The 55892-nt window shown below is 68.4% G+C and carries 54 protein-coding genes (2 of these 54 only partly in view); 24 read left to right on the top strand and 30 right to left on the bottom strand.

All coding sequences use genetic code 11. From position 1 onward, the window contains the following. Nucleotides 1–709: the 3' portion of a hypothetical protein gene (locus tag CA234_RS02145; RefSeq protein WP_125973150.1), read on the top strand. 620 nt of this gene lie to the left of the window's left edge; 709 of the gene's 1329 nt are visible here — the last part of the coding sequence; its start codon lies beyond the left edge, outside the window; the stop codon is at nt 707–709. Nucleotides 710–720: 11 nt separating this feature from the next. Then, nucleotides 721–1542, top strand: coding sequence for a 3-deoxy-8-phosphooctulonate synthase (gene kdsA, locus CA234_RS02150; RefSeq protein ID WP_125973152.1), 822 nt, complete (start codon nt 721–723; stop codon nt 1540–1542). A gap of 11 nt (nt 1543–1553) precedes the next feature. Here the strand turns inward: kdsA and CA234_RS02155 are convergent, their stop codons facing one another. After that, entirely contained in the window at nt 1554–1778 is a 225-nt protein-coding gene (locus CA234_RS02155; RefSeq protein WP_093296318.1) for a DUF3072 domain-containing protein, read from the bottom strand. A gap of 135 nt (nt 1779–1913) precedes the next feature. Here CA234_RS02155 and CA234_RS02160 point away from each other — a divergent pair, with 135 nt between their 5' ends. Then, nucleotides 1914–2303, top strand: coding sequence for a four-helix bundle copper-binding protein (locus CA234_RS02160; RefSeq protein WP_125973154.1), 390 nt, complete (start codon nt 1914–1916; stop codon nt 2301–2303). A 49-nt stretch (nt 2304–2352) separates the two neighbouring features. On the opposite strand, the gene CA234_RS02165 is transcribed toward CA234_RS02160, so the two are convergent. From CA234_RS02165 to dinB, 4 genes are all read right to left on the bottom strand, one after another. Next, nucleotides 2353–3027, bottom strand: a complete 675-nt coding sequence (locus CA234_RS02165; RefSeq protein ID WP_277600086.1) for a glycoside hydrolase family 11 protein — start codon at nt 3025–3027, stop codon at nt 2353–2355. Nucleotides 3028–3142: 115 nt separating this feature from the next. After that, nucleotides 3143–5506 (bottom strand): hypothetical protein, encoded by a 2364-nt coding sequence (locus tag CA234_RS02170; RefSeq protein WP_126000750.1) that lies wholly within the window; start codon nt 5504–5506, stop codon nt 3143–3145. 65 nt (nt 5507–5571) lie between these two features. Further along, nucleotides 5572–6513: a YihY/virulence factor BrkB family protein gene (locus CA234_RS02175; protein WP_126000751.1), complete on the bottom strand. Its 942-nt coding sequence runs from the start codon at nt 6511–6513 to the stop codon at nt 5572–5574. A gap of 92 nt (nt 6514–6605) precedes the next feature. Next, entirely contained in the window at nt 6606–7691 is a 1086-nt protein-coding gene (gene dinB / locus CA234_RS02180) for a DNA polymerase IV (protein ID WP_126000752.1), read from the bottom strand. Nucleotides 7692–7784: 93 nt separating this feature from the next. On the opposite strand from dinB, the gene CA234_RS02185 reads away from it, so the two are divergent. Then, entirely contained in the window at nt 7785–8663 is an 879-nt protein-coding gene (locus CA234_RS02185) for a PEP-CTERM sorting domain-containing protein (protein ID WP_126000753.1), read from the top strand. Here the strand turns inward: CA234_RS02185 and CA234_RS02190 are convergent. The 5 genes from CA234_RS02190 to CA234_RS02210 all read right to left on the bottom strand — a co-directional run bounded on the left by CA234_RS02190 (nt 8639) and on the right by CA234_RS02210 (nt 16096). Beyond that, nucleotides 8639–11389: a glycosyl hydrolase 115 family protein gene (locus tag CA234_RS02190; RefSeq protein WP_126000754.1), complete on the bottom strand. Its 2751-nt coding sequence runs from the start codon at nt 11387–11389 to the stop codon at nt 8639–8641. The genes CA234_RS02185 and CA234_RS02190 overlap by 25 nt on opposite strands. 211 nt (nt 11390–11600) lie before the next feature. After that, nucleotides 11601–12623, bottom strand: a complete 1023-nt coding sequence (holA, locus tag CA234_RS02195) for a DNA polymerase III subunit delta (protein WP_126000755.1) — start codon at nt 12621–12623, stop codon at nt 11601–11603. Then, nucleotides 12620–13123, bottom strand: coding sequence for an LPS assembly lipoprotein LptE (gene lptE / locus CA234_RS02200; RefSeq protein WP_125973168.1), 504 nt, complete (start codon nt 13121–13123; stop codon nt 12620–12622). Before lptE ends, holA begins: the two co-directional genes overlap by 4 nt. Next, the gene (gene leuS / locus CA234_RS02205) at nt 13120–15651 is read right to left on the bottom strand and encodes a leucine--tRNA ligase (RefSeq protein WP_126000756.1); all 2532 of its coding nucleotides are present in this window, start codon (nt 15649–15651) and stop codon (nt 13120–13122) included. The genes lptE and leuS overlap by 4 nt, the downstream gene beginning before the upstream one ends. Nucleotides 15652–15664: 13 nt before the next feature. Continuing rightward, nucleotides 15665–16096 (bottom strand): DUF3576 domain-containing protein, encoded by a 432-nt coding sequence (locus CA234_RS02210; protein ID WP_125973172.1) that lies wholly within the window; start codon nt 16094–16096, stop codon nt 15665–15667. Nucleotides 16097–16303: 207 nt separating this feature from the next. On the opposite strand from CA234_RS02210, the gene CA234_RS02215 reads away from it, so the two are divergent. Further along, nucleotides 16304–17035, top strand: a complete 732-nt coding sequence (locus CA234_RS02215; RefSeq protein WP_241213170.1) for a hypothetical protein — start codon at nt 16304–16306, stop codon at nt 17033–17035. 14 nt (nt 17036–17049) lie between these two features. On the opposite strand, the gene CA234_RS02220 is transcribed toward CA234_RS02215, so the two are convergent. Continuing rightward, on the bottom strand, nt 17050–17532 hold the full coding sequence (locus CA234_RS02220; RefSeq protein WP_241213172.1) for a thiamine phosphate synthase: 483 nt from the start codon (nt 17530–17532) through the stop codon (nt 17050–17052). 61 nt (nt 17533–17593) lie between these two features. Between CA234_RS02220 and CA234_RS02225 the strand changes: the two genes are divergently transcribed. Together CA234_RS02225 and CA234_RS02230 are read left to right on the top strand one after the other, a co-directional pair. Further along, the gene (locus CA234_RS02225) at nt 17594–18262 is read left to right on the top strand and encodes a YggS family pyridoxal phosphate-dependent enzyme (RefSeq protein WP_125973176.1); all 669 of its coding nucleotides are present in this window, start codon (nt 17594–17596) and stop codon (nt 18260–18262) included. Then, nucleotides 18259–18957, top strand: coding sequence for an HAD family phosphatase (locus tag CA234_RS02230; protein ID WP_126000757.1), 699 nt, complete (start codon nt 18259–18261; stop codon nt 18955–18957). The genes CA234_RS02225 and CA234_RS02230 overlap by 4 nt, the downstream gene beginning before the upstream one ends. Nucleotides 18958–18998: 41 nt before the next feature. Here CA234_RS02230 and ribA read toward each other — a convergent pair whose 3' ends face one another. The 4 genes from ribA to CA234_RS02250 form a co-directional block, all read right to left on the bottom strand. Next, nucleotides 18999–20057 (bottom strand): GTP cyclohydrolase II, encoded by a 1059-nt coding sequence (ribA, locus tag CA234_RS02235; RefSeq protein WP_125973180.1) that lies wholly within the window; start codon nt 20055–20057, stop codon nt 18999–19001. Next, a complete protein-coding gene (locus tag CA234_RS02240) occupies nt 20054–20836 on the bottom strand; it encodes an exodeoxyribonuclease III (RefSeq protein WP_125973182.1) in 783 nt (260 codons plus the stop codon). Before CA234_RS02240 ends, ribA begins: the two co-directional genes overlap by 4 nt. A 229-nt stretch (nt 20837–21065) precedes the next feature. Next, nucleotides 21066–21674, bottom strand: a complete 609-nt coding sequence (locus tag CA234_RS02245) for an outer membrane lipoprotein carrier protein LolA (RefSeq protein WP_206431072.1) — start codon at nt 21672–21674, stop codon at nt 21066–21068. A 99-nt stretch (nt 21675–21773) separates the two neighbouring features. After that, nucleotides 21774–24161 (bottom strand): DNA translocase FtsK, encoded by a 2388-nt coding sequence (locus tag CA234_RS02250; RefSeq protein WP_126000758.1) that lies wholly within the window; start codon nt 24159–24161, stop codon nt 21774–21776. A gap of 304 nt (nt 24162–24465) precedes the next feature. Between CA234_RS02250 and CA234_RS02255 the strand changes: the two genes are divergently transcribed. From CA234_RS02255 to CA234_RS02265, 3 genes are read left to right on the top strand one after another with little or no spacing between them, the layout of a single operon-like run. Then, entirely contained in the window at nt 24466–25536 is a 1071-nt protein-coding gene (locus tag CA234_RS02255) for a Gfo/Idh/MocA family oxidoreductase (RefSeq protein ID WP_164521677.1), read from the top strand. Next, nucleotides 25533–26936 carry a Gfo/Idh/MocA family oxidoreductase gene (locus tag CA234_RS02260; RefSeq protein WP_126000760.1) on the top strand — a complete coding sequence of 468 codons (1404 nt, stop codon included), beginning with the start codon at nt 25533–25535 and terminating at the stop codon, nt 26934–26936. The genes CA234_RS02255 and CA234_RS02260 overlap by 4 nt, the downstream gene beginning before the upstream one ends. 9 nt (nt 26937–26945) lie before the next feature. Further along, a complete protein-coding gene (locus CA234_RS02265) occupies nt 26946–28163 on the top strand; it encodes a UbiH/UbiF/VisC/COQ6 family ubiquinone biosynthesis hydroxylase (protein ID WP_125973191.1) in 1218 nt (405 codons plus the stop codon). On the opposite strand, the gene CA234_RS02270 is transcribed toward CA234_RS02265, so the two are convergent. Then, nucleotides 28153–28368: a DUF2007 domain-containing protein gene (locus CA234_RS02270; protein WP_126000761.1), complete on the bottom strand. Its 216-nt coding sequence runs from the start codon at nt 28366–28368 to the stop codon at nt 28153–28155. The two genes, CA234_RS02265 and CA234_RS02270, sit on opposite strands and share 11 nt — an antisense overlap. Nucleotides 28369–28418: 50 nt before the next feature. Between CA234_RS02270 and CA234_RS02275 the strand changes: the two genes are divergently transcribed. Continuing rightward, a complete protein-coding gene (locus tag CA234_RS02275) occupies nt 28419–28664 on the top strand; it encodes a type II toxin-antitoxin system CcdA family antitoxin (protein WP_125973193.1) in 246 nt (81 codons plus the stop codon). Continuing rightward, nucleotides 28664–28960, top strand: a complete 297-nt coding sequence (locus CA234_RS02280; RefSeq protein WP_125973195.1) for a CcdB family protein — start codon at nt 28664–28666, stop codon at nt 28958–28960. Before CA234_RS02275 ends, CA234_RS02280 begins: the two co-directional genes overlap by 1 nt. On the opposite strand, the gene tldD is transcribed toward CA234_RS02280, so the two are convergent. Together tldD and CA234_RS02290 are read right to left on the bottom strand one after the other, a co-directional pair. Continuing rightward, nucleotides 28961–30388, bottom strand: a complete 1428-nt coding sequence (gene tldD, locus CA234_RS02285; RefSeq protein ID WP_126000762.1) for a metalloprotease TldD — start codon at nt 30386–30388, stop codon at nt 28961–28963. Between the two features lie 228 nt (nt 30389–30616). Beyond that, a complete protein-coding gene (locus CA234_RS02290; RefSeq protein WP_126000763.1) occupies nt 30617–30847 on the bottom strand; it encodes a zinc-finger domain-containing protein in 231 nt (76 codons plus the stop codon). Nucleotides 30848–30914: 67 nt separating this feature from the next. On the opposite strand from CA234_RS02290, the gene CA234_RS02295 reads away from it, so the two are divergent. Continuing rightward, nucleotides 30915–31832: an ABC transporter ATP-binding protein gene (locus CA234_RS02295; protein WP_126000764.1), complete on the top strand. Its 918-nt coding sequence runs from the start codon at nt 30915–30917 to the stop codon at nt 31830–31832. 18 nt (nt 31833–31850) lie between these two features. Here the strand turns inward: CA234_RS02295 and CA234_RS02300 are convergent, their stop codons facing one another. Together CA234_RS02300 and CA234_RS02305 are read right to left on the bottom strand one after the other, a co-directional pair. Beyond that, nucleotides 31851–32300 carry a hypothetical protein gene (locus CA234_RS02300; protein WP_125973201.1) on the bottom strand — a complete coding sequence of 150 codons (450 nt, stop codon included), beginning with the start codon at nt 32298–32300 and terminating at the stop codon, nt 31851–31853. Nucleotides 32301–32445: 145 nt separating this feature from the next. Next, a complete protein-coding gene (locus tag CA234_RS02305) occupies nt 32446–33339 on the bottom strand; it encodes a PHB depolymerase family esterase (protein ID WP_125973203.1) in 894 nt (297 codons plus the stop codon). Nucleotides 33340–33432: 93 nt separating this feature from the next. Between CA234_RS02305 and nadB the strand changes: the two genes are divergently transcribed. From nadB to CA234_RS02325, 4 genes are all read left to right on the top strand, one after another. Next, on the top strand, nt 33433–35037 hold the full coding sequence (nadB, locus tag CA234_RS02310) for an L-aspartate oxidase (protein ID WP_125973205.1): 1605 nt from the start codon (nt 33433–33435) through the stop codon (nt 35035–35037). A 133-nt stretch (nt 35038–35170) separates the two neighbouring features. After that, nucleotides 35171–36280, top strand: coding sequence for a serine hydrolase (locus CA234_RS02315; RefSeq protein WP_241213181.1), 1110 nt, complete (start codon nt 35171–35173; stop codon nt 36278–36280). A gap of 78 nt (nt 36281–36358) precedes the next feature. After that, nucleotides 36359–39115 (top strand): DNA polymerase I, encoded by a 2757-nt coding sequence (gene polA / locus CA234_RS02320; RefSeq protein ID WP_125973207.1) that lies wholly within the window; start codon nt 36359–36361, stop codon nt 39113–39115. Next, nucleotides 39112–40620, top strand: coding sequence for an oligosaccharide flippase family protein (locus CA234_RS02325; RefSeq protein ID WP_125973210.1), 1509 nt, complete (start codon nt 39112–39114; stop codon nt 40618–40620). The genes polA and CA234_RS02325 overlap by 4 nt, the downstream gene beginning before the upstream one ends. Before the next feature lie 157 nt (nt 40621–40777). On the opposite strand, the gene purH is transcribed toward CA234_RS02325, so the two are convergent. The 4 genes from purH to CA234_RS02345 form a co-directional block, all read right to left on the bottom strand. Beyond that, on the bottom strand, nt 40778–42346 hold the full coding sequence (purH, locus tag CA234_RS02330) for a bifunctional phosphoribosylaminoimidazolecarboxamide formyltransferase/IMP cyclohydrolase (protein ID WP_125973212.1): 1569 nt from the start codon (nt 42344–42346) through the stop codon (nt 40778–40780). 40 nt (nt 42347–42386) lie between these two features. Continuing rightward, nucleotides 42387–44117 (bottom strand): heparinase II/III family protein, encoded by a 1731-nt coding sequence (locus CA234_RS02335; RefSeq protein ID WP_125973214.1) that lies wholly within the window; start codon nt 44115–44117, stop codon nt 42387–42389. Next, on the bottom strand, nt 44114–44770 hold the full coding sequence (gene rpe, locus CA234_RS02340; RefSeq protein WP_125973216.1) for a ribulose-phosphate 3-epimerase: 657 nt from the start codon (nt 44768–44770) through the stop codon (nt 44114–44116). Before rpe ends, CA234_RS02335 begins: the two co-directional genes overlap by 4 nt. Nucleotides 44771–44901: 131 nt before the next feature. Further along, complete coding sequence (locus CA234_RS02345) at nt 44902–46182, bottom strand: transcription antitermination factor NusB (RefSeq protein WP_126000765.1); 1281 nt, start codon at nt 46180–46182, stop codon at nt 44902–44904. Between the two features lie 113 nt (nt 46183–46295). Here CA234_RS02345 and CA234_RS02350 point away from each other — a divergent pair, with 113 nt between their 5' ends. Beyond that, complete coding sequence (locus CA234_RS02350; protein WP_125973220.1) at nt 46296–46457, top strand: DUF1674 domain-containing protein; 162 nt, start codon at nt 46296–46298, stop codon at nt 46455–46457. 331 nt (nt 46458–46788) lie between these two features. On the opposite strand, the gene msrA is transcribed toward CA234_RS02350, so the two are convergent. From msrA to pabB, 3 genes are read right to left on the bottom strand one after another with little or no spacing between them, the layout of a single operon-like run. Then, a complete protein-coding gene (gene msrA, locus CA234_RS02355; protein WP_126000766.1) occupies nt 46789–47466 on the bottom strand; it encodes a peptide-methionine (S)-S-oxide reductase MsrA in 678 nt (225 codons plus the stop codon). Nucleotides 47467–47511: 45 nt separating this feature from the next. After that, complete coding sequence (locus CA234_RS02360) at nt 47512–48711, bottom strand: pyridoxal phosphate-dependent aminotransferase (protein ID WP_125973224.1); 1200 nt, start codon at nt 48709–48711, stop codon at nt 47512–47514. Between the two features lie 34 nt (nt 48712–48745). After that, a complete protein-coding gene (gene pabB, locus CA234_RS02365) occupies nt 48746–50515 on the bottom strand; it encodes an aminodeoxychorismate synthase component I (RefSeq protein WP_206431073.1) in 1770 nt (589 codons plus the stop codon). A gap of 80 nt (nt 50516–50595) precedes the next feature. On the opposite strand from pabB, the gene CA234_RS02370 reads away from it, so the two are divergent. After that, complete coding sequence (locus tag CA234_RS02370; RefSeq protein WP_125973226.1) at nt 50596–51276, top strand: MBL fold metallo-hydrolase; 681 nt, start codon at nt 50596–50598, stop codon at nt 51274–51276. 131 nt (nt 51277–51407) lie between these two features. Here CA234_RS02370 and CA234_RS02375 read toward each other — a convergent pair whose 3' ends face one another. Continuing rightward, the gene (locus CA234_RS02375) at nt 51408–51809 is read right to left on the bottom strand and encodes an MAPEG family protein (RefSeq protein ID WP_125973228.1); all 402 of its coding nucleotides are present in this window, start codon (nt 51807–51809) and stop codon (nt 51408–51410) included. 202 nt (nt 51810–52011) lie between these two features. Here CA234_RS02375 and rpmF point away from each other — a divergent pair, with 202 nt between their 5' ends. The 5 genes from rpmF (at nt 52012) to CA234_RS02400 (ending at nt 55041) form a co-directional block, all read left to right on the top strand. Continuing rightward, entirely contained in the window at nt 52012–52191 is a 180-nt protein-coding gene (gene rpmF / locus CA234_RS02380; RefSeq protein ID WP_064310610.1) for a 50S ribosomal protein L32, read from the top strand. Nucleotides 52192–52232: 41 nt separating this feature from the next. Beyond that, a complete protein-coding gene (plsX, locus tag CA234_RS02385; protein WP_125973230.1) occupies nt 52233–53264 on the top strand; it encodes a phosphate acyltransferase PlsX in 1032 nt (343 codons plus the stop codon). A gap of 24 nt (nt 53265–53288) precedes the next feature. Next, complete coding sequence (locus CA234_RS02390) at nt 53289–54260, top strand: beta-ketoacyl-ACP synthase III (RefSeq protein ID WP_125973232.1); 972 nt, start codon at nt 53289–53291, stop codon at nt 54258–54260. 134 nt (nt 54261–54394) lie between these two features. After that, complete coding sequence (locus CA234_RS02395) at nt 54395–54703, top strand: integration host factor subunit alpha (RefSeq protein ID WP_277600087.1); 309 nt, start codon at nt 54395–54397, stop codon at nt 54701–54703. Nucleotides 54704–54711: 8 nt separating this feature from the next. Then, nucleotides 54712–55041, top strand: coding sequence for a MerR family transcriptional regulator (locus CA234_RS02400; protein ID WP_125973234.1), 330 nt, complete (start codon nt 54712–54714; stop codon nt 55039–55041). Nucleotides 55042–55223: 182 nt separating this feature from the next. Here CA234_RS02400 and CA234_RS02405 read toward each other — a convergent pair whose 3' ends face one another. Next, entirely contained in the window at nt 55224–55757 is a 534-nt protein-coding gene (locus CA234_RS02405; RefSeq protein WP_125973236.1) for a histidine phosphatase family protein, read from the bottom strand. Continuing rightward, a protein-coding gene (locus CA234_RS02410) for an ATP-dependent DNA helicase (protein WP_126000785.1) crosses the window boundary here: on the bottom strand, nt 55754–55892 show its end. The gene runs 2588 nt beyond the window's last position; 139 of the gene's 2727 nt are visible here — the last part of the coding sequence; the start codon falls outside the window, past its right edge; its stop codon occupies nt 55754–55756. Before CA234_RS02410 ends, CA234_RS02405 begins: the two co-directional genes overlap by 4 nt.

Genomic DNA, 55892 nt, shown 5'->3' on the forward strand with positions numbered 1-55892 from the left:
CGACCTGCTGATCGCCGAGACGGTTGCCGCCGGCTTCCGCCAGGCCGAGGTCACCCGCTTCCGCGCGATGCTGCCGCATCTCTCCTCCCCGGTGCTGTCGGATATCCTCAAGGAGCGCGGCCACCGGGTGGTGCTGCCCAAGGCGCTGCGCCCGACCACGGGGGGCAAGTTCCTCGGCCGCGCCAAGACGCTCGAGCTCGCCGCGCTGCCCGACCGGCCCGATCGCGAACCCGGCGGCGCATGGAACGGCATCTATGGCGCGTTGCAATCCTATCGCTTCGTGCGGCCCGGCGACGTGATCATGGTCGCGACCGAGCTGCCCGACTTCGCCTATTTCGGCGACCTCAACGCCAATCTCGCGATCCGGTCGGGCGCGGTCGGCGCGGTGATCGACGGCGCGACGCGCGACACGGCGGACGTGCGCGCGCTGGGCCTGCCGGTCTATGCCCGCAGCCAGACCTGCGACGACATCAAGTACGAGGGCACGGTCAAGGCGATGAACCGTCCGATCACCATGGGCGAGGTGCGCATCGCCAATGGCGACGTGATCTTCGCCGACCAGGACGGCATCGTCGCGGTGCCGCGGGCATTGTGGCCCGAGATCGAAGCGGCGGCGTGGGACGTGCTGTCCAACGAAGCCACCATTCGCATGCAGGCCGCGCGCGGCCGCGACGTGGATGCCATTCTCGCCGATTGCGGCGCGTTCTGAAGGATTTTCGCATGAAGACGGTCAAGGTCGGTGCCCTGGAGATTGCCAACGACAAGCCGTTCGTGCTGGTCGCCGGGCCGTGCGCGATGGAGAGCCGCGACCATGCCTTCTTCATGGCCGAGGCACTGACGACGCTGTGCGCCGATCTCGGCATCGGCTTCCTCTACAAGAGCTCGTTCGACAAGGGGAACCGCACCTCGATCGACGCACCGCGCGGCATCGGCATGGACGCGGCGCTCAAGGTGTTCGCCGAGCTGAAGGCCGCGTTCGGCTGCCCGGTGCTGACCGACGTGCACGATGCCGGCCAGTGCGCGCCGGTGGCCGAGGTGGTCGACGTGCTGCAGATCCCGGCCTTCCTCTGCCGCCAGACCGACCTGCTGATCGCCGCTGCCCGGACCGGTCGCGCGGTGAACGTCAAGAAGGGCCAGTTTCTCGCGCCCTGGGACATGAAGAATGTCGCCAACAAGCTGGCGTCCACGGGCAACGAGAAGATCATCCTGTGCGAGCGCGGCGCCAGCTTCGGCTACAACACGCTGGTCAGCGACATGCGCGCGCTGCCGATCCTGGCGGAAACCGGCTATCCGGTGATGTTCGACGCCACCCATTCGGTGCAGCAGCCGGGCGGGCAGGGCACCAGCTCGGGCGGGCAGCGCGAATTCGTGCCGGTGCTCGCGCGCGCCGCGGTGGCGGTGGGCGTCGCGGCGGTGTTCATCGAGACGCACCAGGCGCCCGATACCGCCCCCAGCGACGGCCCCAACATGGTGCCGCTCGACCAGCTGCGCGGCCTGCTCACCCGCCTGAAGGCGTTCGACACGCTCGCCAAGGCGGGCTGAGCCGACGCCGCTCAGCGGCCGAGCTGTTCCTTCAGCGCATCGATCCGCTTCGAGGCCTCGGCCTTGTTGAGATCGCCCTCGATCGGCGGCTCGCCCGCTTCCTCGAGCAGGGTGGTGAGGTAGGAGGCCTGGGCGCCGGTCATCGGATCGTCGCCCGAGACCCAGTCGTCGGGGTCCTTTTCGGTGTTCGAGCCGGGATGCTCGTCGAGCTTCGGGTTGTGCAGCGTTTCAGCCATGATCGCCTCGCGGGTTGTTCCTGTTACGTTCGATAACGGGCGGCGCAATGGGCTGGTTCCACGGCATTTCTTCTGAACCCTCGCGGCTTCGGTCCGTTAGGGGAGGACCGATGCCGGCCAGCAAGGAGCCATGCCATGTCCCTCGAGAAGATGATCGCGCTGCACCCCGATGTGGGGGCCGATGCCAACGAAGCGCTCGCCAAGGCGGCGCGCCACGCCATGCTCTGCTCGCTGATGTGCACCAGCTGCGCCGATGCCTGCGTCGCCGAGGAAATGGACATGCGGCAATGCGTGCGGACCTGCCTCGATTGCGCCGATGTCTGCGCCGCCACCGCCCGGTTGGCGACACGGCGGACCGGGCAGAACATCGCGATGCTGCGGACGATGCTGGAGACCTGCATTCGCGCCTGCGAACTTTGTGCCGAGGAATGCGCCAGGCACGACCACGAGCATTGCACGCTCTGCGCGACGATGTGCCGCGAGTGCGCCGGGGATTGCCGCGCCGTGCTGCCCAGCGTGCAGTAACGCCGGGTAGCAGGGGCGGGAGGGCGCGCAGACCCTCCCGCCCGCGCCGTCACTGCTGCCAGACGGTGACGTTGGAATTGCCGACGCTGCCGAAGCCCTCGGTCGCCATGACCTGATAGTTCATTGTGCCCAGGTTCATGCCGACATTGGCCCAGGCATTGACATGGTTGCGGAAGGTGATTGTGTTGTTGACGCCGGTGGCGCGCTTGGCGGTACGCACGCTCCAATATTGGTAGAAGGTGGCGTTGCCGATGATCGACGGCGCGTTGACCCGCTGGGTACGGTAGATGCGGTAGGTGCCGCCGTCGCTGTTCACCGTGCCGAGCTGCTGCGCATTGCCCGGCGGGGTGAAGTTGCCCCAATTGTCGACGACATAATATTCGACCAGCGGATTGGTCGACCAGCCGTACAGCGTCAGATACCCGTTGTTGCCGGGTACGAACACGCCTGCATTATAGCCGACGACGCGGTTGATCGATCCCGTTGCCCAGCCCTTGCCGACGACGAGATTGCCGCTGCCGCCGAGGCTCCAATTGACGCTGTAGTTGCCGCCGCTGCCGAGCGTCATGCAACCCGAGCCCGAATCGCGGAAGAACGTATAGAAAAAGCCGTTGTTGGTGCCGGTCTGGTTCGAGCAGATTGTCTGCGCATGTGCGCTGCCGATCGATGCCGCTACGGCGAGCAGCGATGGTAGCGCTATCATTTTTAGAGCCTTGGCGATCATGATTCCTCCTCCTTCGACGGTCGTTACCGAACATTGTCACATATCTACGTCGTGACGTGCGCCAACATGATCGATGCGAAGGTGAGTCGTCAATGTGCTCCAAAGATACTTTGATTCACTTGGGAAGTGCTACGCGTGCCACCGCGTCCGGCGCGTCGTGCAGGCGCAGATAGAGCGTATTCCCTGCCGGTGCGGGGAGGGAGATCGTGGCGCCGACGAAGCCGAGCGGCACCGTGGTCGGCCGCGCGAAATCGGGCGAATCGCTCAATGCCGCGACGACGAACAGGTCCTGGCCGGCAAGCGTGCAGGGCGCGCCGTCTCCCGGGCAGGTCAGCCCGGTCAGCACCGGCAGCCGCGCGAGCGTGACCAAAGGCTGCCAGTCGCCGGGCGTGCCGTCCTGTACCAGCCGGTAGCGCAGCGGCCCGGCGATACCGGCACCGAGCAGCGCGCGGGGCGTGAAATGCGCGACCACCACCTCGGCACCGACCCGCTGCAGCGCGCCGTCGCGAAAACCGAGCCGGGCGCTAGGGCCCTCGGCGCCGGCGATCTCGACCGTGCCGCCATCGCCGAGCGAGCCGCGGGTGACCTTGAACGAGAAATCGATCGCGGCATCGGCGGGCAGCACGCCGTCGGGCAGGGTGATAGGCAGCGCGCCGGTGGCGGGCTTACCGCTCGATGCGCGGCTGAGCAGCGTCGCCGCGGGGCGCGGCGCGGTCGCGCGCACCGCCAGCTTGACGCTGCGCCCGTCGCGGAGCCGCACCACCGCCTCGCCGTCGCCGGCGGGGATCGGGCTCGGCGCGGTCATCGCCAGCCGGTCGCCGTCGTTACCGCGCGACAGGGCCCCGGCGGTGAAGTGCAGCCCGCGCCAGTCGAGCCCCGCGACCTGGTCGAGCCGGGCGCCTTCCAGCACGCCCTCGGCATCGCCCTCGTGCACCACGAAGCGATCGAGCCGGCTCGCCTCCAGCCGCGCGACCAGCGGGCTCGTGTCCGGCGGGGCGCTGCCGAAGCGGGCGATGTTGAGCGTGAATGCGCCGGGCTTGGCGCCCTTGAGCGGCAGCGTCATGGTCAGCTCGTCCTGGCCGGTGACCTTGAACGGCACCGGGGTGCGGGTGCCCGCGGCATCGCTGAGCGCGATCTGGCTGACGCAGAAGGCCGCGCCGCCGCGCAGCACCAGCGGATGCTCGCGCCCGACGACGACGTTGCTGTCCGGCACTGCGCGCCACGCGCCCATCTTGTCGAGCTGCACCGGCAGTCGCGGCCCGGTGAAGGGGTCGAACCCCCAGCGGCCCTGCAGCACCGCGTTGGAGACGGTGCCGAGGTCCGCCGGTACCGTGCCGTCCAGCTTCACGCCGCCCTTCTCGACATCGGGCAGCACGGGGAAGTCGCGCGCAGCACCTTCGTTGCTGGTCACCCGCACCGAGAGCGATCGGCCGAAATCGGTGGCGTAGAGGAGCGGCGCATCCTCCAGCGGCAGCACCAGCTCGGGCTTGGCGAGGCACACCGGCGTCGGCCCGCCCGCCTGCCAGATCGGCGGGGTCGCGGGCCCGATCGGCGGCAGCGGCGCGGCGAGCACCGAGCGTGGGCTCTGGAAGGAGGGCGCGGCGTTGAGCAGCAGCTTCAGCGTGTCGCCGCGGCCCAGCGCCAGCGCCGGCAGATACTGATATTGCGGGCTGCGGAACGCGCCGAACAGCTTGGCCACGTCGCGCGCCAGCCCGATGTACGAGCTGTAATAGCCGCCGCCCGCCTGGGGTGTCGCGGCGATGCTGTAGGCGAGGTCGGCGGTCGATCCGGTCAGCGTCTCGGCCAGGGTGGTGCCGCGCTGGGTCTGCAGCACCAGCGAATCGCGATTCTGGGTGAGGCACGCCGCCTGCAGCCCGCGCGGGCGCGCCAGGCATTCGGCGTTGAGCTTGATCCGCAGCGCATTGGCGAGCACCGGCGCGGCGGTGGCGAGGCGTTCGGGGGCAGTATCGCCGATGCGGGCAATTTCGGTGACGAACGCATCGAGCCGCGCGCGGTCGAGCGAGGCCTGGAACAGGTCCTGCGCCACGCGCACGAACACGCCGGGGCGGCCTCGAACGGCGTCGCGCACTGCACCGAACCCGCCGCCGGTGTCCGGCGCGAGCAGCAGCACCGCCTGTTCGGCGCCCTCCGGCACGGTCAGCGCGAGCTTGTTCTTCTTCTTGCGCCAGGTCTCGGCGACGAAGAACCAGTCCTTGGGCGGCGGGTTGGTCGCGCCGCGGAGAAAGGCGACGACGAGCAGATAATGCGCCGACTGGTCGGGCGGCAGCGCTGCCTCCGCAGTCACCTTGTCGCCCGGCTGGAGCGAGGGCACCGCGCCGATCGGCAGCGTCGTGCTCCCGCGCGTCACCGTTAGCTTCAGGTCCGGCCCGACCAGGTCGAAGGCGTTCTGCTGGGCCTGGGCGGGGAGCGCGGCGCAGAGCAGCGCCAGCAGCAGCGGGATCAGGGGGAGGCGAGGCATCGCGCCGCTATAGGGGAAGCGGGCGGGGCAGGGCCACCTCCGCCGCGACGAGCCGTTGCCCTGCGTCACTCGGCGACGTTGTCGGCCACCCAGGCGCGGCGCTGGCCGAGGGGCTGGGGGGCGCCGGTGGTGGTGTCGTGCGCGGTCTGGTGTTCCAGCTCCGAATTGAGCTCGGCGCCGAACAGCAGCACATAGGAGGAGAGGTACAGCCAGGTGAGCAGCGCCACGATCGCGCCGAGCGAGCCATAGGTCGCATCGAAGCGACCGACATAGCGGACATAGGCGCCGAAGCCGAGCGTCAGCCCCAGCCACAGCAGCGCGGCGAGCAGCGATCCCGGGGTGATCCAGGTCCATCGCGGCTTGGCCCGCGACGGACCGAAGCGGTAGAGCGCCGCCGCCCCCGCCGCCCCGGCCAGCGTCAGCAGCACATGGCTGATGATCTTGCCGAGCACGAGCAGCGCGTCGGGCGCGAAGGGCAGCAGGCGGTCGAGTGCACCGAGCGCGGTCATCGCGCCGGCAGCCAGCACCGCCGCGATCACGGCGCCGATGGTGATCGCGATGGCGGTCAGGTTCACCCAGATGAAGTTGCGCTTCTCCTTCTCTTCATAGGCGATGTTGAGCGCGGCGATGATTGCCCCGGCGCCGTTGCGCGCGCCGAACAGCGCGATGGCGAGCGCGATCAGGATGCCGAAGCCCTTCCGGCTATCCGGGCTGTCGACGAGGCCGAGCAGCTGGTCGCCCACCACCGCGGCGATGTCGCGCGGCAGGATGGTGGAAAGCGCGCGGACATCGTGCAGCACGGTAGCCGGATCGGCGATCAGCCCATAGCTCAGCACCACCGCGCCGAGCAGCGGCACCAGCGCGAGGAATCCGTAAAAGGCGACGCCGGCGGCGATCAGCCCAATATTGTCGTCGCTTGCCTCGTTCCAGCTGCGCCACAGCACGGACTTCCAGCCGGCCCAGGGCATTGCCCATGGGCTGCGCGCGTCGCGCCCTTTCGGATCCATCCTGCTTCCCCTGTTTTTTGTGGCGGGAAAGCGCGCGACCCGCGGAGCGGGTTCCTTGCGCACCAAGGTGCAGGGTGTTGAAATCGCGTCGGTTAGGCCATGTCGGCATGGCCGAACAGCGGCAACGGCTCGGCCAGCCCGCGTTCGAAGTTGGAGACGGTCACCCCCACCAGCCTGATGCCCTTGGGCGTCGGCAGCACCGAGCGCAGCAGCGCGATGCTGGCGGCGTGGAGCTGCTCGCGGCTGGTGATCGGCGCGGTGTGGCTGCGGCTGCGGGTGATGATCTGGAAGTCGGCGTACTTGATCTTCACCGTGGCGGTGCGGCCGAACCCCTGGGTGCGCTCGCACCATTCCCACACGTCGTCGGCCTGGCCCAGCACCGCCGCCTCGATCTCGGCGTCCTCGGTGAGGTCGCGGCTGAAGGTGGTCTCCGAGCCCGAGGACTTGCGCTCGCGGTTGGGGTTTACCGGCCGCTCGTCGATACCGCGGACGATCTGGTGATACCATTCGGCGCTGCTGCCGAAATGCTGCTGGAGGAAGTCGAGCGACTTGGCGCGCAGATCCGCGCCCGTCTCGATCCCCAGCCGCTGCATCTTGGCCGCGGTCACCGGTCCCACGCCGTGGAAGCGCGAGACGGGCAGCGTCTCCACCCAGGCCGCGCCCATGTCCGGGGTGACGGCGAACTGGCCATTGGGCTTGCGATGGTCCGAGGCGAGCTTGGCGAGGAACTTGTTGTAGGAAACGCCGGCCGAGGCGGTGAGGCCGGTCTCCGCCAGGATGCGCGCGCGGATCTCCTTGGCGGTCGCCCAGGCGGTGCCGAGCCCGCGGCGGTCCTCGGTCACGTCGAGATAGGCTTCGTCGAGCGACAGCGGCTGGATCAGGTCGGTATAGTCGGCGAAGATCGCATGGATCTGCTGCGACACCGCCTTGTACACGTCGAACCTGGGCCGCACGAAGATCAGGTCGGGGCAGCGCCTGAGCGCGGTGACCGAGGGCAGGGCCGAGCGTACCCCAAAGGTGCGCGCCTCGTAGCTCGCCGCCGCGACCACGCCGCGCGCCGCCGCCGATCCCACCGCCACCGGCTTGCCGCGCAGCGACGGATCGTCGCGCTGCTCGACCGAGGCGTAGAACGCATCCATGTCGATATGCAGGATTTTCCGGATGGGCGGCGCGGCCATGGCGCCGATATACCGTCGGATGAACGAATAGGGAACAGCGTTTCCTGCCCAAGTCATTGTGAAACCGGCGGGCAGCCGGCTAAGGAAGAGGGCATGCAGACGTTTTCTCGCCGCTTCGCCCTCCTGCTCGCCTGTCTCCTGTGGACGCTGCCCGCGGCGGCGAAGACGATCCTGTTCGTCGGCAACAGCTTCACCTTCGGCGCCAATTCGCCGGTGATGCGCTACCGGCCCGATCGGGTGACCGATCTTAATCGCGAGGGGATCGGCGGCGTGCCCGCGCTGTTCCGCACCTTCGCGATGGAAGCGGGGCTCGACTGGCAGGTGAGCCTGGAGACCTCGCCCGGCAAGGACCTTGCCTGGCATTTCGCCAACCGCCGCGCGCTGATCGACCGGCGCTGGGACGTGGTGGTATTGCAGGGGTACAGCACGCTGGATGCCGAGCGCCCGGGCGATCCGACCCGGCATCTCGCGGCGGCGCGCGAACTGGCGGCGCTGTTCCATGCGCGCAACCCGGCGGCGCAGGTCGATCTGGTCGCGACCTGGTCGCGCGCCGACCAGACCTATCGCCAGTCCGGTCACTGGTTCGGGCTGCCGATCGCGCGGATGGCGGAGGATCTGCTCGCGGCGAACCGGCTGGGGCTCGCGCCGGGCTACGGCATCCACGGCGTGCTGCCGGTAGGCACGGCCTGGAACCGCGCGATCCGCGACGGCTTTGCCGATCCCAATCCCTATGACGGTGTGGCGTTCGGCCAGTTCAGCCTGTGGACCTGGGACCAGTATCACGCCAGCGCCGAGGGCTATTATCTGGAGGCGTTGGTCGAGTTCGGCGCGATCACCGGCCGCGATCCCCGCAGCTTGGGGCCCCGCGAGCGCGCCGCCGAGGATCTGGGGATCAACCCGGAGGTCGCCCGGCGGCTGCGCGACGTCGCCGCCGCCGAGCTGGCGGCTCAGCGGATCGGCGGTGCGCCGTAATAGTCGGGGGCGCCGTCGAGGCGCACGTCGATCCGGTCGAGCAGGAAGCCCGGGTCCATCGCGAAGACTTCGATCTTGTGCGCGCCCGCGGCCAGTAGCCCGAGCCTCAGTGTGCGCACCGCGGTGTTGGAGAGGACATTGGCCTTCCACTCGTCGCTGCGGCCATGGGTCTCATAGTCGAGCACGGTGATCGCGCCGCCATCCACCCGCACGCCGATGCGCAGCTTGTTCGCCGAGGTGAGCGCGTGGACCGGCAGCGCGACGATCCTGAGCTCGGCATCGCCCTTGTTGCCCAGCACGAAGGGCAGGACCAGCGGGGCGGTGGCATCGGTCTCGTCGCTGGAGAGCAGGTCGAGCCTGCTGCGCAATACCGCGCCGCGCGAGCCTAGCTCGGCGATCCGCTCCCACGGCGTGCCGGCGAGCTTCAGGTTGGCCGGGGTCAGCGAGATGATGTGGTTGACCTCGGGCGTGGCGTCGCCGGCGGGGAAGGGCTGGAGCACCGGCTCCAGATAGACCATCGCGCCGTTGCAGCGGATCTTGCCCGCAGCGATCGGGCCCTTGCCGTCATAGTTGACCGCGACGCGCATTTCGTAGCCGTTGCTGGCATCGAGCCGGCCGGCGCGGGCGGAGAGTTCGACGCCTTCCAGCCCCTCGACCGTCCAGTCGCTCACCGCGCCCTTGCCGTACACGGTCATGTACCGCGTCTCCGCCTTGCCGGGGGCGAAGGCGAGCGCGCGGGCATCGGCGCCACATGGTGCGACGGGCGTGAGATCGATCTTGGGATAGGGCGGTTCGGCGAACACGGCGAGCTGGCGCGGGGCCATGTCCATGATGCCGCGCCACTTGCCGCCATTCTGGGCATTATAGGCGGCGGTATCGGCGACGATGGTCTGGTGCGCGGCGCGGGCTTGCTCCGCGAGCGCATTGGTACTGGCACGGCCCTGGCGGGCATAGAGCGCGGCGAGATCGAGCTTGAGGTTGCGCTCGTTGAGCTTGGCCGCGCCGCGCACCGGGTAGAGGACCAGCTGGAAGAAGGCGTCGCGGCGATCGGCGGGCATGGTCGCGGCCAGCGCTTCGGCCTTCGCGAGCAGCGCCTGGTAGCGGGCGATCCGCGCCTCTGCCTCGCCGCCGCCGGAACGGACATAGTCGCCGATGCGGATCGGGGTCTCGGGCTCGACGGTGCTGAAGCCCATGAACTCGGGCTTCCGCTCCCAGGCGAGGTCGTAAAATTCCATCAGCACATCGGCCACCGCCGGACCTTGCTGCGGCCCGAACTGCTCGGCCGCCCAATCCGCCAGCTGCGCGCGTACCGGCTTGGCCAGCAGCTTCGTGTCGAAGGCGATATCGAGGAAATAGCTGGTCAGCACCTCGCCCGGCTTGATGTCGCCGACATTCACCACCCACAATTTCCGGGTGCCGGTCTGCCATGCGCGGTCGAGCTGTTCGCGGATCAGCCCTGGATGAGTGGTCGCCAGCCACAGATAGTCGTGCGGCCGCCCCCAATAGCTGATGTGGTAATAGAGGCCCGAGCCGCCCTTGCGCGCGCGCTCGGCGGCGGTGGGCAGTTGGCCGAGATAGCCGTAATTGTCCTCGGGCCAGACGAGCGTCACGTCCTCGGGCACCTTCAGCCCGCTGCGATAGACGTCCAGCACCTCCTTGTAGAGCGTCAGCACCTGCGGCACCTGGTCGGCCGGCTTGCCCTGCGCGGTGGCGAGCAGGCCGCGCTGCAGGTCGATCGCCTGGCTGGTGGCGGCGAGCGCCTGTTCGGGGCTCCTGGCGCCTTCCAGTGCGGAGTCGTGCTTGCCGCGCAGGCCGATCGTGTAGACGTTCTCGAAGCCCTTCACGTCGTCCACGCGGCGGCGCCAATAGTCGACCATGCGGTCGCGGTTGGTGAAGAAGTTGAACGGCCCCTCGGTCTTCTCGTCCCACTCGCGGACATTGTTGCGCAGCATCGGCTCGGCATGCGAGGTGCCGACGACGATGCCGTAGGCCTTGGCCATCTCGGCATTGCCGGGGATCTGGTAGAAGGGCTTGGTGCTTTCGTGCATCGCCGGCCAGATCAGATTCGCCTTGAGCCGCCACATCAGCTCGAAGACTCTCGCGTAGGTCTTGGGGCCGATATCGCCGGTCTCGGGCTCATAGGTCTTGGCCGCCCAGGGCTGGAGGCCCCAATCCTCGTCGTTGAGGAAGATGCCGCGATACTGGACCGACGGCGCGTCGGAGAGCAGCCGGCGGCCGTCGACCACCAGCCGGTCGGCATGGCGCGGGGTGACGTCCGCCCACCATTCCCAGGCCGAGATTCCGATCGCGCGGCTGAGGTCCACCGTGCCCCAGATCGCACCGCGCGGGTCCGAGCCGGCGATCAGCAGGTAGGAGCGGCCGGGGTGCTGCTTGGAGGGGGCGAGAACGCGGATATAGCGTTCCCACTGGCCGTTCAGCGCGGCGAGATCGACCTTCGCGTCGGCCGCTACGGCGCGGACCAAGGCGGAATCCTTTTGCCCGATGACGATGCAGAGCTTGGCGCAGGCGGCGAGGTCGCTTGCTACGAGGGGCGTCTTCCCCGCACGCTTGCCGATGTCGCGGGCGAGCAGTTCGCCCGCGAGCTTGGCCGAGGTCGCGTCGTCATGGACGATGGTCGCGGTGGTGTGGCCGTCGAACAGCACCGCCTGCTGGGCGTGTACGGCGGTTGGAAGGGCGAGGAGAGCGGGCAGGGCGAGATGACGCATGCTGGGGCTTGAAGCATGGCGAAGGCCGGAAGGGAATCCCCAGATCCTCCCCGGAACGGGGAGGGGGACCAAGGCGCGCAGCGGCTTGGTGGAGGGGCCGCGCCGTTAGGCGCGGGTGGGCTGAAGCGTGGGGATACCGCCGCGTGCCGCGGCGGCCCCTCCACCACCGCCTTCGGCGGCGGTCCCCCTCCCCGCGCCGGGGAGGATCGAGTCAGCCCTTCGCCCGTGCCGCAGCTCGCGCGATCGCGACGCACTCCACTTCCGCCAGCAACTCCCCCGCGCTGCCCGAACTCATCATCGCCCGCTCGGCCGTCCGCACCCGCTCGATCGCCCGCGCGATCTGCGGCGCGGACCAGCGGCGGAGTGCGCGACCGGTGGCGGGGCGTTCCTTGAAGAAGACGCGGTGGCGTTCCATCGCGTCGTCGACGCTGGCGCCCTGGTCCATCTCGGCGCGCAGTTCGGCCAGCGTCATCAGCCGGCGGACCAGCTGGCGCAGCAGCGGAATCGCCGAGCCGCCGCCTTCGCCCAGCTTGGCCAGCTCCTCGCCGACTTCGGCCACGCGCCCGTCGAGCACCGCCTCGATCGCGCCGAACAGCTCGCCTTCGCCGAGGTCCGCGCCGATCGCATCCAGCGCCGCGCCATTGGCATCGCGGGGATGTTCGGGATCGGCATCGAGGAACAGCGCCAGCTTCTCGATCTCGCGAGTCAGCACCGCGCGGTCGCCGGCCGAGGCCAGCGCCAGCCGGTGCGGCACGTCGCCGGTGAGGCGCAGGCCGTGCTCGCGCGCGATCGTGCCCGCCAGCTGGGCCGCGCCCGCGCCTTCGGGCACGTAGCAGGCGAACGCCATGGCGGTCGGCGCGGCGATCGCCGCCTTGACCAGCTTGCCGCTGGTCTTGAGGTTCGGCCCGATCGCGACCACCGGATTCCCCGCGCGCTCGGCGCCGAGCAGCAGCGCGATCGCCTCGGCCGCGCCTTCCTCGATATTGGAAACCCGGATGTAGCGTGGCCCCCCGAACAGCGAGAGCGACGCTGCCTCGTCCGCCAGCAGCCCGGGCTGATCGCGCAGCATCTTCATGTCGATGTCGATGCGCTCGACGTCCGGCCCCAGCGCCTTGCCGAGCCGCTGCGCGAGATCGGCGGCACCCGCTTCGTCGGGGCCGTGGAGCAGATAGAGGCGGGTGTCGGGCCTGGGCGCTTCTACCGCCGCGCGGATCTGGCCCGCATTGGCCTTCACTTGGGCCGCGCGCCGCCTTCGCGCACCGTCCGCGCCAGTCGCGCGACGATCTGGTCGGCGACGATGCCCGAGAGCCGCTCCAGCGCCGACTTCTCGGCGGCGATCGTCGCATATTCGGAGCCGACCACGTCGATGCCCGCGTCCGACCCGGCGGTGGCATCGAGCACCACCTGGCCATTGCGGAGGTCGATCAGCTGGTAGCGCGCGCGCAGCGTTCGCCGCTCGCGCGAGACCGAGTCGTCGCGTCGCACGCCCAGGCCGATGATCTGGTCGTCGAGCTTCACTTCGAGACGGTACGCCGCCGCACCGCCGTTGTTCGCCAGCCGGTCCTTGAGCGCGTTGGACACCAGCCAGCCCGACTGGCCCTGGATCGGCGCGACCTCGATCGCCGACAGCGTCGTCGCGACCGCGCCGCCGCTGCCCCCCTGGTACATCGGATGCAGCCCGCACCCGGAGAGCGCGAAGGCGAAGGGGGCGAGCAGGGCGACGGTCTTGTTCATGCGACGATGTTCACCAATCGATCGGGCACCACGATGATCTTGCGCGGTGCGTTGCCTTCGAGCAGCCGAACGATCTTGTCCGACGCAAGTGCCGCGGCCTCGACGACGTCCTTCGCCGCGCCCTTCGGCATCACCAGCGTATCGCGCAGCTTGCCGTTGACCTGCACCGCGATCGTCACTTCGTCGTCGACCAGCAGCGCCGGATCGACCGCCGGCCATGCGGCATCGGCGATCATGCCGGTCTCGCCCATCGCGGCCCAGGCCTCTTCGGCGATGTGCGGCACCATCGGCGCCACGACGCGGACCAGCGCGCGGATCGCGGCGGTGCGCGAGGCCGAGGGCTTGGCCTTCTCGATCGCCGCGGTCAGCTCGTAGAGCTTGGCGACGGCCTTGTTGAAGGTCAGCGCCTCGATGTCCTCGGCGACGCCCGCGATGGTGCGGTGGAGCTTACGGTCGAGATCCTTGTCCTCGCCCTCGGCTGCTTCCAGGCCATCGAACAGGCGCCACAGCCGGTTGACGAAGCGCCAGGCGCCCTCGATGCCGCTCTCGCTCCATTCGAGGTCGCGCTCGGGCGGGCTGTCGGAGAGCACGAACCAGCGGGTCGCGTCCGCGCCATACTGGTCGACGATCTCGGTCGGATCGACGGTGTTCTTCTTCGACTTCGACATCTTCTCGACGCGGCCGACGGTAACCTCGGCGCCGGTGTCGGTCAGATAGGCGGAGCCATCGGCGCGGAACGAGACCTGGGTCGGCTCGAAATACACCTTCCGCTCCAGCCCCTCATGCTCTTCGAGCTGATAGTAGCTGGCGTGGGTGACCATGCCCTGGGTGAACAGCCCCGCGAACGGCTCGGCCACGTCGATGCGGCCGATATGGCGCAGCGCGCGGGTGAAGAAGCGCGCATAGAGCAGGTGCAGGATCGCATGCTCGACGCCGCCGATATACTGGCCGACCGGCAGCCACTGCTCGGCCACCGCCTTGTCGAACGGCTTGTCCGCAGGCTGGCTGGCGAAGCGCAGGAAATACCAGCTCGAATCGACGAAGGTATCGAGCGTGTCGGTCTCGCGCCGCGCGGGCTTGCCGCACTTGGGGCAATCGACATGCTTCCAGGTCGGGTGCCGATCCAGCGGGTTGCCGGGCACGTCGAACGACACGTCCTCGGGGAGCGAGACCGGCAGCTGGTCCTTGGGCACGCCGACGGGGCCGCAATCCTCGCAATGGATGATCGGGATCGGGGTGCCCCAGTAACGCTGGCGGCTGACGCCCCAGTCGCGCAGGCGCCACACGGTGCTGCCGGTGCCCCAATTGCCTTCCTCGGCGCGGCGGATCACCTCGCGCTTGGCGTCGACCACGTCGAGGCCGTCGAGGAAGTGCGAGTTCACCAGCGTGCCGGGGCCGGTATAGGCCTCGGTGCCGTCGAACCTGGGATCGGTCTTGTCGCCTTCGGAGACGACGCGGCGGATCGGCAGGTCGTACTTGGTCGCGAATTCGAAGTCGCGCTGGTCATGCGCCGGCACGCCGAACACGGCGCCGGTGCCATAGTCCATCAGCACGAAGTTCGCGATATAGACCGGCACCTGCCAGCTGGCGTCGAACGGATGCTGTGCGGTGAGCCCGGTGTTCCAGCCGAGCTTTTCCTGCGTCTCCAGCTCGGCGGCAGTGGTGCCGCCCTGCTTGCAGCGCTCGATGAACGCCTGCACCTCGGGGTTGCCGGCCGCGAGCTGCTGCGCGATCGGATGGTCCGCCGCGATCGCGACGAAGCTCGCGCCGAAGATCGTGTCCGGCCGCGTGGTGTAGACGGTCAGCCCTTCGCCGTTGGACAACTCCCACGTGAACTGCAGGCCTTCCGACTTGCCGATCCAGTTTTCCTGCATCAGCTTCACCTTGTCCGGCCAATGCTCGAGGCCCTTCAGCCCTTCGAGCAGGTCGTCGGCGAAATCGGTGATCTTGAGGAACCACTGGTTGAGCTTGCGCCGCTCGACCAGCGCGCCCGAGCGCCAGCCGCGCCCGTCGATCACCTGCTCGTTGGCGAGCACGGTCATGTCGACCGGATCCCAGTTGACCGCGCTTTCCTTGCGATAGACCAGGCCCGCCTCGTACAGGTCGAGGAACAGCGCCTGTTCCTGGCCGTAATAGTCGGGCTCGCAGGTGGCGATCTCGCGCGTCCAGTCGAGCGCGAAGCCGAGGCGCTTGAGCTGCGCCTTCATCGTCGCGATGTTCTGGCGGGTCCAGGCGCCGGGATGGACCTTCTTTTCCATCGCGGCATTTTCGGCCGGCATGCCGAAGGCGTCCCAGCCCATCGGATGGAGCACTTCCATGCCCTTCATCCGGCGGAAGCGCGCCAGCACGTCGCCCATCGTGTAGTTGCGCACATGGCCCATATGGATGCGCCCCGAAGGATAGGGGAACATCTCGAGCACGTAGGACTTCGGCTTGGGCGAATCGTCGCGGGCGGCGAAGGTGCGGTTTTCCTCCCACGCCTTCTGCCACGTCGCGTCCGCCTTCAAGGGATTGAAGCGTGACGCCATTATGAACTTCCGGTTAGTTGGCGACGGCCGCGCGGCGCAGGTCGCGTGCACGGGTCAGGATGATGTCCTCGAGCTTCTGGACGGTGGCGGCCTGCACGGGGGCCGAGACCCAGGCGCCGTTGCGGTTGACTTCGCGCAGCGCCGCGACCCGCAGCGCATCGGCGCGCAGATCCTGGTCGAGCACGGTCACCGTCACCTTCATCCGCTCGGTCGGGACGTTGGGATTCACATACCAGTCGGTGACGATTACGCCGCCGTTCGAATCGGTCTGGAGCAGCGGCATGAAGCTCAGCGTGTCCAGCGTGGCGCGCCACAGATAGGCGTTGACGCCGATCGTCGTCACCTTCGACGCTGCGAGGTCGGCATTGGGGCGCGACTTGTGGCTGCAGGCGGCGGCGGAAACAGCGAGCGACCCCAGGATCGCAAAGCGCAACAGGCGGTTCATGGACGTCGTACTTCCTACCGGGCAAGGGAATGAGTGCCCGCATCTATAGGGCGGGATGTGGCGGGAGCAAGGCCGACGCGCTGGTATCCGATTGGTCGCAGATGGTACGATTCTGTGGGTTGCGTGCAACACTCCGGGAAAATTGCTGCCACCGGTGGAACGTCGCTTTGATTCCATGGTAGGGGCAACCATTAGAGAGGTATGCAAATGCGCTTGGTACGTTGGATGTCGGGACTTGGGCTGGGGGCGCTCTGCGCCGCCGGGCTCCTCGTCGCGCCCACGCTCCAGGCACAGGAACGAGACCGCGCATTGAAGGCGGCCGTTCGCCCCGCACCCCTGGCGCTGCAGGGCGCTGGCGGGTTCACCCCCGCATCCGCGGATCCCAAGCTCGCCGCCGTGTTGGCGCGCAGCGGGATGAACGGCGCGGGCTTCCGCTTCACCCCGGCCGAGTCGCGCACCGCTTCGGCGCGCGGCGTCGATGTCGCGGTTCGCGCCAGCACGAATCGTGCGGTGGAGTTTGCGAGCCGTTCCGCGACCGCAAAGCCCGCCTCGGTCAGCCTTGCGCCGATCGCCTATAATCTGGGCGTCGCGGTGGGCTGGCGTCGCTTCGCCGTTTCGGGCGACGTGACCCATATCGACATGGCGAACACCCAGCCGGGCAGCCGCGATCGTTCCGAAGTGGCGCTCAGCTATGCCGGCAAGCGCCTGAGCGGCCGGATCGCCGCGAGCGAGGATCGCCCGTTGGCGGGCACGCCGGTGCTGATCGGCGACAAGCCCAGCTATTCGTTCGATCTGGGCGGTTCCTATGCGGTGTCGCGTCGCCTCGATGTGACCGCGGGCGTGCGCTACAAGAGCGAGCGCGATCGCCTGACGCAGTTCAACGAAGATACGCGTCGCGACAGCCAGTCGATCTATATCGGCACCGCCTTCCACTTCTGATCCTTCGGGCCCGGCTAGCGGGTCCAGCCATCGATCGCCGCCCAGCCATGGATGCCCAGCGGCTTGAGTCGCCTGGCCTTGTGCGTGTCCATGCCGCCGAGGGCGATGACGGGTACGCTGAGGCCGCGGACCAGCAAGCCGAATCGTACGGGGCCTAGTAACGGCGCGCCAGGGTGCGAGCGGGTAGGGAAGACGGGCGAGACCAGCAGCGCATCGGCGCCCGCGCGCATCGCCGCGATGGCCTCGCGGCGCGAATGCACCGGCCAGGTGGTAAGTCCGCGCCCGTGCCGCCCATGGGTGCCCCTCTCGCCGCGCATCGGTTCCGCCCCCGCACGGAGCAGTACGAGCCCCCGCCGCCGGGCGACCTTAGCGATGCGCGCGAACAGCGCGCGCCGCTCGGCGGGCGGCAGTTGATAATGCCGGAAGATCACGCCGCTGCCGCGCGGCAACCGCGCCAGTGCGCCCCACAGCCCGTCGCCGAGCCGCGGGTCGGTCATCAGCCACAGGCGCGGGATTGGGGGGTGGCGGGTCGGCATTCGGGTGCCTATAGCCCGCCCCATGCTTCAAGACGATGCCAGCCAGCGGCTCGCCGCGGTGCAGACCGCGATCGCCCGCGCCGCCAAGATCGCCGGCCGCAAGCCCGCCGACATCACCCTGATCGCGGTTTCCAAGACCCACGACGCCGCGACGATCCAGCCGCTGATCACCGCCGGCCAGCGCGTGTTCGGCGAGAACCGCGTCCAGGAAGCGCAGGGCAAATGGCCGCAGCTGCGCGCGGCGACGCCGGGCATCGAACTCCACCTCGTCGGCCAGCTCCAGTCGAACAAGGCCGACGAAGCCGTCGCGCTGTTCGATGCGATCCACGGCGTCGACCGGCCGTCGTTGGTCACGGCGCTCGCCAAGGCGATGGACAAGGCCGATCGCCGCCCGGCCTGCTTCCTCCAGGTCAATATCGGCGACGAGCCGCAAAAGGGCGGCTGCCCGGTGGCCGAGCTGCCGGCGCTGCTCGCCGAGGCACAGGCGGCCAGCCTGCCGGTCGTCGGGCTGATGTGCGTGCCGCCCGCGGGTCTGGAAGCCGCACCCTATTTCGCGCTGCTCGCCAAGCTGGCGCGCGACCATGGGCTTGGCGGGCTCAGCATGGGCATGTCGAGCGACTACGAGACCGCGGTGACGCTCGGCGCCACCCATATCCGCGTCGGCACGGCGCTGTTCGGAGACCGCGCATGAATGAGATGCGCCGCCTGCCCAGCATGATTCCGGTGCGCTTCGCCGGTATTCTCTTCGACTTCGACGGCGTGCTGCTGGAGAGCGAATATGCCGGCAACAAGCAGATCGCCGAGTATCTGACCAGCATCGGCCACCCGACCACGCCCGAACACTCGATGGCGAACTTCATGGGGCTGGCGGGGGATGATTTCCTTGCCGCGATCGAGCACTGGATCGGCCGCGCGATTCCCGAAGGCTTCCATGAAGCCCGTGCGGAGGAAGATGCCCGCGCCTTGGCGGAGGGGTTGCCGGCGGTGGCCGGTGCGCTGCGCTTCCTGGAGAGCCTGCCCACCGATCTGCCCAAGGCAATTGCGTCGTCTAGCCCGACCCATTGGCTCGACACGCATCTTCGCCATCTGGGGGTGCGCGACCTGTTCGGCGACAAGCTGTTCAGCGGCCGCGAGCATGTCGCCAACGGCAAGCCCGCCCCGGACCTCTACCTTCACGCGGCCGCCGCGCTGGGCGTGCCGATCGCGGAGTGCGTGATCCTGGAGGATTCGCCGGTAGGCGTGAAGGGGGCGGTCGCCTCGGGCGCGACGGTGATCGGGCTGTGCGCGGGTTCGCACTGCGCCGCGGACCATGGCGCGCGGCTCAAGGCGCTGGGCGTGCACCATATCGCGCACGATTTCGACGAGGTCGCGCGGCTGATAGCCTGACGATGTCGCCGAGCTCCTGCTTTCGCAGGAGCACGGGAGGCTCAGAACTCGTGCCCGGTCCGGTCGCGCTTGGTCGCGAGATAACGCGCATTGTGCGGGTTTGCCGGTAGCACGTGCGGCACCCGCTCCAGCACATCGACACCTGCGGCGCGCAGCGTCTCCACCTTCTGGGGATTGTTGGTGAGCAGCCGGATGCGCGGCTGGCCGAGCAGGCTCAGCATCCGCGCCGCCACCCGGAAGTTGCGCGCGTCGATCGCAAAGCCGAGCCGGGTGTTGGCGTCGACCGTGTCGAACCCTTGGTCCTGCAGCGCATAGGCGCGCAGCTTGTTGATCAGGCCGATGCCGCGGCCTTCCTGGCGCAGATAGAGCAGGATGCCCCAGCCGCTCTTGGCAATCTCGGCGATCGCTGCCTTGAGCTGCGGGCCGCAATCGCATTTGAGGCTGCCGAGCATGTCGCCGGTCAGGCATTCGCTGTGGAGCCGCACCAAGGGCGCCTCGCCGTTCGGCTGGCCGATCAGCAGCGCGATATGCTCGCCCGGCATCTCGTCGGTGCGGAAGGCGACGATCTCGGCGTCTTCGGCCGCCTCCACCGGCAGCCGCGCGCGGCCGACGATGCGCAGGCGATCGGCATCCTCATGCGCGTCGATATCGGCAAGGGTGATGGCGTGCTCGGCATCGCCTTCGAGCACGAAGAAGGCCGGCAGCAGCCCCGCGATTCGGGCCAGCCGCAGCGCTGCCGTCGCGGCATCGGTCTGCACCACCGGAATCGCGCGGAACGGGCCCTTGAGCGGCGTCGCGAGGTCGAATTGCGGATCGGCGAGCGCCGTCGCCGCGTCGAAGTCGAGCCACGCCACGCGCTCGACCAGCACCGGCGCATCGGGTGTCGCCGCATCGCGCTGGTTGGCGAGCTTGAGCGTCGCCGCGCGGCCTGCCGAGAGCAGCACCGGCGCGGTGCCGGCGGGATCGAACGACGCCAGCCGCGTGCCATCGCCGGTCTCGATCGCCAGCAGCCTTAGCGTGCCTTCCGTCCCCCGGATGGCGATCGGCCAGCCGCGACGCAGCGCGTCCACGGCTTCGGCGGCGGCGCGGGCGTTGTTCAAAAGTCGAACTCCGTCACGATCGGCACATGGTCCGAGGGCTTGAGCCACGAGCGGCACGGCTCGCATACCTTGTGTGCGACGGCCTTCTCCGCAACCTCGGGGCTGGCCCACATATGGTCGAGTCGGCGCCCGCGATCGGAGGCGGCCCAGTCCTTCGCCCGGTAGCTCCACCAGCTGTAATAGCGCGCCGGCGCCGGGATGAACTTGCGGCCGAGGTCGACCCAGCCATGCGCCGCCTGCAGCCGGCCCAGCGCTTCGACCTCGATCGGCGTATGGCTGACCACGTCGAGCAGCTGCTTGTGGCTCCACACGTCCGATTCGAGCGGGGCGATGTTGAAGTCGCCGGTGAGGATCGTCGGCACCGACAGCGCCTCGGACCATTCGGTCATCCGCTGGACGAAATCGAGCTTCTGGCCGAATTTGGGGTTCACTGCCCGATCGGGCACGTCGCCGCCGGCGGGGACATAGACATTCTCGAGTCGCACGCCATTGGGCAGCCGCACGCCGACGTGCCGCGCTTCCTGGTTGGCCTGCCAGTCGAGCCGGTCGTCCTCGACCAGCGGCACGCGGGAGACGATCGCGACGCCGTGGTGCATCCGCTGGCCGTGCTTGATGACGTGGCCATAGCCGAGCGCATGGAACGGCGCCTCGGGAAAATCGCCGTCGATCACCTTGGTCTCCTGGAGACACAATATGTCGGGGGCTTCCTCGCGCAGAAACTGCTCGACGATGGCGATGCGGAAGCGGACGGAGTTGATGTTCCAGGAGGCGATCTTCACGCGCGCCGATGTAGCGATTCTTCGCGCCAGCGCCAGACCAGCCGGAAAAGGAAAGGCCCCCGCTCCGGGGGCAATGGAGCGAGGGCCGACCTAGCGTTCGTCACGCAGGCGGGAAGGGGTACCAGGCCCAGGCAACAGGGGGAAAAATCCCGGGCAAAAACCCCATCCGCGCTACGCTCTTAGACCGGCGAACCTGTCGCTTGGATGAACGATTGCACGGAAAACGAAATTAGTGCGTGCGGCCCTGCGGTCGCGGATCGGTCCAGCGGAAGCTCGAATCAGCGACGGGCACGTTGAAGCGCTGGTTGCTCAGCCGGATCGTGGTGCGGTTGTTCTGCGCGTCGAGCGCGACCCAGCCCTGGAGCTTGAGACCCGCGGGCGCTGCCGCATCCTTCTGGAAGACGAGGGTGATCCGGCCATATTCGGGATGCTTGTTGTCGTGCACCTCGACCGAGACGACGCGCGGATCGGCGGTGGGCTTCACCGTCGCATAGCCGCTGATGTCGCGATTCGGATCGAGCAGCACGCGGAGCGGCGAGTTGCCGATCGGCCAGCGCTGCACCTGCCGCACCTGGTAGTCGATGAAATAAAGGCTGCTGCCGTCCGCGACGATCAGCTGCGGGATGCCCTTTTCATATTGGAAGCGGATCTTGCCGGGGCGCTTGAGCGTCATCGTGCCGGCGACGACACGACCGTTGCGGTCTTCCTGGGTGAAGTCCGCGGTCATGCTGGTGACCGCCTTGAGATGCTGCTGGACCTGGGCGAACTCGGGCGCCGGCGCGGCCGCGACGAGCAGCGGCGCGGCGAGCAAGGACAGGGCCAAGGGACGGGAAAACACGGGGATAGTCTCCGAATTGCTGGTCGCCCGGGTAGCGGGCGGGGCTTGAACGGGCTGTGAACCCGGTACCGCCCCGATTCGATCCCGTTACGGCTTGCCTTAGAGCGGCCGACCGTCGGTATCCATCAGCACCTCGCGGCGGCCGACATGGTCCGGCTTGGAGACGAAATTCTCGCGCTCCATGCGCTCGATCAGCCGTGCCGCCGAGTTGTAGCCGACGCGGAGCTGGCGCTGCAGCCACGAGGTCGAAGCCTTCTGGCTTTCCGCCACCAGCTGCACCGCGCGGCGATAGGTCTGCTCCTCGGGGCTGTCCTCGCCGTCGGGCGCGCCTTCCAGGGTGAAGCCGCCGTCCTCGGGCTCCTCGGTGACCGCCGAGATGTAATCCGGCGCGCCCTGCGATCGCCAGAAATCGGTGACCGCCTGGACCTCGTCGTCGCTGACGAAGGGCCCGTGGACGCGGGTGATGCCCTTGCCGCCGGACATGTAGAGCATGTCGCCCTTGCCCAGCAGCTGCTCGGCGCCCTGCTCGCCGAGGATGGTACGCGAATCGATCTTCGAGGTGACGTGGAAGCTGATTCGGGTCGGCAGGTTCGCCTTGATCACGCCGGTGATGACGTCGACCGACGGGCGCTGCGTCGCCATGATCAGGTGGATGCCCGCGGCGCGTGCCTTCTGCGCCAGCCGCTGGATCAGGAATTCAACTTCCTTGCCTGCGGTCATCATCAGGTCGGCCAGCTCGTCGACGATGACGACGATCAGCGGCAGCACCTGCAGGTCGAGCGTCTCTTCCTCGTAGATCGGCTTGCCGGTCTCCGGATCATAGCCGACCTGCACCTTGCGGCCGAGCGTCTGGCCCTTGGCCTTGGCGGTGCGCACCTTGTCGTTGTAGCTCGCCAGGCTGCGGACGTTGACCGAGGCCATCATCCGGTAGCGATCCTCCATCTGCTCCACCGCCCATTTGAGCGCGCGCACCGCCTTGGGCGGATCGGTCACCACATCGGCGAGGAGGTGGGGGATGTCCTTGTACATGCTGAGTTCCAGCATCTTCGGATCGATCATGATCAGCCGGCACTGCTCGGGCGTGAGCCGATAGAGCAGCGACAGGATCATGCAGTTGAGCCCCACCGACTTGCCCGAGCCGGTGGTACCGGCAACGAGCAGATGCGGCATCGGCGCCAGATCGGCGATCACCGGCTCGCCGGCGATGTTCTTGCCGAGCACCACCGGCAGGGTCGCGCCCTGTTCCTCGAACTGCTGACTGCCGATCAGCTCGTGCAGGCTCACGCTCTCACGCGTCGCATTGGGCAGCTCGATGCCCATCACGGTGCGGCCGGGGATGGTGGCGACACGGGCGGAAATCGCGCTCATGTTGCGGGCGATATCGTCGGCCAGCTGGATGACCCGGCTGGCCTTGATGCCGCTCGCCGGCTCCAGCTCGTACATGGTGACGACCGGCCCGGGGCGGACCTCGACGATCTCGCCCTTCACGTGGAAGTCCTCGAGCACGCTTTCGAGCAGCCGGGCGTTGCGCTCCAGCGCGGCCTTGTCGACCGTCGCGGTGCGGTTGGCCGGCGGCGGGGTGAGCAGGTCGAGCGGGGGCAGCTGGTAGCTGTCTTTGAAGTCGAGCGCGGCCTGCACCGGCGGCTTGGCGCGGGCAGGCGCCGTGGAGACGGTGCGATCGGCGATCACCGGGCCGGGGCGATTGTCCGGCACCACGACGCGGCGCGGTTCGGCGGCGCGGGGCGGGTCGCGATCGAAGGGCAGGTCGTCGTCCTCGTCCGGACCTTCGTCGAACACCAGCGCGGTCTGCGGCCGGGCGCGGAAGCCGGTGCCCTCCGGGACCGCGACGATCCGCTCCTCACCGCTGGAGCGGGTGAAGCGCGGCAGGCGGAACAGGCGCAGGGGCGAGGCGAACTCCAGCCGCATCCACCACAGCCACAGCCCGCCGAGCAGCAGCAGCAAGCCGATGCCGCGGCCGACCCAGAAGGACACCGCCGGATCGCCGGCGAGCCCGATCAGCCAGTCGATGCCGCCGGCGATCGACAGCCCGATCATGCCGCCCATGCCGGCGGGCAGGCGCCAGTCGAGCGGGAGCGACCAATCGAAATGGAGCAGCCCCAGCCCGATCGCGGCGAGCGCGGCGGCGGCGAGCGCGTTGCCGATCATCCGGCGCGGGTGCTCGATCGGGCGGTCGATCATCATCCGGTGGGCGGCAAGCAGGCCGACGGGGGCGAGCAGCAGCACCGGCAGGCCGACCAGCGTGTAGAGGATGTCTGCGATCCACGCGCCAACCGGGCCCAGCCAGTTGCGTGCTGGGCCGCCGGCGGCGGTGTTCAGCGCCGGATCGGAGGCGTGATAGCTCAGCAGCGCCAGCACGAGCGCGACCGTCAGCACGAACAGCGCCGTGCCCGCCAGGACGAATCCGCCGCGACGGACGCCCGCCTTCATCGTGTCGCGCCAATGCGGCGCCTCTGCGCGGGACGCCATCGCCCAGCCTCCGGATCTGTAAGGAAAAACGTTGCGGAATCATCGCGCCTGCGGACTCCGGCGTCAAGGCGCGGCGCTGTACGGCACGCGTACCATCGCGTCCGGGACTCGACTCGTCGAACATTTTGCAGCGCAGCAAGTTCATCCCTGCTATGCCGTTAACGAACCGCGCATCGGAATCGGTGCGCCTGTGGAACGTATCCGCGGTGGCTGCTTTTGGTGGAAACCGCGAGCATTATCAGCAACGGAGCCGGGATTCCCTGGCTACCGGCACGACGCGGCAAGGACCTTGGGGGATTCAGTGGTGGATACACGTTGGGCGATATTCGGCACCGGCGGGATTTCGGCGAAGTTCGTCTCCGGGCTTCGCCATGCCAAGGGCGCCAAGCCGCAGCTGGTGGTGTCGCGCAGCGCGGAATCGGGCCGGCGTTTCGCCCAGGCTTTCGGCATTCCCGAGGTGGCCGAGGGCTATGACAGCGTTACCGCGGCGTCGCCCTTCGATGTGGCCTATATCGCCACGCCGCCCTCCGAACATGCGCGGCACGCGATCGCCTGCATCGAGGCGGGCAAGGCGGTGCTGATCGAGAAGCCGTTCGCATCCTCGGTGGCGGAGGCGCGGCGGATCGCCGACGCGGCGCGCGCGCAGGGCGTGTTCTGCATGGAAGCGATGTGGACGCGCTTCAATCCCGCCGCCCGCCGCCTGCGCGACCTGATCCGCGACGGCGCGATCGGCGAGGTGCGCCAGGCGCATGGCGCATTCTGCTTCACCAACGAACCTGATGCCGCGAATACCAGCTTCGATCCGCAGCGCGGCGGCGGGGCGCTCGCCCAGCTCGGCGTCTATCCGATCTCGCTGCTCCACTGGCTGTTCGGCGCGCCCGAGGGCGTGGAGGCGTTCGGCCGGATCGGCGACACTGGCGTCGAGGAAGACGCGGCGATCAGCCTGCGCTTCGCCGGCGGGGCGGTGGCGACGGTCAACACCAGCCTGCGCGCGCTCGGCGACAATGGCCTGCGGATCGGCGGGACGCATGGCAGCATCGCGTTCGAGGGCCCGATCTTCCGCCCCTATGGCGTGCGGCTCCAGCGGATGGCACCGCGGCGAAAGGGGAGCGACACCGGGCTCGGCCGCAAGGCGTTGCTCCGCGAGCAGGGGCTGCCGCAGAAGCTGTCGCAGTGGCACGGCCTGCTGACGCGCTCCGGCAAGGTCGACCGGCAGCTGTTCGCCGGCAACGGCTATCACTATCAGGTCGAGGAAGTCGGCCGCTGCCTCGCCGCGGGGCTCCAGGAGAGTCCGGAGATGACCTTGAACGACAGCATCGCGGTGATGGAAACCATGGATACAGTGCGCGAACGGATCGGGGGACAGGGCAAATGAAGATGCAGGGTGAAAGCACGGGCAAGACGGGCGTGGCCATCATCGGCTGCGGCTATGTGTTCGACCATTACATGACCACCGCCTGGGCGCACCCGGAGATCGACGTGCGCGGCGTGTACGACATCGATCTAGCCCGCTCGGCCAAGGTCTCGGACTATTACGGCTTCTCGGTCTATCCCGACCTCCAGGCGATCCTCGACGATCCCACGGTGACGCTGGTGCTCAACCTCACCAGCATCGAGGCCCATTTCGAGCTGACCCGCGCGCTGCTCGAAGGCGGCAAGCACGTCTATTCGGAAAAGCCGCTCACCACCGATCTGGAAGAGGCGCGCACGCTGTTCCGCATCGCCGAGGAGCGCGGACTCGTCCTGTCGAGCGCGCCGTGCAACTTCCTCAGCGACAGCGTCCAGACGATGTGGAAGGCCGTGCGCGACGGCGCGATCGGCAAGCCGCTGCTGATCTATGCCGAGTTCGACGACAACCCCATCTACCTGATGAAGCCCGAGACCTGGCGCAGCCGCACCGGTGCACCCTGGCCGTACATCCACGAGTACGAAATGGGCTGCACCTTCGAGCATGTCGGCTATCACCTGGTGTGGATGCTGGCGATGTTCGGCCCGGTGCGCTCCGTCACCGCCTTCTCCAAGGTGGTGGTGCCGCACAAGACCGACCAGCCGATGCACCCGGCGGACACGCCCGATTTCTCGGTCGCAACGCTCGATTTCGTCAGCGGCGTCACCGCGCGCGTCACCTGCAGCATCGCGGCGCCGGCAGACCACCGCATGCGGGTGATCGGCGACGAGGGCGAGCTGAGCACCGATACCTATCGGCATTACCAGTCGCCGGTGTTCCTCGAGCGCTTCTCGCAGCTCAGCCTCAACGCCCGCAAAGCGCGCAGCCTGCGGCTCCAGCCGCTGTTCGGCGGGCGGACGGGTGCTGCCCTTCGTGCGCCATTGGAAGTCGTTCGCGACGATGCGCGCCAATGCCGCGGGCAAGACCTCATTCTTCAAGAAGCTGGTCGCCGGCGCCAAGCGCCGCGAGGTGGGCGCGCAGGACAAGATGCTCGGCGTCGCCGAGACCGCGCGCGCGCTGCGGATGGGCGAGCCGTGCCCGATCCCGCCCGATTTCATCCTCCACGTCACCGAGCTGACGCTGGCGATCCAGGGCGCGGGGACGATGGGCGGCGCGGTCGCGCTAACCACCAGCTTCACGCCGTTCGAGCCGATGGCCTCGACCAAGGCCGATCCGCGCAACTATCGCGACAGCTATTCGCCCGGCTTCCTCGCCAAGCGGATGGATGGCTTCATCGAGCGGTTGCACCAGCATTGAGGTCGCGCAGGTGCAGCGGTTTGCCGCCCCTGCACCTGTTGACGGCTGGCAGGCGCGTGCGAACCTGCTAGGGCAGGCGCATGGACCAGGCGGACATTCTCATCCTCGGCGGCGGGCTGGTCGGCAGCGCGCTCGCAACGGCGCTCGATGCGCATGGCATCAGCTCGATCGTGATCGATCCGGCAAACCCGGAAACCATCCTTGCCGCGACCTTCGACGGCCGCGCCTCCGCTATCGCGAGCGCGCCGATGCGGATGTTCGAGGCGATCGGCGTTGCCGGACGGCTGGCGGGGAAGGGGTGCCCGATCGAAGGCATCCGCGTCTCCGACGGGCTGGCACCGGGCAAGCTCGATTTCGCGCCGGAGGACGATGACGGCGCGCTCGGTCATATGTTCGAAAACCGCGTGCTGCGCACCGCGCTCTACGAGGCGGCGCAGGCCGCGCCGTTGGCGGACGTGCGGATGCAGACCCGCGCGGTCTCGGTCGAGCGCGGGGCCCACGGCGTGGTCGCGACGCTCGATTCGGGCGCGACGGTGCGCGCGCAGCTGCTGATCGCGGCGGAGGGGCGCAACTCGCCGACCCGCGATTCGGCCGGCTTCAAGGTCGCGCGCTGGACCTACAACCACGCCGCGATGATCGCGACGCTGGGCCACGAGCGCAGCCACGAAAACATCGCCTACGAGATCTTCTATCCCCAAGGCCCGTTCGCGATCCTGCCGCTGCTCGACGACGCAAACGGCCATCGCTCGGCGGTGGTGTGGACGGTGCACGCCCGCGACGCGGCGGCAATGCACAAGATTTCCGATCGCGCCTATCTGGCCGAGGCGGAGAAGAAGATGGGCGGGTTCCTCGGCAAGCTGGGGCCGCTGTCGTCGCGCTCTTCCTACCCGCTCGGCTTCCACCACGCCGCCTGGATCACCGCCGAGCGGCTGGCGCTGGTCGGCGACGCGGCGCACGGCATCCATCCGATCGCGGGGCAGGGCGTCAATGTCGGCTTCCGCGACGTGGCGACCTTGGTCGAGGTGCTGGTCGACGGCAAAAGGCTCGGGCTCGATATGGGCGATCCCGAGCTGCTCGCGCGCTACCAGCGCTGGCGCGGGCTCGACACCTTCATGGTGGCGCTGGCGACCGACGGGCTCACCCGGCTGTTCGGCATCCCCGGCGCGATGCCCAATGCCGTGCGGCGCTTCGGCCTGTCGGCGGTGGATCGGATCCCGCCGCTCAAGTCCTGGTTCATGGGCGAGGCGCGCGGCGAGAGCGGCGACGTGCCCAAGCTGCTCCAGGGGATTACGGCGTAGGGCCACCCGCCGCATCGACGATGGCACGCGCGTCAGCGAGGTCCTCGTCGTCGACCATCACCCGCACCGGGATCAGCAGATAGCTGCCGTCGGCGATGCTGGCGCCGGCGTCGAACACGAAGCTCGGGATGTCCTCATCCTCCAGCCGCCCCTGGACGATGAAGGCTTCCTGCCGGTTGAACCGGCCGAGTTCGACGAGCGCCATGCCGGCCTCCGATGATTGACGCGCATGGGGCATGCGCATAGCTTATCCGCATGAAGCACGATCCGATCGCATCCGGCAAGCGCAAGGCGGTGAACCTGTCGCTCGATACGGGCGTGGTGGCTGCAGGGCGTGAAGTGGGCCTCAATCTCTCCCAGGTCTGCGAAGCCGCTATACGCGCGGCCGCCAAGGCAGAGCGTGACCGGCGTTGGGCGGAGGAAAATCGCGAATGGGCGGAAGCCCATAATCGCTGGGTCGAAGAGAACGGATTGCCGCTCGAGCGCTATCGTCTGTTCTAATGGCGCAGTTCGACGTGCATCGGCTGGCAGCCGGCGGCTTGGTGATCGACTGTCAGGCCGATGATCTCGCAACGATCGGTACGCGCTTCGTCATCCCGCTCGCGAAGCCCGGCGAAAGCGCCCCGACGACGCCGCGCCTTCACCCGCAATTCGACATCAACGGCGAGACGTGGGTCCTGATGACGGAATTCGCCGCCGCGATCCGCACTGCGGAACTCCGCGAGCGGGTCGGATCGCTGGCCGAGGAGCGTTTCCGTATCCTCGGCGCGATCGACGTGCTTACCGGCAGCGGCTGATCACGCCGCCGTCCCGCCGACCGTCAGGCCTTCCACCAGCAGCGTCGGCTGCCCGACGCCGGCCGGCACCGACTGCCCGCCCTTGCCGCACATGCCGACGCCCTCGTCGAGCGCGAAGTCGTTGCCGATGCCGGTCACGCGGTGGAGCACGGTCGGCCCGTCGCCGATCAGCGTCGCGCCCTTGATCGGGGCGCCCAGCTTGCCGTTCTCGATGAGGTACGCCTCGGTGCAGGAGAAGACGAACTTGCCCGAGACGATGTCGACCTGGCCGCCGCCGAAGCTCTTGGCGTAGATGCCCTTCTTGACGCGCGAGAGCAGCTCGGCGGGATCGTCCTTGCCGCCCTTCATGAAGGTGTTGGTCATCCGCGGCATCGGCGCGTGCTGGAAGCTTTCGCGGCGGCCGTTGCCGGTCGGCTCGACGCCCATCAGCCGGGCGTTGAGGCGGTCCTGCATATAGCCCTTGAGGATGCCGTCCTCGATCAGCACCGTCTCGCGCGTCGGCGTGCCTTCGTCGTCGATCGAGAGCGAGCCGCGGCGATCATGGATCGAGCCGTCGTCGACCACGGTCACGCCCGGTGCCGCGACACGTTCGCCGATGCGGCCGGAAAAGGCGCTGGTGCCCTTGCGGTTGAAGTCGCCCTCCAGGCCATGGCCCACCGCCTCGTGCAGCAGCACGCCCGGCCAGCCGGGGCCGCACAGCACGGTCATGTCGCCCGCCGGGGCCGCAACCGCATCGAGATTGACCACCGCCTGCGCCAGGGCCTCGTCGATCGCACGGTTCCAGGTCTCGGGCTGGAAGAGGAGATCATAGACCACCCGCCCGCCGGTGCCGAAGCTGCCCGTCTCGCGGCGGCCGTTCTGCTCGACCACCACCGAGACGTTGAGCCGCACCAGCGGCCGCACATCGGTGGCGACGAAGCCGTCGGCGCGCACCACTTCCACGACGCTCCACTGGCCGGTGAGGCTGACCGACACCTGCTTCACCCGCGGATCGCGGGCGCGGGCGGCGGCGTCGATTGTCTGGCACAGATTCACCTTGTCGGCGAAGGGCACCAGATCGAGCGGATCGGCATCGGTGTAGAGGTGGCGGTTATTGCCCTGGGGGGGGGGCGCCTTGCCCTGCTTGGCGGGATCGATCAGCGCCATCGTCTCGGCAGCGCGGCGGATCGCGGCGGCGCTGATCTCGTTGGCGTGGGCGAAGGCCGTCGTCTCGCCCGAGACCGCGCGCAGGCCGAAGCCCGATTGCGTGTCATAGGCGGCGGTCTTCAGCCGGCCGTCGTCGAAGCCGAATGCCTCGGACTTGCGATATTGCAGATAGAGCTCGCCATCCTCGGCCTGGCCCAGCGCATCGGCGGTCAGGCGAATGGCGGCATCGGGATCGAGCCCGTCGCGATAGAGGAAAGCGCGGGGATCGGTGGGAATGCTCATCCTACCGATATAGGAGGCGTAATCGAAGAGTCACGCATCCGCGCGACGATCAGCCCCGATCCGTCCTTTCGTGCAGGCGCACTATCAGGCCGGCGAGCGTGAGGCCGATCCCAATCGACAGGAGCACCAAGCTGCAGCCGATCACGCTAATTCCTTCCTAGCGGCATCATAGCGTGAAGGTGCTACGAGGCGCGCTCGAAACTGGACCGATCTGGCTGCGCTTTTCGCTTAGATGCTGGCGCCTGCCGGATGATCGGGCAGCTGGCCTTGGTCGGCGCCGTCGGCGGGGCCGCCGATCAGCACGAAGCGGCGGTCGCAATAGCCGCAATCGACATAGCCATGCTCGTCGATCTGCAGATAGACGCGCGGGTGGCCGAGCGCGGCCGGCAGGCCGGGGCCGGTGCCGTCGCAGGCGACGCGGGACTGGGCGGTGCGGATGACTTCGGGCGGGGCGATCATGTCCCGCGCCTTAGCAAAGCGCGCGGGGGCTCGCAATCGGATGCGCAGGGTCTTAAAGCTGCCGGCCATGACCCAGGCTGCGATCGCGATCGACACTCTCTGCAAGACCTATTCCGGCGGCAAGCGCGCGCTGGACGGGGTGAGCTTCGAGGTGCCGCGCGGGCAGATCTTCGGACTGCTCGGCCCCAACGGCGCGGGCAAGTCGACGCTGATCAACATCCTGGCGGGGCTGGTCAACAAGACCGACGGCAAGGTCTCGATCTGGGGCTTCGACATCGACGCCCACCCGCGCAACGCCAAGGCGAGCATCGGCATCGTCAACCAGGAGATTCTGTTCGACCCCTTCTTCACGCCCAAGGAGACGCTGGAGATCCAGGCGGGCCTGTACGGCGTGCGCAAGGACAGGTTCGACGCAATGGCGCTGCTCCGCGCGGTGCATCTCGAGGACAAGGCCAATGCCTATTCGCGCACGCTGTCGGGCGGCATGAAGCGGCGGCTGATGGTCGCCAAGGCGATGGTGCATTCGCCGCCGATCATCGTGCTCGACGAGCCGACCGCGGGCGTCGACGTGGAGCTGCGCCAGCAGCTCTGGGCCTATGTGAAGCAGCTCAACCAGCGCGGCGTGACCGTGGTGCTGACGACGCACTATCTCGAAGAGGCCGAGGAGCTGTGCGACCGCATCGCGATCATCAACCACGGCCAGCTGATCGCCAACAAGCCGACGCGCGAGCTGGTGGGCATGGCGCAGGAAAAGGTGGTCGAGGTGACGGTGGACCGCGATATCGCGGCGGCACCGGACAATGCCTGCTTCCAGAAGGTGGAGCTGAAGGGCGAGCGGGTGTTGGTGATCACCTACCGCAAGGACCAGGCGAACGCCGGCGAAGTGCTGGGCGCGGTGCAGGCGGCGGGGCTGGGGATCGTCGACGTCTCGACGCGCGAGGCGGACCTCGAGGATGTGTTCCTGAACCTGACGCGGGCGGCGTAGGGGGAACGAATTGCCGCGTTACCTTGACCGGTCCCGCTTCTGATACGGCCGCAGACGTCTAATTTTTCGAGCCGCTCCGTGCCACAGGCGCGTTTCAAAGCTTCGTAACTCCGCCGCAGCCTCTGTACCGCCAGCGTTGGCCGCATGGTGTAGCCACCTGCGATAGTTCAACATGTCGTTGCGATTGAAGCTGCTCACGGCGGCGTTCGCCGCAGCTCTGGCGTTCCCGCTTGCCCAAGCTCGCCGATACAGGCCGGCAGGGCTGAACGGGTCTGCGGCCTTGCCGAATGCGCCCAGGTCGTCGCCCTCGGCAAGCAAGTCAGCTATTTCTATCATGGCATCTGGATAATGGCGCAAGGCAAGATGCCAAACTATCGGCCGCCACACCCCGATCTTTCGTTCATGACGGATTCTAAGGGCTTTTTCGAAGAGGCGGTCGAAGCGCGCGCGGTCAGATGGAGTGGTCACGAAGCCACCTTGGCATTTGGTCCGAACGCGCACAACGCAACCGATGTCAGGAGGGCGCTGCCAGTTTCCCCACCATCGGCGGTTGCTTAGAGCCATCCGCCCGCGACGAGGTTGGGCTCGGCGTCCCGCTTAATATCAGACCTGCTCACCGCCGGTGCTTCGCGAAGAAGCTCCACATCGCCTCATTGTCCGCTACCCAAACATGGCCCGCGCCCTGCTTCACCCGGCCGGCCGCGTCCGCGCCGCCCGAGCAGCGGCTGAATCGTTCCTCCTTCACGTCGGTCGAAACTTCGCGCTCCACCGGCCCAACTCGGCACCCGTTCAGGTCCGCCCAGCGGACCAGCGCGGTGTGCATCGTGTACTGCCAATAGCCCGCGCCGCCGCCCTGCACGGGGTTGGTGGTGTCGGCATCGCCGGCGAAGGCCAGCACCGGGATCGGCCGCGATGGCGTGCAGGTCGCCGGATCGGGGACGCGGGGCAGGTCCTTGCGCGGATTGCCGGCGCGCAGGCCCACCACCGGGGCGATCGCGGCGAAGCGGTCGGCCGCGACGCAGCCGAGCCAGGAGGTCATCCGCCCGCCGCCCGAATAGCCCGTGGCGTAGATGCGCGCGCGATCCACGCAGCCCTTGGTCGCCAGCTGGTCGATCGCGGTCTGCACGAAGGCGACGTCGTCGGCATCGTCGGGGCCGGGGATCTTGCCGGTCACCGTCGGCACGCCCGGGATGTTCCACACGAAACCGCCTTCCGCCGGAATGCCGCCATCGGGCGCGGCGAGGAGGAAGCCGTGGCGGTCCGCGGTCGCCTCCAGCTTCGATTGGTCGAGGATGTCGCGGCCCTTGCCGGTGCTGCCGTGGAACACGAACACCAAAGGCAGCCGGGCGGCGCTGCGACCGGCAGGCACATGCACCAGCATCGAGCGCCCGGTGCCTTCGATCGCCACCGGCACCGTCGTCCCCGCTGGCCCAAGCCGACACGTCGCCGCCTGCGCCGAGCCGCTGCCGAACAGCGCCGCCACTCCGATCCACCAGCCTAACCGCATGCATCTCTCCTCTTCGCTAACCCCTATGGTCCAAGGGTAGGGATTGCGGAACCCGCCCCATGCGGGCTTAAAGCGCCGCAAAGGAGTGCCTCTTTGTCCGACACCACCCACGAAAGCGATGTCCTGGTCCTCGGTTCCGGCGCGGCGGGGCTTACCACCGCGCTCCATCTGGCGGACAGGTTCAAGGTGACGGTGCTGGCCAAGGGCGGCTTTGCCGAGGGCTCGACCGCCTGGGCGCAGGGCGGCATCGCCGCGGTGCTGGAAGACGGCGACACCTTCGAGAGCCATATCGAGGACACGATGGTCGCCGGCGCCGGCCTCAACGATCGCGCGACGGTGGAGATGGTGGTCGAGAATGCGCCCGCCGCGATCGAGCGGCTGGTCCAGCTCGGGGTGCCGTTCAATACCGAGGGCAATGCGCTGCACCTCACCCGCGAGGGCGGCCACAGCCATCGCCGCATCGCGCATGTCGACGACGCGACCGGCCTCGCCGTGCAGACCGCTTTGCTCCGCGCCGCGCAGGCGCATCCGAACATCACGCTCGTGCCCGACATGGTGGTGATCGACCTCGCCACCAGCCGGCACGAACTCCGCTATTCGGGCGCGGGCAATGTCTGGGGCGTCTATGCCTTCAACCGCGCGACCAACCGGGTCGAGCTGTTCACCGCCCGGGCGACCGTGCTGGCGACGGGCGGGGCGGGGCGCACCTATCTCTTCTCCACCGCCCCGCGCGGCGCGACCGGGGACGGCATTGCGATGGCGTGGCGCGCGGGCTGCCGCATCTCGAACATGGAGATGATGCAGTTCCATCCGACCTGCCTGTACAATCTCGACGTCAAGAACTTCCTGATCACCGAGGCGGTGCGCGGCGAGGGCGGCCACCTGCTGCTGCCCCCCGATGCCGGCGAGGAAGCGGGGCACCGCTTCATGCCCGATTTCGACGCGCGGCTGGAGCTGGCGCCGCGCGACATCGTGGCGCGGGCGATCGACCATGAGATCAAGCGGCTCGGCCTCGACTATGTCCATCTCGACATCAGCCATATGGGCGCGGACTTCGTCCAGCACCATTTCCCGACCATCTACCACCGCCTGCTCGACCTCGACATCGACATGACGAAGGAGCCCATCCCGGTGGTCCCCGCCCAGCATTACACCTGCGGCGGCGTGGTGATCGATCGCGACGGGCGGACCGACCTGCCGGGCCTCTATGCCGCGGGCGAGGTCAGCCAGTCGGGGCTGCACGGCGCCAATCGCCTGGCGTCCAACTCGCTGCTCGAATGCTTCGTGTTCGGCGAGGCGGTGGCGAATCACATCAGTGCGCATTGGGGCGAGCTCGCGCCGCCGCCGGCGATCCGGCCCTGGGACGAGAGCCGCGTGACCGATTCCGACGAGGAAGTCGTCATCAAGCAGAACTGGACCGAGATTCGCCGCTTCATGTGGAACTATGTCGGCATCGTCCGCACCACCAAGCGGCTGGAGCGCGCCGCGCACCGCATCAAGCTGCTGCGCGAGGAAGTCGCCGACTATTACGGCCATTTTCGCGTCACCCCCGACCTGATTGAGCTGCGCAACCTGCTGGAAAGCGCTGATCTGATCGTCCGCTCGGCGCTCCACCGCAAGGAGAGCCGGGGCCTGCACTATACGCTCGACTATCCGGAGACGCTGGCGGAGGCGGTGGACACGGTGCTGGTGCCTTGATTGCGATTCCGGGAGGTCCACGCCTCGTCGCTCCTCCGACTCGCTTCGTCGCATTGCGGGAATCCCGCGCTTTGCCGCCCTTAGGGGCCGTCACATGATGGAGGTGGGCAAGAGGTTGGTTGCGGTGCGTAAGATCCGGTTTTCGAAAGTCGAGCGTGCGCTGACCGTTGCGGGGCTTGGCCCTGCGATGCTGCTGGGCTGCGCCGTCCACGAACACCCCGAACTCGCCGCCTATCTGCCTGCGCCCAATTACGGCGTGCTGATGCCGATCCCGCGTGCCCAGGCCGCGCCCCGCCCCGAAGTGCCGCCGCCCGCGGGCCTGGTGAATCGTCTCTCGGACATCGCGCATGATTTCGACGGCGTCGTCGGCATCGCGGTGACCAGCGTCGATCGCAACTGGACCGCCTCGCAGGGCGGCGCGCGCAAGCTGCCGCAGCAGAGCGTCTCCAAGCTGTGGGTGGCGATGACCGTGCTCGACCAGGTCGACCAGGGCCGCATCCGGCTGAACGACCCGCTCGTCATCACCCGCGCCGATTTCACCCTGTTCCACCAGCCCGTCGCGTCGCTGGTGAAGGGCGATCAGGGCTATCAGAGCACCGTGGGCGAGATCCTGCGGCGCGCGCTGACGATGAGCGACAATACCTGCAACGACAAGCTGCTGCGTCTTGTCGGCGGGCCGCCGGCGGTGCGATCGTTCATCGCGCGCAATGCGCTCGGCTCGATCCGCTTCGGGCCGGGCGAGAAACTGCTCCAGCTCGGCACCTCGGGGCTGCCCGCCTGGAAGCCCGAATATTCGATGGGCAACAGCTTCTCCGTCGCCCGCGCCCAGCTGCCCCGCGCGACGCGCGTCGCCGCCTTCCAGCGCTACGTCGCCGATCCGCCCGACGGCGCGGCGCCGCTCGCCATCGCGGGCGCGCTCGCGCGGCTGAAGCGCGGCGAGCTGCTTTCGCCCGTCTCCACCCAGTGGCTGATCGCGACCATGCAGGCCTCGCACACCGGCAAGTACCGCCTGCGCGGCGCGCTGCCGCCGGGCTGGCAGCTCGCCCACAAGACCGGCACCGGGCAGGACCTGTTTGGGCGCACCGCGGGCTATAACGACGTCGCGCTGCTTACCGCGCCCGACGGTCGTTCCTATGCGCTGGCGGTGATGATCGGCGACACGCCGCGGCCGATCAACGAGCGCCAGCTGCTGATGCAGGGCGTGGTGCGCGCGGTCGTCGCCGAGCATCAGCTGGGCGCCTGAAACAGAGCCTAAAACTGGGGCCTAAAACAGAGGCATCGGCGGGATGACGGCGGCGCACCGCGCTGCTATCTCCCGCCCATGCCCCATCTCTATCTCGTCGACGGCTCCAGCTACATCTTCCGCGCCTATCACCGGCTGCCGCCGCTGACCAACAAGCATGGCGAGCCGGTGGGGGCGGTGTACGGCTACACCAGCATGCTGTGGAAGCTCGCCGACGAGCTCCACAAGGCCGATGGGCCCACCCATATGGCGGTGATTCTCGACAAGTCCGAGCATACCTTCCGCAACGAGCTCTACGACCAGTACAAGGCGCACCGCCCGCCGGCGCCGGAAGATCTGGTCCCGCAGTTTCCAATGATCCGCGACGCGACGCGCGCCTTCAGCCTGCCCTGCATCGAGGAGCTGGGCTGGGAGGCCGACGACCTGATCGCCAGCTACACCAAGGCGGCGCTGGCGCAGGGCTGGCAGGTGACGATCGTCAGCTCCGACAAGGACCTGATGCAGCTGATGACGGACCCTTCCGTCGACATGCTCGACACGATGAACAATCGGCGGATGGGGCCCGACGACACGCGCGAAAAGTTCGGCGTCGGCCCGGAGAAGCTCGGCGAAGTGCTCGCGCTGATGGGCGACAGCGTCGACAACGTCCCCGGCGTGCCGGGCGTCGGCCCCAAGACCGCCGCCAAGCTGATCCTCGAACATGGCGATCTCGAATCGGTGCTCGCCGCAGCACCGGGCATGAAGAAGGGCAAGCTGCGCGACAATCTGATCGAGCATGCCGACCTCGCCCGGCTGAGCCACAAGCTTGTCACGCTTGCCTGCGACGTGCCGCTGCCCGAGCCGCTGGAGGCGCTGGAGCTGCAGGGCATCCCCGATGCACCGCTCCGCGCGTTCCTCGAGCATCACGGCTTCAAGACCTTGCTCTCGCGCCTGTCCTCGGTCGCCGATGCGCCGGTGGAGGTGCACGCGGCGCCGGGCGTCGAGGAAGACCCGCCCTGCAACCATGACGGCTACGAGACCGTGACCGACATGGACGCGCTCGATCGCTGGATCACCGCCGCGCGCCACCAGGGCTGGGTGGCGATCGATACCGAGACGAGCGGGCTCGATGCGACCCAGGCTGATCTGGTCGGGGTCAGCATGGCGCTGGCGCCCAACCTCGCCTGCTATGTCCCGCTCGGCCATGGCGGGACGGACATGTTCGCCGAAAAGCCGGTGCAGCTCGACCGCGCCGAGGCGATCGCCCGGCTCAAGCCGCTGCTGGAGGACCCCGCCGTCCTCAAGATCGGCCATAACCTCAAGTACGACATGATCGTGCTCGGCCGCGCCGGCATCCGCGTCGCGCCCTATGACGATACGATCGTGATGAGCTTCGATCTCGATGCCGGGCTGCACGGCCACGGCATGGACGAGCTCGCCGCCACCCATCTCGCGCACAGCTGCATCGCCTATAAGGACGTCGTCGGCACGGGGAAGAGCCAGCTCAGCTTCGGCCAGGTCGATCTCAAGGCCGCGACCCGCTACGCCGCCGAGGATGCCGACGTCACGCTGCGGCTGTGGCGCCGATTGAAGCCCCGGCTCGCCTATGAGAGCGTGACCCGGGTCTATGAGAGCGTCGATCGCCCGCTCGTCGCGGTGCTCGCCGAGATGGAAAGCACCGGCATCAAGGTCGATGCCGGGGTGTTGTCGAAACTCTCCTCCGATTTCGCGCAGCAGATCGCCGCGCTGGAGGAAGAGATTCACGTCATCGCGGGCTTCAAGTTCACCATCGGCAGCCCCAAGCAGCTGGGCGACGTGCTGTTCGACAAGATGGGGATCAAGGGTGGCCGCAAGGGCAAGTCGGGCGTCTATTCGACAGATGTCAACGAGCTGGAGCGCATCGCCGCCGACAAGGATTCTCCCGGCCGCGAGATGGTGCTGAAGGTGCTCGACTGGCGCCAGCTCTCCAAGCTCAAATCGACCTATACCGATGCGCTGCAGGCGCAGATCAACCCGCATACCGGCCGCGTCCACACCAGCTACAGCCTGACCGGCGCGCAGACCGGGCGGCTCTCCTCGACCGATCCCAACCTGCAGAACATTCCGGTGCGCACCGAGACCGGCCGCCAGATTCGCGACGCGTTCGTGGCGGAGCCGGGCAACGTCATCCTCTCGGCCGACTATTCGCAGATCGAGCTGCGGCTGGCTGCGCACATCGCCGACGTGCCGGCGCTGCGCACCGCCTTTGCGAACGGGGACGACATCCACAGCCTGACCGCGATGGAGCTGTTCGGCGAGGTGAACCGCGACACCCGCGGCCGCGCCAAGACGATCAACTTCGCGATCCTGTACGGCATCTCACGCTGGGGCCTCGCGGGCCGGCTCGACGTGACGCCGGACGAGGCGCAGGCGATGATCAACCGCTATTTCGAGCGCTTCCCGGGCATCAACCGCTACATCGCCGACACGCTACGCGAGGCGAAGGAGCGCGGCTACACCACCACCTTGTTCGGCCGGAAGACGCACTTCCCGCGGCTCAAGGCCTCCAACCCCAACGAGCGCGCGGGCAGCGAGCGCGCCGCGATCAACGCGCCGATCCAGGGCACCAGCGCCGACATCATCAAGCGCGCGATGGCGCGGATGGTCCCGGCATTGCGCGAGGCAGGGCTCACCCAAGTCCGCATGCTCCTCCAGGTGCACGACGAACTGGTGTTCGAGCTGCCCGAGGGCGATGTCGAGGCCGCGCGGCCGATCATCGAGCGGGTGATGGCCACCGCTGCCGAACCTGCGATCCAGCTCACCGTGCCGCTGGGCGTGGAGATCGGCGTCGGCCCCAGCTGGGGCGCCGCGCATTGAGCCAGGGGGACGCGTCCAGGGATATCAACGCGCTCGCCAAGGGCGGGCGCACCAACATGCTCGGCTTCATCATCCGGCTGGTCGCCCGGCTGCCGTTCCTGTTCATCGCCGGGCGCTCCTATGGCCCGGAGATCGTCGGGCGGTACGCCATCGCGGTGCTGGTCATCGAGTTCGTCGCGCTGGTGGCGACGCTCGGCCTCAAGCGCGGGCTGGCGCAGGCGCTCTCGAGCACCGACCGCCCGCACACCCATGTCGTATGGGACGCGATGGTCGTTGCCTTTGTCGCGGCGTTGATCGCGAGCGGCGTGATGATCCTGTTCCCACAGGCGCTGTTCCCCAACAGCCCGGTGATGGGGCTCGAGCGGTTCCTGCCGGTGGTGGTGATTGCGATCGCGCTGTCCGACGTGTCGCTGTCCGCGCTTGCCTATCGCCACAATATCGGCGCCTCGGTGACCGCGCGCGCGATCATCGAGCCCTGGACGATCAGCATCGCCGCCTGGGTATTCTCCTTCGTCTCGGCGCGCGACGGGCTGCTGATGGCCTATGTGCTGTCGATGAGCGCGGCGCTGGTTGCCTCGATCGTGCCGTTCGTGCGCGAATATGGCCTGCCGGTGGGCTGGCGGCCGCGGCTGGCGGAGATCTGGGGACTGGCGCGGCGCAACGCGCCGCTGGCGGGGGCCGACGCCATCGAATGGGCGACGCGCAACGTCGATCGCTTCATCCTGGGGCTGCTGTTCGCGCCGTCGGTGGTCGGCATCTACTACATGGCGCAGCAGGTCGCCTCGGTGCCGCAGCGGCTGAAATCGAGCTTCGACCCGATCCTGGGGCCGGTGATCACCCAGAGCCTCGCCGCGGGCGACCGGCCGGCGGTGGCGCGGCAGGTGCGCCAGGTGGGCTTCTGGATCCTCTGCGCGCAGGCGGGGCTTGCGGTAATGTTCTCGATTCCCGCCGAGGGGATTATGGGGCTGCTCGGCCGCGAGTTCGTGATCGGCTCGGCGGTGCTGTGCATCCTGCTGTTCTCGGAAGTGCTCGCCTCGCCCGGCGCGGTGTGCGAGACGGCGTTGGTATATATTGCCAGGCATACCAATTTGGCGATCTCGATCGGCGTTTTGATGCTGCAGATCGCCTTGAGCTTCGTGCTGATCTTCGTGGCGCGGGGACAGGGCTGGTCGGTGCCGGTGCAATCGGCCGCGCCGGCGGTAGCGCTGGCGCTCTCGCTGACGATCGGCTCGGTGGCCAAGGGCCTGCTGCTCCAGGCCAAGCTCGGCGCGCCGGTGGTAAGCATCCGCCCCAGCTTCTTTGCGGCGATGGCAATCGCGGGGCTGGTCGGCGCCGCCTTCACCTCGCTCCCGCACCGCTTTGAATGGGCGGAGATGAGCCTCGGCATGCCGGCGATGCTGCTCACCTTCCTGTTCGTGATCATCCGCTTCGGCTTCGGCCCGGAAGACCGCGCGCTGTTCCGCAAGGTGCCAGCGGCGGAGGCGATGGCCGGCGAGGCGGCGTAAGCGTTTCCTGCCTCGGCGAAGCGGCGGCGGGAATCCATTCGCCCGAACGTCTGGGGAAAGGACCGCCGCCCCAGCGCCAATGGCCCCCCCGCCTTCGTGGGGGTGACGGGTAGGTGTCGCAACGCCGCGCCCCCATCGGAGGCGCGGCGCGTGCGCCTCAGTGCCGGAAGTGGCGCATGCCGGTGAACACCATCGCCAGCCCGGCTTCGTCGGCTGCGGCGATGACTTCGTCGTCGCGGATCGACCCGCCCGGCTGGATCACCGCGGTCGCGCCCGCTTCCACCGCCGCCAGCAGGCCGTCGGCGAAGGGGAAGAAGGCGTCCGACGCCACGGCCGAGCCGATCGTGCGCGGGGTTGCCCAGCCGGCTTTGTCGGCGGCGTCCTTGGCCTTCCAAGCGGCGATGCGGGCGCTTTCCAGCCGGTTCATCTGGCCGGCGCCGATGCCTGCGGTGCTGCCGTCCTTGGCATAGACGATCGCGTTCGACTTCACGTGCTTGGCCACCGTCCAGGCGAACAGGCAGTCGGCCAGTTCCTGCTCGGTCGGCTGGCGCTGGGTGACGACCTTGAGCTGGTCGCGCGTAACGATGCCGTTGTCGCGAGACTGGGCCAGCATGCCCCCGGCGATCGACTTGAGCATCAGGCCGCCGCGTGCCGGATCGGGCAGTTCCCCGGTCAGCAGCAGGCGCAGGTTCTTCTTGGCGGCGAAGATCGCGCGTGCTTCGTCGTCGGCGTCGGGCGCGCAGACCACTTCGGTGAAGATGCCGCTGATCGCCTCCGCCGTGGCGCGATCGAGGGGGCGGTTCACGGCGATGATGCCGCCGAACGCCGAGACGGTGTCGCAGGCGAACGCCGCCGCATAGGCTTCGGCCAGCGTCGCGCCGCTCGCCACGCCGCAGGGGTTGGCGTGCTTGACGATCACCACGGTCGGCGGGCCGTCGCGGAATTCGCTGACCAGCTCGAGCGCGGCGTCGGCGTCGTTGTAATTGTTGTAGCTCAGTTCCTTGCCCTGGAGCTGCCGCGCCTGGGCAATCCCGTCGCCGACGACGCGCTGGGGCACGTACAGGGCCGCCGACTGATGCGGGTTCTCACCATAGCGCAGATCGGCCTGCTTCACGAGCGCGAGCGGCAGCGTTTCGGGCAGAGTCTCGCCCTGGTCGACCGTCGCGAACCAGCGCGCGATGCCCGCATCGTACGCCGCGGTGGCGGCATAGGCCTTGGCGGCGAACTTGCGGCGCTGATCGAGCGTGGTCGTGCCGCCCATCACCAGCGCGTAATCGGCCGGATCGGTGACGATGGCCACCGACTCATGATTCTTCGCGGCCGAGCGCACCATCGACGGGCCGCCGATATCGATATTCTCGATGATCTCGTCGCGATCCGCGCCCTTGGCGACGGTCTGGGCGAAGGGGTAGAGGTTGACCACGACGAGGTCGATCGGCGCGATGTCATGCTCGGCCATCGAGGCCTGGTGCTCGGGATTGTTGCGAACCGAGAGCAGGCCGCCATGCACCTTGGGGTGCAGCGTCTTCACCCGGCCGTCCATCATTTCCGGGAAGCCGGTCAGGTCCGAGATGTCGCGGACCGTGAGGCCTGCGTTACGCAGGGCGGTAGCGGTGCCGCCGGTCGAGACGAGCTCGACGCCCTGGGCAGCCAGAGCCTGGCCGAGTTCGACGATCCCGGTCTTGTCGGAGACCGAGAGGAGCGCGCGGGTGATCTTGATGTCCATGGCCCGCCCCTCTCCTCAATCGGGCGCGCCGGGGCAAGCCCTATTTGGAGCGGTGGAACACCCAGTTGAGGCTGGCGCCGCCGGCGGGCGTCTCGCCGTGGATCACCAGCTGCTGGGTGCCATGCGGACGGCCGCGCGCGTCGATCCACAGGCTCTCCTCGATCGCCAGCGTGCCGCCCTTGGCGCGGAACTGCCAGAGCATGCCCGAGGCGGTGCGCAGGATCGCGCCATGCCCGTCGGCGGTGGGCGAGGCCTCGACCTGCGGGGCGAGGTGGAAGCGCACCGCAAAGGGCTTGGAGTCGATGCGGCGTTTGCCCGCGGGGAGCAATAGATCCTCGCCGCGCAGGTCGCGCCCGTCGTGCGACAGGGTCAGCTCGCGGCGGTGGAGCAGGCCGAAGCGGCGGACATAGCCGTCTTGCGCCGCTTCGATGCGGCTAGCGTGTTCGGTCTCCTGGCGCACCAGCTCGACTTCACTCACCCCGCGGCCGAGCGTGCCGTCGGCATGGATCGCGGTGGAGTTGCTGTCGTCGAGCGTCAGCGTCGAATGCGCTGCGGTGGTGCGCAGGCCTTGGACCAGCTCGGCGGGCAGGCGGGCATCGGCGGCGCGGCTGCCGCCGCAATTGACGACGATCCGGTCCGCGCCGTCCGAAAGCTCGAAGGCCAGGGTGGAGGCGCAGCCGGTCTGGGCGACACGGGCGTCAGGCGGGGGCGCGGCGTCGAGGATCAGCACCGTGCCGGCACACGAAAGGCGCTGATAGCCCCAGTCGCGCGCCTGCTTCAGCGGGCGGGTGCGCACGCCGGTCGCCTCGATCACCTGCTCGATCCACTCGCCGCTTACCGGCGCGCAGCCCTGCCAGCTGGAGAGCCCGCCATCGCCGTGGCAGACGCCGAGCAGCGCCGCGACCATCCGGTTGAGCGCGCCGAGCACGAAGGCGGGCGGTTCGATGCGGCGGGCGGCATAGGTCTCGCACAGCAGAGTGATCAGCTGGATCGCGTCGAGCTGGCCGTCCGGCGAGCGGCCGACGGTGCCGCCATCCTCATAGACCGAGGCGGTGATCGCGCGGTTGAGCCCCGCCTCAGCAAAGGCGCGGCGCGGATCGCCGCCCGGCAGCACCAGCCCCGCGACGGTCAGGCCTGCCCAGGCCGCCAGCCGGGGGACACCCGCCGGCACCTTGTCGGCACTACGGTCGAGATGGCGGGCACCGCGCGCCAGCGCGTGCATCACGCCCGAGCGATAGACCTGGTCGGTGGAGGAGAGGATCAGCGGCGCATGCGCCACCCAGGCGAGGATGCGCCGCCCGACCAGATCGGGGCGCCAGGCGGGGTCCGCGACCTGTTCGCCATGCACCTTGAGCCAGCGGCGCATCAGGTCTTCGGCGATCGGCGCGCCCTGCTGCCGTGTGGCGACGCTGGACAGGTCGCGCAGCCAGGCGAATCCCTGGAGATGCTGGGTGAAGGCGGGCGACCAGTCGGGCTTGGCGAAATCGAGCGTCTCGATTGGCCGCACCTCCCCGCAGAGCCGCAGTTCGCCGTCGAGCAGCGCGTTGCCGCGCTGCGGATCGCCGAAGAACGGATCGTCGGCGGCGGTGAGCAGCTTGAGCGGGTGCCGGCCCTTCAGCCGCATCGCATAAAAGGGGGAGCGCCAGGCGAGCCGCTGGAAGCGATCGGCGATCCGGTCAGCCAGCGAAAGGCCGCGGTCGCCGCCTACCCGGATCAGCCGCTTGCCTTCCTCGACTCCGTCGGCCGCGGAGTCCGGCGTCAGGTCGTTCAAGCCCCGCGCAGCGCCGCGATATTGGCGGCGTATTGGGTCGGACCGCCGGTGAAGGTCGCGGTGCCCGCGACCAGCGCGTTGGCGCCGGCGGCGATCGCCTTGGGCGCGGTTTCGCGGTCGATGCCGCCATCGACTTCGAGGTCGATGGCGCGGCCGCTCGCCTCGATCCGGCGGCGCAGCTCGGTGATCTTGGGCAGCTGGCTCTCGATGAACTTCTGCCCGCCAAAGCCCGGGTTGACGCTCATCACCAGGATCAGGTCGACCAGGTCCATCACATAATCGACCGCGTCCACCGGCGTGGACGGGTTGAGCACCACGCCGGCGCGCTTGCCGAGCGCCTTGATCGTCTGGAGCGTGCGGTGGAGATGCGGGCCCGCCTCGGGGTGCACCGAGATCGTGTCTGCACCGGCCTCGGCGAAAGCGGCGAGCATCGGATCGACGGGCGTGATCATCAGGTGCACGTCGAAGTTCTTCGCCGAGTGCGGGCGCAGCGCCTTCACCACGGCGGGGCCGATGGTGATGTTGGGCACGAAATGCCCGTCCATCACGTCGACATGGATCCAGTCGGCGCCGGCGGCGTCGATGGCGCGGACTTCCTCGCCGAGCCGTGCGAAATCGGCCGAGAGGATCGAGGGGGCGATGCGGACGGACATGATCGTCTCCTAGGGAAAGGGCGAGTCGGGTGCAACCGGAGGGGGCGGGTGCCCACGGGTTGCGCACCGCTTCTCCACAGACTTATCCACAGCTTGCTGCGCAACCGGGACGAAGGGCGCCGGACGTGCGATCAGCGGCGGCGGAAGCGGGCGATGAAGAAGCCGTCGAGCCCGCCTTGCTCGGCCAGCATGCCCGGCAGGACGCGCACCGAGCCGTCCTCGCGCGGCGAAATACCGGCGGGAAGCTCGTCCGCGGTCGCGGGCACCAGCGTGAACTCGGGATGGGCGGCGAGGAAGGGGGCGAGATGGGCTTCGCCTTCCTTCGCCTCGAGCGAGCAGGTGGCGAAGACCAGCGTGCCGCCCGGCTTCACCCAGCCCGCGGCGCGGTCTAGCAGCTTGGCCTGGAGCTCGGCCATCTCGGCGATCAGCGAAGGCCGAACGCGGTGGAGCACGTCCGGATGGCGGCGGAAGATGCCGGTGGCGCTGCACGGCGCGTCGAGCAGCACCGCATCGGCGGGGGCGGCGGGGCTCCAGGTGAGCAGATCGGCGGTGACGATCTGCGCCGACAGCCCGGTGCGCTCCAGATTTTCGCGGAGACGGGCGAGGCGGTTCTCGGCGACGTCGACCGCGGTCACCTGCCAGCCGGCGGCAGCGAGCTGGAGCGTCTTGCCGCCGGGGGCGGCGCAGAGGTCGAGCGCGGTGCCTTCCCCCTTGCCGATCAACCGGGCGGGGATCGAGGCGGCGAGGTCCTGCACCCACCAGTCGCCCTCGGCGAAGCCGGGCAGCTCGGGGACGCTGGTGCCGGGCTCGAGCCGGGCGTGGCGCGGCGCGAGGCTGGTCGCGCCGGGGACGGTCACGCCATCGGTCTTGAGGCTGAGGTCGAGCGGCGGCGGGGAGGCGATGGCTTCGCAGGCGGCCTGCACCATCGCATCGCCCCAGAGCGCCTGCCAGCGCAGCGCCACCGGATCGGGGAGCATCGGCAGGTCGGGCAGCGTGGCGTTGCCGCGCATCAGCGTGCCGAACACGCCATGGACCAGCTTGCGCGGGCCGCCATCGACCAGCGGCAGCACCGTCGAAATGGCGGCATGGCCGGGGGTGCCGAGCGCGATGGCCTGGACCAGCGCGATGCGCAGCGCAAAGCGCGCCTTGGCGTCGTCGGGCAGGCGCTGGCGGGTGGCGGAATCGATCAGCGCATCGAGATCGGGCAGGCGGCGCAGCGCCTCGGCGGCGATGGCATGGGCTAGGCCGCGGTCGTTGGGTGCCAGGCCTTGCGCGGCGGAGTCGAGCGCCTGTTCGAGCGCGAGGCCGCGGCGCAGCACGGCGTCGAGCAGCTTGAGCGCGGCGCGGCGAGCGGGGACGCCGGGGGCGTCGGGCTCGCGCTCGGCGAAGCGGCGGGTGTTCGGGCGGGTCATGGTCAGCGCACGCCCTTTGAAAGTTCTGCTCGTTCGTACGCTACCCAAGGGTTCACTTGACCATGCTCCTTCGCGGGCCGACATGGGCCGGGCAACCAAGGAAGGCAATCCCGATGGGCAAGCGACCCGACCATGTGCAGCCCCCGGCCTATCTCTCCAAGAGCCCGCCGGTGCCCAAGCCCGAACCGATGCAGCGGCCCGACAAGGACCCGCTGGAGAAGGATCCCGTCCGCTATGGCGACTGGGAGCTGAAGGGCATCGCGATCGATTTTTGAGGGCGGCGCGGGCTGCGAAGTTTAGGAAGTTTAGGTTCGTGCGGGTTTTCAGCCGGGCTGAAGTTTACGAAGTTTAGGCTTGTGCGCGATTCCCGCTCGGGAATTTCTGGCCAAGTGTGGCGCTGAAGAAGCTGCCTCGTCAACCGGCCGTCATCCCGGCGAAAGCCGGGATCCATTCGCCGCTCGCTAGGAGCAAGAGCCGCTGCGTAGACCCCAATGGATCCCGGCTTTCGCCGGGATGACGATGCTGTTCGCGACAGCGCCGTGAATCCGACACTTCAAAGAGCCTGCCGAACATAGCAGGAACTTTGCCTGTAGGGCAGATGCCCGATCAGTGCGCCAGCTGGGGGTAGGTCGAGCGGAACGCGGCGACCTTGGGCTGGTCCCAGCGCATGATGTACGGGTGCGTCGGGTGCTTCCAGAAGAAGTCCTGGTGGTACTCCTCGGCCGGATAGAAGCCGCCGGTCTCCAGCTTGGTCGTGATCGGCTTGGCGAACGCCTTGGCCTGGCTCAGCTGGGCGATATAGGCCCCGGCGATGCGACGCTGCTCGGCGGTCTGCGGGAAGATCGCGCTGCGATAGCTGGGGCCGCGATCGGGGCCTTGTCCGCCCTTCTGGGTGGGATCGTGCGCCACCGAGAAGAAGACGCGGAGCAGCGTGCCGTAGCTGACGCGGATGGGATCATAGACCACCTTCACCGCCTCGGCGTGCCCCGTATTCTCGTTCTTGACCTGGTCGTAGGTGGCGGTCGCCGCGGTGCCGCCGGCATAGCCGTTGGTGACGGACTGGACACCCTTCACCGACTGGAACACGGCTTCCATGCCCCAGAAGCAGCCGCCGGCGAATATCGCGGTCTGCGGCTTCTTCGCCTTGGCAACGTCGACGGCGGGCACTGGCACCGCGACCGCCTTTACCTTCTCGATGGGGATGCCACCTGCGGCGACCAGCAGCAGGGCGCCGCCGGCGAGGCCGGCGAGGGAGAGCGGGAGCTTCAACGTGCTTCGGATCATGATACCCCCATATAGGGAAGAAGAAGCCCCCGCGTTACAGGTCCCTTAGCGCAGCTCGGCGCAGGCCGTCTGGATGCGGGTGCAGGCTTCCCGGAGCAGCGCCTCGGAGGTCGCATAGCTGATCCGCATCGCCGGCGACAGGCCGAAGGCCGCGCCGTGCACCGCCGCCACGCGGGCGTCGTCGAGGAAATAGCCGATCATGTCCTCGTCGGTGGCGATCACCTTGCCCTTGGGCGTGGTCTTGCCGATCAGCGCGCTGAACTCGGGATAGACGTAGAAGGCGCCTTCCGGGGTCGGGCAGTGCATGCCGTCGATCGCGTTGAGCATGCCGACGACGAGGTCACGGCGCGTCTGGAAGGCGGCGGCGCGGTCCTTGAGGAAGCTCTGGTCGCCGGTCAGCGCCGCGACGGCCGCCGCCTGGGCGATCGAGCATGGGTTCGAGGTCGACTGCGACTGGAGCTTGGCGATCGCCTTGATCAGCGGCGCCGGGCCGCCGGCAAAGCCGATGCGCCAGCCGGTCATCGCATAGGCCTTGGAGCAGCCGTTCACGGTGAGCGTACGCTCGTAGAGCGACGGGCAGACCTGCGCGATCGTTGCGAATTCGAAGCCGTCGTACAGGATGTGCTCGTACATGTCGTCGGCGAACACCCAGACATGCGGGTGGCGCTCGATCACCTCGCCCAGCGCCTTGAGTTCGGCGGCCGAATAGGCGGCGCCGGTGGGGTTGGACGGCGAGTTGAGGATCACCCACTTGGTCTTGGGGGTGATCGCGGCCTCGAGCTGCTCGGGCGTGATCTTGTAGTTCTGCTCGGCACCGGCAGCGATGAACACCGGCGTGCCGCCCGCAAACTGGATTACGTCAGGATAGCTGACCCAATAGGGCGCCGGCACGATCACTTCGTCGCCGGCTTCCACGGTGGCGACGATCGCGTTGAACAGCGTGTGCTTGCCGCCGACGTTGATCGTGATCTGCTGCGCGGTGTAGTCCAGGCCGTTGTCGCGCTTGAACTTCTGGATCACCGCGTCCTTCAGCTCGGGCGTGCCGTCGACGTTCGTATACTTGGTCTTGCCGTCGCGGATCGCCTGGATCGCGGCTTCCTTGACGAAGTCGGGCGTATCGAAATCGGGCTCGCCGGCGCCCAGGCCGATCACGTCGACACCGGCACGCTTCAGCTCGAACACGCGGCTGGTCATGGCGAGCGTGGCGGAGGGCTGGATGCGCTGGAGCGCGGCGGAGGTCTGCATGAGTCTAGACGCCTTTTCCGGGGAAGATGCGCGCCTATAGGTCCGCTTCGGCGCCTTCCGCAACTGTAACGGCTGCAACCAGTCCGCGCAGCGCATTGCCGAGCAGGAAGCCGCCTGCGAGATCCTCGGGGCGGAGGTCGCCCTCCACCGCGCGGCCGCTGGCGAGCAGCTCGGCGCGGAGCACGCCGGGGAGCAGCCCGCGGGATAGCGGCGGGGTGACCAGCACGCCGTCGCGTTCGACGAACAGCGCGGTGAAGCTGCCTTCGGTCAGATAGCCCTCGGCATCGGTGAACACCACTTCCCAGGTGCCGGCAGCGCGGCGCGGTTCGTCGTAGAGCGTCCGGCGGGTGGTCTTGTGCGCGAGGCGGAAATCGTCGCGCGGCACCGAATGGGGTACGATCCGGACCTTTACCGGCCCGGGTGGCGGGGCCGGGGGCGGCGAGATGCCGATCGCTACCGCGCCCGAGGGGCCGAGCAGCAGCCGCACCTTGGCGGCATCGCGCAGGCGGAAGGTGGCGGCCTGCAGTTCGTTGCGGACAACATGGCGGTCGAACGGGAAGCCGAAGGTCGCGGCGCTGTCGCGGATTCGCTCGAGATGGCGCTCGAGCAGGAGGATGCCGTCCTCGGGATCGAAGCGCATCGTCTCGATCAGGTCGAAGCCCGGTTCACCCATCGTCACGAACGCCCCCTTGGCGCGGCATTCCGCCCATTCGCTGTCGGCGCGGGAGTCGGCGACGATTCCCGAACCGAGGCCGAGGCTCGCTCGCCCGGCCGCATCGATGGCCAAAGTGCGGATCGCGACGTTGAATTCGGCCCCACCATCGGCATCGATCCTCCCTATCGAACCCGTATAGACGCCACGCGCGCTGGGTTCGACTTCGGCGATAACCTGCATTGCACGGATCTTCGGCGCGCCGGTCACCGATCCGCAGGGGAACAACGCGGCGAGGGCGTCGACGGCTCCGAGGCCTTGGTCGAGGCGCGCGGTGACCGTCGAGGTCATCTGGTGGACGGTGGGATAGGTCTCGACCTGGAAGAGCTGGGGCACCGCGACGCTGCCGGGCTGCGCGACGCGACCGAGATCGTTGCGCATCAGATCGACGATCATCAGGTTTTCGGCGCGCTGCTTGGGGTCCTCCGCCAGTTCCCGGGCGAGGGCGGCGTCGATCGCGGGATCGGGGTCGCGCGGTGCGGTGCCCTTCATCGGGCGCGCGGTGAGGATGCCGTCCTGCAGCGTGAAGAAGAGTTCGGGCGAGAGGCTGAGCAGCCATTGCTCCCCTGTCGCGACCAGCGCGCCGTGCCCGGCGGCGGCGCGGGCGCGGAGCAGGGCGTAGAGCGCGGCGGGGTGGCCGGCGACCGGCGCTTCGGCGCGGAAGGTGAGGTTGGCCTGATAGATGTCGCCGGCTTCTATATAAGAGAGCACGCGCGCGAGGGCGGCATCATAGGCGGCGCGGTCGAGCAGCGGGCGGGGGCGCCCGGCCCAGGCGCCGGCGGAATCGGGGAGCAGCGCGGGCACCTCGTTCGCCGCGAGGCGCCGGTGGCCGCGGAACAGGCCGAACCAGAGCAGCGGGCCGCCCGTCGCGCGCGCGGGCGCGGCGGGTTCGAGCGCGGCGCCGGCTTCATAGGCGAGCCAGCCGGCGGCATCGAGGCCCTCCGCCGCCGCGCTGCGCAGCCGGTCGAGCGCGGGGGCGACGTCTTCCAGCCGGTGGGCGACGACGATCTCGACGGGATCGACATAGAGTCTCGCGCCGCGCCCATCGGCGCGCGCGTCGTCGAGCAGGACGAAGGGGGGACGCAAAACCATCAGCCCGCTGGAATGCAGAGCCGCGCCGCCAAGGGCAAGCCTTGGTTGCCGCGCGCGCGCCCGCGGGGTAGCGAGGGAGCATGGCTTCCGATCCCAACGCCGCCCAGCCGCCGCTTCGTGCGGCGATCGTGCCCGTCACCCCGCTCCAGCAGAACTGCACCCTGCTGTGGTGCACCAGGACGATGCGCGGTGCCTTCGTCGATCCGGGCGGCGATCTCGACCGGCTGCGCGCGGCGGCGACCCAGCACGGCGTCACGATCGAGAAGCTGCTGATCACCCATGGCCATATCGACCATTGCGGCTCGGCCGGCATCTTCGCCGAGGAACTGGGCGTGCCGATCGAAGGGCCGCACGAGGCCGACCGCTACTGGATCGCGCGGCTGGAGGATGACGGCCGCGCCTATCGCGTCCCCGGCAAGCCGTTCGAGCCGGATCGCTGGCTGGAGCAGGGCGACCAGGTGACGGTGGGCGAGCTGGTGCTCGACGTCTACCACTGCCCTGGGCACACGCCGGGGCATGTCGTGTTCCACCATCCCGAATCGCGGCTGGCAATTGTCGGCGACGTGCTGTTCCAGGGATCGATCGGGCGGACCGACTTTCCGCTTGGGAATCATCAGGACCTGATCGACGCGATCACCACCCGGCTCTGGCCGCTGGGGGACGAGACGGTGTTCGTCCCCGGCCACGGCCAGCCGAGCAATTTCGGCCAGGAACGGCGCACCAACCCGTTCGTCGCCGATTCGGTGCTGGCGCAGGCGTGAATCGACGCACCTGTTAAATGGTCGTCATCCCGGCGGAAGCCGGGATCCAGTCGCCACGCGGTCGCAGCAGGAGCCGGAACGGAAACCCCAATGGATCCCGGCTTTCGCCGGGATGACGGCGAAGGGTGCGGTCAATGCAGCGGGTTCGACCCCGTGTAGCCGAGCCATGCTGCGTAGAGGCCGAGACCGGCGAGGGTGAGGAAGGTGATTCCCGCACCGATCGCGCGGCCGGGCTTCCAGCCGTCCATGCCGAAGCCGTGCAGCACGCGGCCGAGCAGATACACCGCGGCGATCACCCACAGATAGAGTCGCGTGCCCTGCGCCAGCTCGATCAGGCCGATCAGGATCAGGATGAAGGGCGTATATTCGACGAAATTCATCTGCGCGCGCATGCGCGCGAGGAGGCGGGGGCTGCCGCCGTCGCCGGTCAGCACCTTGTCGGCATGGCGCAGCTGGATGACGCGAATCGCCAGCCACAGGTTGAGCAGCGCCGCGGCGCCCGCGCTGGTGAGTGTAACCGGCAGAAAAAACATGCGTGTCCCCCTGAAACCAAGGTGGCAAGCCCTGCCACGTGCGGCTTCTGCTTGCAACGCGGACGAGAATCGCTATACGCGCGGGCTCGCTTCGTGACCTGTCCGCTGGTCCGGCGAGCGGCCGGCCTAGCCGTCGCTTGCCTGAACTACCCTGTGGGCGTATCGCGACTTATTGATTCATTAGCTTGTTGAAGGTGCCGAAATGGCCGTTCCTAAGAGAAAGACCTCGCCGTCGAAGCGCGGCATGCGTCGGTCGCACGATTCGCTGACCGTCGAATCGTTCCAGGAGTGCCCGAACTGCGGCGAACTCAAGCGTCCGCACAACCTGTGCAACGCGTGCGGCCACTATAACGGCCGCGAAATCGTTTCGGTCGAGGGCTGAACGACGTTTCGCAACGAGGGCCGCAACGGGGGGTTGCCGGTATGACTGTTCCCTCGCGGATCGCCGTCGATGCAATGGGCGGCGATGAGGGGGTCGCCGTCATGCTCGCCGGCGCCGCACGTGCACGTCGCCGCTTCGAGGGGATGGAGTTCCTTCTCGTCGGCGACGAGTCGCGCATTCGCGACGGCCTGAAGGCGCATCCGAATCTGGCAGCCGCGTCGGAGATCGTCCACGCGGCCGAAATCGTTGCGTCCGATGCCAAGCCGAGCCAGGCGATCCGCCGCGCCAAAACCACCTCGATGGGAATCGCCATCGATCTGGTGAAGCAGGGGCGTGCCGGTGCGGCCGTGTCCTCGGGCAATACCGGCGCGCTGATGGCGATGGCCAAGCTGTCGCTCCGCACCATGGCGGGGATCGACCGTCCCGCGCTCGCCGCTTTGCTGCCGTCGCTCGGCGACAACGACACGGTGATGCTCGATCTCGGCGCCAACACCGAGGTGGACGAGCGCAATCTCGTCCAGTTCGCGGTGATGGGTGCGGCGTATGCGCGCACCGCGCTCGATCTCGCGCGCCCGCGCGTGGCGCTGCTCAACATCGGCACCGAAGAGATGAAGGGCACCGACAGCATCCGCGATGCTGCCGCCCAGCTCCGCGCGGCCAAGCATCTCCCGCTCGACTTCACCGGCTTCATTGAAGGCAACCGGCTGTCGCGCGGCGATGTCGACGTGATCGTCTGCGACGGTTTCTCGGGCAATATCGCGCTCAAGACGGCCGAAGGCACCGCGCGCTTCGTCGCTGACCTGCTCCGCCGCGCGTTCAGTTCCTCGCTGCGCTCCAAGGTCGGTTTCCTGATCTCGAAGCCAGCGACCGACCTGCTGCGCCACCATCTCGACCCGAACAACCATAATGGTGCCGTTTTCCTAGGGCTGAACGGCATCGTCGTGAAGAGCCATGGCGGCGCGAACGAAGTCGGCGTGGATACCGCGATCGGCTTCGCCGCCAAGATGGTGCGCGACGAACTGACCCGGCGTATTGCCGAGGATCTGGGGAACTTCGAGGCCAAGGCCGCGTAGGAAGACGGGATAAGAAGGGGTCGCATGACCGTACGTTCGGTGATTCTCGGTACGGGTTCGGCCCTGCCGGCGCAGCGTGTTTCCAACGCGGAGCTGGCGGAGCGCGTCGATACCAGCGACGAATGGATCGTCGAGCGGACCGGCATCCGCTTCCGCCACATTGCGGGACCGGACGAGACCACCGGCACGCTGGCCACCGATGCCGCGCGCGCGGCGCTGGAATCGTCGGGTGTCCAGGCGTCCTCGATCGATCTGATCGTGCTGGCCACCGCCACGCCGGACCAGACCTTCCCCGCCACCGCCACGCGCGTGCAAAACGCGCTCGGCATCCTCGATTGCGTCGCCTTCGACGTGGCGGCGGTGTGCTCGGGTTTCCTCTACGCGGTGCAGGTCGCCGATTCGATGTTGCGCGCGGGCGTGCACCGCCGCGCATTGGTGATCGGCGCCGAGACGTTCAGCCGACTGCTCGATTGGGAAGACCGCACCACCTGCGTGCTGTTCGGTGACGGCGCCGGCGCGATCGTGCTGGAGGCGCAGGATACGGAGGGCGAGACGCCGCAAGGTATCCTCTCCACCAAGCTCCACGCCGACGGCCGCTACAACGACCTTCTCTATGTGGATGGCGGCGTGTCGACCACCGGCACCGTCGGCAAGCTGCGGATGAAGGGGCGCGAGGTGTTCCGCCACGCCGTCGTCAATCTTGCCTCCGTGATGAACGAATCGCTGGCGATGGCCGGCCTGCAGCCCAGCGATGTCGACTGGGTGGTGCCGCACCAGGCCAACGCCCGCATCCTCGATGCGACCGCGCGCAAGCTCGACCTGGCGCCCGAGAAGGTGATCGTGACGGTCGATCGCCATGCCAATACTTCGGCCGCTTCGGTGCCGCTAGCACTTGATGCTGCGGTGCGGGACGGACGCATCCAACGCGGTGACCTACTCGTTTTGGAAGCGATGGGCGGCGGGTTCACCTGGGGTGCAGCCGTCGTCCGCTTCTAGGTGGTACGGGCGGTATCCCCATTTTGGACGAATTACGTGTTTTTCCAGAATATGTCTGAGGCGTTACCAGCGCTTCAAGATCATTCTTGATAGCGCGTAACAATCTGATACGGGTACCCCAGTACACGAAAGGAATTGCCGGAATGAATGCTGCGGGAACGCTGACCAGGGCAGACTTGGCCGAGTCGCTGCATCGCGAAGTGGGGCTGTCGCGCGCCGACGCCTCGCGGATCGTCGAGCAGATCCTGAAGCACATGTGCGAGGCACTGGCGAAGGGCGAGAATGTGAAGATCTCGGGCTTCGGCAGCTTCGTGCTGCGGGACAAGGGCGAGCGGGTCGGCCGCAATCCCAAGACCGGGGTCGAGGTGCCGATCGCACCGCGCCGCGTGCTCACCTTCCGTGCCAGCCAGATGATGCGCGACCGCATCGTCTCAGCCCGCTGAGGCCCGCGATGCCGGCGACCGAAAAGGCCGCCGGTGCGTTGCGGACCATAGGTGAGCTCGCCGCTGAAATCGGCAGGCCGCAGCATATCTTGCGCTATTGGGAAACGCGGTTTCCCCAGCTGAAGCCACTCACCCGTGCGGGCAACCGCCGGTATTACCGACCCGATGACGTGGCGCTCGTGCGCCGCATCCACCATCTCCTCAGCGAGGAGGGCTACACCATCCGCGGCGTGCAGAAGCTGCTGGCGGAAGAGAAAGCGGCACGCGGCCGAAGCAAGGCCGCCGAGCTGCAGGCGATCCGGGACTCGCTGTCCGACGCCCTGGAAGAAGATCGCTGAGATCGAGGGTGCGTCGAAGGCGGCGTACCCTTTTCCCCGCACGTCATCCCGGCGAAAGCCGGGATCCAGTCGCCTCTAGCTATCCGCAAGCGCCGATCGGGAGGCCCCAATGGATCCCGGCTTTCGCCGGGATGACCGATGGGGGGTATCATCGGCCGCTGTCGAGTGATGTGACCGGTTCGTCAGGCGTCGGGCCCGAGGCTGGGATCGAGATCGCGCGGACGCACGAACCGGACGAGTTCGGCGTCCGCGCGGGACGCCTCGGCCCAGTGCGCGATATCGAAGCGTAGTTCGGCGAGCGTCGCGGTGGGGTATTTCTGCTCGACCGCGTCGCGCAACGGGCCGGGCGCGGACACGCGATCGAGCACCAGCTCCTCCAGCCCGGGGTTGTGCCCGGAAAGCAGCACCACATCGGCGGTATCGGGCAGCGCTTCGATCGCATCGAGCAGCGTGCCGAGCGAGGCGAGATAGAGGCGCTTGTCCCAGGCGGGCGCGATCGTCTCGCCATAGCCGTTGGCGACCTGCGCCAGCGTTTCCTCCACCCGCACCGCCGGCGAAGCGATGGCATGGTCGAAGCGCAGGCCCTGGTCGCGGAGATAGCGCCCCATCGCCACCGCGGCGCGCTGGCCCTTGGGATTGAGCGGCCGATCGAAATCGCGCGCGACCGGATCGTCCCAACCGGACTTGGCGTGGCGGAGGACGAGAAGGGTCTTCATGCTTCCCCGATACTTGCGCTGGCGGCTTCGCCCGCCTCATGCCGCAAGCGGGGCCCCAAGGAAAGCCGAACCCGCTCGACCGCCGCATCCAGCGTCGTGCGGGTGATCCGCGTGCCGGGCGGAAACGCATCGAGC

Origin of the sequence: Sphingomonas sp. ABOLE (genome assembly GCF_003950455.1) — a bacterium.
In the GTDB taxonomy this organism is placed as follows: Bacteria; Pseudomonadota; Alphaproteobacteria; order Sphingomonadales; family Sphingomonadaceae; genus Sphingomonas; species Sphingomonas trueperi.

Bases quoted from the DNA above. Each gene is read 5' to 3' on its own strand.
- kdsA (WP_125973152.1), top strand. From the start codon at position 721: ATGAAGACGGTCAAGGTCGGTGCCCTGGAGATTGCCAACGACAAGCCG.
- CA234_RS02155 (WP_093296318.1), bottom strand. From the start codon at position 1,778: ATGGCTGAAACGCTGCACAACCCGAAGCTCGACGAGCATCCCGGCTCG.
- CA234_RS02160 (WP_125973154.1), top strand. From the start codon at position 1,914: ATGTCCCTCGAGAAGATGATCGCGCTGCACCCCGATGTGGGGGCCGAT.
- CA234_RS02165 (WP_277600086.1), bottom strand. From the start codon at position 3,027: ATGATCGCCAAGGCTCTAAAAATGATAGCGCTACCATCGCTGCTCGCC.
- CA234_RS02170 (WP_126000750.1), bottom strand. From the start codon at position 5,506: ATGCCTCGCCTCCCCCTGATCCCGCTGCTGCTGGCGCTGCTCTGCGCC.
- CA234_RS02175 (WP_126000751.1), bottom strand. From the start codon at position 6,513: ATGGATCCGAAAGGGCGCGACGCGCGCAGCCCATGGGCAATGCCCTGG.
- dinB (WP_126000752.1), bottom strand. From the start codon at position 7,691: ATGGCCGCGCCGCCCATCCGGAAAATCCTGCATATCGACATGGATGCG.
- CA234_RS02185 (WP_126000753.1), top strand. From the start codon at position 7,785: ATGCAGACGTTTTCTCGCCGCTTCGCCCTCCTGCTCGCCTGTCTCCTG.
- CA234_RS02190 (WP_126000754.1), bottom strand. From the start codon at position 11,389: ATGCGTCATCTCGCCCTGCCCGCTCTCCTCGCCCTTCCAACCGCCGTA.
- lptE (WP_125973168.1), bottom strand. From the start codon at position 13,123: ATGAACAAGACCGTCGCCCTGCTCGCCCCCTTCGCCTTCGCGCTCTCC.
- leuS (WP_126000756.1), bottom strand. From the start codon at position 15,651: ATGGCGTCACGCTTCAATCCCTTGAAGGCGGACGCGACGTGGCAGAAG.
- CA234_RS02210 (WP_125973172.1), bottom strand. From the start codon at position 16,096: ATGAACCGCCTGTTGCGCTTTGCGATCCTGGGGTCGCTCGCTGTTTCC.
- CA234_RS02215 (WP_241213170.1), top strand. From the start codon at position 16,304: ATGCGCTTGGTACGTTGGATGTCGGGACTTGGGCTGGGGGCGCTCTGC.
- CA234_RS02220 (WP_241213172.1), bottom strand. From the start codon at position 17,532: ATGACCGACCCGCGGCTCGGCGACGGGCTGTGGGGCGCACTGGCGCGG.
- CA234_RS02225 (WP_125973176.1), top strand. From the start codon at position 17,594: ATGCTTCAAGACGATGCCAGCCAGCGGCTCGCCGCGGTGCAGACCGCG.
- CA234_RS02230 (WP_126000757.1), top strand. From the start codon at position 18,259: ATGAATGAGATGCGCCGCCTGCCCAGCATGATTCCGGTGCGCTTCGCC.
- CA234_RS02250 (WP_126000758.1), bottom strand. From the start codon at position 24,161: ATGGCGTCCCGCGCAGAGGCGCCGCATTGGCGCGACACGATGAAGGCG.
- CA234_RS02260 (WP_126000760.1), top strand. From the start codon at position 25,533: ATGAAGATGCAGGGTGAAAGCACGGGCAAGACGGGCGTGGCCATCATC.
- CA234_RS02265 (WP_125973191.1), top strand. From the start codon at position 26,946: ATGGACCAGGCGGACATTCTCATCCTCGGCGGCGGGCTGGTCGGCAGC.
- CA234_RS02270 (WP_126000761.1), bottom strand. From the start codon at position 28,368: ATGGCGCTCGTCGAACTCGGCCGGTTCAACCGGCAGGAAGCCTTCATC.
- CA234_RS02275 (WP_125973193.1), top strand. From the start codon at position 28,419: ATGAAGCACGATCCGATCGCATCCGGCAAGCGCAAGGCGGTGAACCTG.
- CA234_RS02280 (WP_125973195.1), top strand. From the start codon at position 28,664: ATGGCGCAGTTCGACGTGCATCGGCTGGCAGCCGGCGGCTTGGTGATC.
- tldD (WP_126000762.1), bottom strand. From the start codon at position 30,388: ATGAGCATTCCCACCGATCCCCGCGCTTTCCTCTATCGCGACGGGCTC.
- CA234_RS02290 (WP_126000763.1), bottom strand. From the start codon at position 30,847: ATGATCGCCCCGCCCGAAGTCATCCGCACCGCCCAGTCCCGCGTCGCC.
- CA234_RS02295 (WP_126000764.1), top strand. From the start codon at position 30,915: ATGACCCAGGCTGCGATCGCGATCGACACTCTCTGCAAGACCTATTCC.
- CA234_RS02305 (WP_125973203.1), bottom strand. From the start codon at position 33,339: ATGCGGTTAGGCTGGTGGATCGGAGTGGCGGCGCTGTTCGGCAGCGGC.
- polA (WP_125973207.1), top strand. From the start codon at position 36,359: ATGCCCCATCTCTATCTCGTCGACGGCTCCAGCTACATCTTCCGCGCC.
- purH (WP_125973212.1), bottom strand. From the start codon at position 42,346: ATGGACATCAAGATCACCCGCGCGCTCCTCTCGGTCTCCGACAAGACC.
- rpe (WP_125973216.1), bottom strand. From the start codon at position 44,770: ATGTCCGTCCGCATCGCCCCCTCGATCCTCTCGGCCGATTTCGCACGG.
- CA234_RS02345 (WP_126000765.1), bottom strand. From the start codon at position 46,182: ATGACCCGCCCGAACACCCGCCGCTTCGCCGAGCGCGAGCCCGACGCC.
- CA234_RS02350 (WP_125973220.1), top strand. From the start codon at position 46,296: ATGGGCAAGCGACCCGACCATGTGCAGCCCCCGGCCTATCTCTCCAAG.
- msrA (WP_126000766.1), bottom strand. From the start codon at position 47,466: ATGATCCGAAGCACGTTGAAGCTCCCGCTCTCCCTCGCCGGCCTCGCC.
- CA234_RS02360 (WP_125973224.1), bottom strand. From the start codon at position 48,711: ATGCAGACCTCCGCCGCGCTCCAGCGCATCCAGCCCTCCGCCACGCTC.
- pabB (WP_206431073.1), bottom strand. From the start codon at position 50,515: ATGGTTTTGCGTCCCCCCTTCGTCCTGCTCGACGACGCGCGCGCCGAT.
- CA234_RS02370 (WP_125973226.1), top strand. From the start codon at position 50,596: ATGGCTTCCGATCCCAACGCCGCCCAGCCGCCGCTTCGTGCGGCGATC.
- CA234_RS02375 (WP_125973228.1), bottom strand. From the start codon at position 51,809: ATGTTTTTTCTGCCGGTTACACTCACCAGCGCGGGCGCCGCGGCGCTG.
- rpmF (WP_064310610.1), top strand. From the start codon at position 52,012: ATGGCCGTTCCTAAGAGAAAGACCTCGCCGTCGAAGCGCGGCATGCGT.
- plsX (WP_125973230.1), top strand. From the start codon at position 52,233: ATGACTGTTCCCTCGCGGATCGCCGTCGATGCAATGGGCGGCGATGAG.
- CA234_RS02390 (WP_125973232.1), top strand. From the start codon at position 53,289: ATGACCGTACGTTCGGTGATTCTCGGTACGGGTTCGGCCCTGCCGGCG.
- CA234_RS02400 (WP_125973234.1), top strand. From the start codon at position 54,712: ATGCCGGCGACCGAAAAGGCCGCCGGTGCGTTGCGGACCATAGGTGAG.
- CA234_RS02405 (WP_125973236.1), bottom strand. From the start codon at position 55,757: ATGAAGACCCTTCTCGTCCTCCGCCACGCCAAGTCCGGTTGGGACGAT.